Origin of the sequence: Yoonia rosea, from assembly GCF_900156505.1 — a bacterium.
GTDB classification, from domain to species: Bacteria; Pseudomonadota; Alphaproteobacteria; order Rhodobacterales; family Rhodobacteraceae; genus Yoonia; species Yoonia rosea.
The window spans coordinates 284,839-341,786 of the sequence record NZ_FTPR01000002.1 but is presented as its reverse complement, the minus strand read 5'-3'; the positions used below and the strand labels follow the sequence as shown (position 1 = coordinate 341,786).

The window sequence follows — 56,948 nt, the reverse complement described above, 5'->3', positions numbered from 1 at the left end:
CGCGGCAAGGCCAGTCTGTCGCGGATTGGACGGCGGAATTGCAGCGTGCGTTGGATTTGGCCGTCGACCATTTATCGCTTTATCAGCTCACAATTGAGGATGGCACCGCCTTTGGCGATCGCTATGCGGCCGGCAAACTGCGGGATTTGCCGGATGATGATGCAGCAGCTGATATGTACGCTGCGACGCAAGAGATATGCGAAATGGCCGGTTTTGCGGGCTATGAGGTGTCAAATCATGCGCGGGCGGGCTGTGAAAGTATCCATAACAAGATCTATTGGCGGTATGGCGATTATGCTGGGATCGGTCCGGGCGCGCATGGGCGTTTGACGCTGGGTGGCCAGCGTTTCGCAACCGAGGCACCACGCGCGCCCGCGGGCTGGTTGGCACAGGTCCGCAAAACAGGAAACGGGGACTTGTCGCGTGAGGCACTAACCCCAGACGAGCAGTTTGCCGAGTTCCTGTTAATGGGGATGCGCTTGCGCGAAGGTGTGGATATCACGCGGTTTCCACAGCTCACCAGTGAAAAATATGTAAATAAAATCAATGGTTTAGTTGAGATAGGAATGGTCACCTGTGAGTCGGAGAGACTGCAACTTACGCCACAAGGTGCCCCAGTGTTGAACGCTGTCCTGCGCACCTTATTGGACGACTAGCCACCGGAAAGTGCGCGCAGCAAATCATCCAGTTGATCAAGCGACTTATACGAAATTGTCATCTTTCCACCTTCGCTTCCGGCGGGGTGATCGATGGTGACTTTCATCCGCAGGGTGGCTGACAGCTCATCCTCGATCTGGATCGTATCGGCATCTTTGGGCACTGGTGCGCCAGGGACCGCACGTTTTTTAATCGCAGGGCCCTTCTTGGCAAGTTTCTCTGTCTCGCGGACCGAGAGTTTGCGTTGAATGATTTCGCGGGCCAAGGCGACAGCATGATCGTGCCCTACAAGGGCACGCGCGTGACCGGCAGACAGCTGGCCGCTGACAAGGTAGGTCTGCACTTCTTCCGGCAAGGTCAACAAACGGAGCAGGTTTGCGATGTGGCTGCGACTTTTGCCCAAGGCGGAGGCGAGTTTATCCTGCGTATGCCCGAAGCGATCCATCAACTGTTTATAGCCTGCGGCCTCATCCACGGGATTGAGGTCTGCGCGCTGGATGTTCTCGATAATCGCAATTTCAAGAACTTCAGTATCATCATAATCGCGCAAAAGAACCGGGATTTCGTGCAATTTGGCCCGTTGCGCAGCACGCCAGCGGCGTTCACCGGCGACGATTTCAAAAAGATCGGGGTCGGACGGGGACTGGCGAACGATCAGAGGCTGAATAATGCCTTTCTCGGCGATGGAATTTGCCAGTTCGTCAAGCGCATCCTCGGCGAATGTGCGGCGGGGCTGATCAGGGTTGGGCTGGACCCGCTCAATGGGAACGACCAGATCGGGCCGCTTCATGGGGGCTTCGGTTCCACCATCTGTTGCGACATCTGACATCAGGGCAGACAGGCCACGACCAAGTCCGCGCGATTTCTTTGGTGTGCGTGTCATTTATGCAGCCTTCTTTTTCTTTGTTCGTTCGATCAATTCGTCTGCAAGCGCCCGGTATGCAACGCTGCCCTTTGACGTGCTGTCGTAAGAGAGCACCGGCATCGCAAAGGATGGCGCCTCGCTGAGGCGGACGTTGCGGGGAATGACGGTTTTGAACACCATATCACCCATGTTCTGCCGTGCGTCATCCTCTACCTGGAGCGAGAGATTGTTTCGGCTGTCGTACATGGTGAGCGCAATACCTTCGATCCGGAGATCAGGGTTGGCGGTTTGCCGAACATCACGGACCGTGAGAATAAGCTGGGAAAGGCCTTCAAGCGCGAAAAACTCACTTTGTAACGGCACGATAATGGAATGCGCCGCAACCATCGCATTTACCGTCAATATGTTGAGAGACGGCGGACAATCTATCAAAATGTAGTCGAAAACGAAAAGCGCCGGATCGCTACCCCGCAACACATCGCGCAAAAGAAAGCTTCGCTTTGCATTATCGACAAGCTCAAGATCAGCAGAGCTCAGGTCTGTTGTGGCCGGAATGATGCAAAGCCGATTGACGGATGTTTTCTGAATGGCCTTGGTCAGGGTAACATCACCTGCCAAAAGATCGTAGGTTGTGGCCTCTCTCTTGTCATGATCAACGCCAAGACCGGTCGATGCATTCCCTTGCGGGTCCAGATCTATCAGCAAGACGTTTTTCTTTTTTTCTGCCAAGGCTGCACCCAAATTGATAGTGGTGGTCGTTTTCCCAACGCCCCCTTTTTGGTTCGCAACCGCGATGATTATTGGATCATGAGCCAAGCGTATCTATCCTTCGGATGGCGAGTATTCGTGCGTCAGGATCAGTGATACTGGCGTTTTCTTCAAGGTCAAACGACCAGCTCTTTTGCGCATCGGCAACTTCCTGTCCGGACTGGCGGCCTTTGTGAAATAGGGCCAGGCCGTCCTGATTGAGGTGGCGCTGGGTCAAGGAAAGCAACCCAGATAATGCGGTAAGTGCGCGGGCGGATACCACATCTGCGTTTTGGACTGGGGCAGTCTCAATTCGCTCGGCAATCACTTGGACAGGAAGGTTGAGTTCACGCGCCGCTGTGCGCAGAAATGTGGCTTTACGCTGATCACTTTCGATGAGAACGAATTGCGCCTGCGGGTGCTTCTCTTTGGCGACAATCGCCATGACGATACCGGGAAAGCCGCCTCCACTGCCGATATCGACCCATTTTTCAAAGGACTTTGGCGCAAACTTATAAAGTTGCACCGAATCAACAATATGACGATCCCAGATCGAATCGACTGTGCCGCGCGCAATCAGGTTAATCTTTGCGGTCCACTTCGCAGTCAGCGCGGCAAATGCCTCAAGGTCTAAGATTGTTTCACGTGAAACATCCACGCCAGCAATAACCTGTGACATTGGTCAGGTTCCGGTCGCTTGATATTGCTTCTTTATGGCGCCGATAATCAACATCAGCGCCGCAGGCGTCATGCCTTCGATCCGACCCGCATGCGCAATCGTCGACGGACGCGTTGCGGACAGCTTTGCAACGATCTCATTCGAAAGGCCTTTGATTTGCGTGTAGTCTGTATCATCGGGAATGATGTGGTTTTCATCCCGCTCCATCGCCGCAATATCGCGCTCTTGCCGGGCGATATAATGCGCGTAGAGTGCATCTTTCTTTACCTGGTCTTGTATCTGATCAGAAATATCATCTACATCTAGCTGCAATTGCGCCAGATGTTCGAAATTAAAATCTGCCAAGGCAAGCGCATCCAACGCAGATTTGCGTGGCCCATCCGCATTCAATTTCACTCCAAGACCTGCAATGTCACGCGACGAGATCATCATATTGGAAAGTGACGTCTTGGCCTTTTCGATCTGCTCCATCTTATCGCTAAAGTGCGACCACCGGTTCTCACCCACACAGCCAATCGCATGGCCCCGTTCCGTCAGCCGTTGATCTGCGTTATCTGCGCGAAGCGACAAACGAAACTCGGCGCGTGAGGTAAACATGCGGTAGGGCTCTGATACACCTCGTGTGATCAGATCATCAATCATCACGCCGATATAGGATTCGCGTCGGCTAAAGATGACAGAATCCTGCCCTTTTGCCCGCGCAGCCGCATTTAGGCCCGCAACCATGCCCTGCGCCGCGGCCTCTTCATAACCGGTTGTCCCGTTGATCTGACCCGCCAAAAACAGCCCTGGAACATCGCGGAGTTCCAGTGTCGCCCGTAAGGCCCGCGGATCGACATAGTCGTATTCAATTGCATAACCGGGCTGCAAAATCGTTGTATTTTCAAGACCATAGATTGAATTTACATAGGCCTTCTGCACATCCTCGGGCAGTGACGTGGAAATGCCATTTGGATAGACCGTATTGTCATTGACCCCTTCAGGCTCAAGAAAAATCTGGTGTGAGGTCTTATCGGCGAAGCGAACAATCTTATCTTCGATTGACGGGCAATACCGCGGGCCAACGCCGTCGATCTTTCCACCATACATCGCAGAACGACCAAGGTTCTCTCGGATAATATCGTGGGTCGCCTCGTTCGTATGCGTGATACCGCAATCAATCTGGGGTGCAGATGGCCCTTTTGACATAAAGGAAAAAAGCACAGGATCCGCATCGCTTGGCTGCGCTTCCAGTTTGTCCCAGGCAATCGTGCGGCCATCTAAACGTGGCGGTGTACCCGTTTTCAACCGGCCAAGTGGCAAGCCAAAATTATCCAGCCGCTCGGCCATCTTTACCGAGGGATCATCACCCATACGGCCGCCAGGCCGCGACACATCGCCGATATGGATGACACCGCGCAGGAAGGTACCCGTCGTAAGGATGACACTCGGCGCGGAAATCATCGCGCCGTCGCGCATCTGGATACCGGTGATGCGGCCGTTAGACATCGATAGATCAACAGCTTCACCTTCAAGGATCGTCAGGTTTTCCAGCAAATCCAGCTCTGCCTGCATTTCCTTGCGATAGATTTGCCGATCAGATTGGGCGCGCGGCCCCTGTACGGCAGGCCCTTTTTTCCGGTTCAGCAAGCGAAACTGGATACCTGCCTTATCGGCGACACGCCCCATAACGCCGTCCAGCGCATCAATCTCGCGCACGAGGTGGCCTTTTCCCAACCCACCAATCGCTGGATTGCAAGACATCACACCGATTGACGCTTTTGTCAGTGTGACTAAGGCTGTGCGCACACCCATACGGGCGGCGGCATGGGCCGCTTCTGCGCCTGCATGGCCACCACCAATCACGATTACGTCGTAGTCCTGATGTTTCACGTGAAACACTCCCTACTTCCCGATGCAAAAACTGCTAAAGATCTCATCAAGCACGTGCTCTACATCAACACGGCCAACAATGCTATCCACTGCACGAATGGCTGATCGCAAATCCTCTGCTATGAGATCAGTCATCGCATCAGGTGTTTCAAGTGCTAGCACTGCATCATCCAGATATCCGATTGCACGCACCATCGCGACCCGGTGTCGTTCGCGCATTGCAATTCCAACCTGCCCGACCTTTTCCTGCAGCCGCCTGCTCACATGATCGATCAGCTCGTCGATCCCTTCACCCGTCCTGCCTGAAACCCCCAGCCCATCGCCATGATGTAGGTCAGACTTTGCTTGGACAACAACATCATCAAGCCCAAGCTCATTATCCATTTCTGACGGATCTAAAACCAAATGAATGCGAAAATCGGCACGCTCGGCGCGTTCCTTGGCCCGCGCAACACCAAGCCCCTCGACGATATCATCCGTGTCTCTGACACCTGCCGTATCCAACAACGTAACAGGCAGGCCATCAAGGTCCATCTGTACCTCGATCACATCACGCGTTGTTCCGGCAACTTCGGAGGTAATTGCAACATCACGTCCCGCAAGCCGGTTCAATAGCGTTGACTTGCCGACATTCGGCGCACCAATAATCGCCACCTCGAACCCGTCGCGTACCCGCTCTGCCACGCGCACACCGGCGGCCTCTTTGCTCATCTCACTGCGGACCTGGTCCAAAAGGTCATTCACTTCGGGACTGACATCAACGGGCACCTCTTCATCAGCGAAATCAATTGTGGCCTCAAGCAGAGCAGCCGCCCGAATTAGCCGCGTCCGCCAGCTATCCGCCAATACCCCCAGCGCGCCGGAAAACACCCGCACAGCCTGCTTGCGCTGGCTCTCGGTCTCGGCGTCGATCAGGTCTGCAAGACCTTCCACTTCGGCCAGATTCAACCGTCCGTTTTCAAGTGCACGGCGCGTGAATTCTCCGGCTTCGGCTTGCCGCAGTTCGGGGATATCACCAAGGCGACGCAGCACCGCATGCACCACCGCCGGACTACCATGCAGCTGCAGCTCGACCACACTTTCACCGGTAAAGCTCTTGCCCTCAGGAAACTGCAGGATCAACGCCTCATCCAGCAGCTCACCATCCGCATCGCGTAGGGCACGGACACCACGGCTGGCAGGCACATCACCGCAAAGCCCGGCAACCGCAGGCACCGCCATGGGTCCGGAAATCCGCACCACAGCAACACCTGCCCGGCCCTGTGCCGTCGCTAAGGCAAAAATCGTATCCATAGGTTAACCAATTGTTTTATAACAATAAGTTACGTGTTCATTGAATCAAAGAAGTCTGAATTCGTCTTCGTCTGCTTGAGCTTCCCGATCAGGAACTCAATGGCGTCTGTGGTACCCATCGGGTTCAGAATACGGCGCAACACATAGGTTTTTGCCAGATCTGCCTTATCGACCAGCAGCTCTTCCTTCCTGGTCCCGGACTTGAGGATATCCATCGCCGGGAAGACACGCTTGTCAGCCACCTTCCGGTCCAGCACAATCTCGCTGTTGCCCGTCCCTTTGAATTCCTCAAAGATCACCTCGTCCATGCGCGAACCGGTATCAATCAGCGCTGTCGCAATAATCGTCAGCGACCCGCCTTCTTCGATGTTCCGTGCCGCACCAAAGAACCGCTTGGGCCTTTGCAGCGCGTTCGCATCCACACCACCGGTCAGAACCTTACCGGACGATGGCACAGTCGTGTTGAACGCACGCCCCAGACGCGTGATCGAATCCAGCAGGATCACAACATCACGCTTATGCTCGACCAGACGTTTCGCCTTTTCGATCACCATCTCGGACACAGCCACGTGACGCGTTGCAGGTTCATCAAAGGTCGACGACACTACCTCGCCCTTCACAGAGCGCTGCATGTCCGTCACCTCTTCGGGGCGTTCGTCAATCAACAGGACGATCAGATAACACTCCGGATGGTTCTTCTCGATCGAGTTCGCGATATTTTGCAGCAGTACCGTCTTACCGGTCCGCGGTGGCGCCACAATCAAAGACCGCTGGCCTTTCCCGATCGGGGCCACCAGATCAATGATCCGCGCCGACCTGTCTTTTACTGTTGGGTCTTCAATCTCCATCGTCAGCCGCTCATCAGGATAGAGCGGTGTCAGGTTATCAAAGGCCACCTTGTGCTTCGCTTTCTCGGGATCTTCAAAGTTGATCAGCTCAACCGAGGTCAGCGCAAAATAACGTTCATTGTCATTGGGCTCTTTCATGACCCCTTCGACCGTATCTCCGGTGCGCAAGGAATACTGCCGGATCATATCCGGTGAAACGTAGATATCATCTGGGCCCGGCAGATAGTTTGCTTCGGGTGACCGCAAGAAACCAAACCCGTCCTGCAGCACTTCCAAAACGCCATCACCACCGATGACCCATTCCTCGTCTGCCCGTTCTTTCAAGATGGCGAACATCATGTCGCCTTTACGCATCGTCGATGCGTTCTCGATCTCAAGCTCTTCGGCCAGAGACAGCAAATCCTTCGGGCTTTGCGCCTTCAGATCAGCAAGATTCAAACGGTGCTGTGACATGAGTAAATCCTGTTGCCAGCACGCATGCCAGCATTTCTACGGTTAGGAATGGAAAATCACTTTCCCGGACGGGAAGCGCTGCCACACATAGGCACGCAAAGCATCTGAGTCAATCGCGCTTAAAAGGGCCGCACAATTACTGCGACAACGATCAAGACCATCAAAACGGTGGGCACCTCGTTAAATAACCGGTACGTCCGCCCTGACCGTGTATTTGTGCCCGCTGCAAACTCTTTGCGTCGCGCACTCATCCAGCCATGCGCACCGGTCATCAAAATCACCGAGACAAGCTTGACCCACGACCAGGCCGCGCCCCAGTCAAACGCACCCAAACCGATCATGATCAGACCGGCAATCCATGCAACGATCATTGCTGGGTTCATAATCACCCGCAGAAGTTTCTCTTCCATGATCTGAAAAGTCTGATCAAGCTCTGATCCAACAGTCGCTTTCTCGGCATGATAAACAAACAGGCGCGGCAGATAGAACAAGCCAGCCATCCATGCGAGCACTGCCATGATATGGAGTGCCTTGATCCACGGATAGATACCACTCAAAAAATCCATCATGTGCTTATGCCTTCTTTGCCCTGCTCTTCCATAATAAATATAAAGAGAAAGAAAAGATGATGTTGTTGTTTGTCACCCGATTTTCTGTGGGTTGTTTTTTCATCCTCAGATTTATCCCAAGGTGGGATTTCTCTAAGGTAACAGCTGAAGAGAACAGATTGCAAAATAAACTATTTAAAAACAATGTCTTGTGGAGTATATTTTTCTACGTAATCCGGTCGGTTACAGCATTGACTCTCTCATCAACCCGATTCTTCCACAGGCCCGACTTATTCATACCCACCGTGGAAAAAACCCTGTGGTGCAATTTGGGACAGGTCTGTTCTACACAAAACGCTGCAGCCTGCTAGTTATGCCCGTATCAATCCGCGCGTCGACACAAGACTTGTCCAAAAGGTTATCCACATGAGCGACCAGATCATTCTTGCATCAGGCTCGGAAATCCGCGCGCAATTGCTGAAAAACGCAGGCCTCGATTTTGACGTTTCCGTTGCCCGCGTCGATGAGGACGCTGTGCGCGCGTCCCTTTTGGCTGAAACTGCCAGCCCCCGCGATATTGCCGATACGCTGGCAGAATTGAAAGCCCAGCGTGTTGCGGCGCGTCACCCAGATGCCCTGGTGATTGGCTGCGATCAAGTTCTTGCGCTAGGCCCGCAAATTTTCAACAAGCCCGAAACACCCGCCGAGGCCCTGTCGCAGCTTCAGTCCCTTCGCGGTCAAAAACACCAGCTTTTGTCAGCTGCTGTGATCTATGGTGAAGGAAAACCGCTTTGGCGTCATGTTGGCGTCGTCCGGCTGCATATGCGCGACGCGTCCGACACTTATCTTGCGGATTATGTCGACCGGAACTGGGACAGTATCCGCCATTCTGTTGGCGCCTATAAGCTTGAAGAAGAAGGAGTGCGACTTTTTACACGCATTGAAGGAGATTATTTCACCGTCCTCGGTTTGCCGCTCTTAGAACTCTTGTCATATCTGACACTTCGCGGAACATTACCGTCATGACCAGTATTCCCCGCGCCGGTGTTATCGGCAATCCAATCAGTCATTCGCTGTCACCAAAGCTGCATAGCTATTGGCTCAAACGTTACGGCATTGAAGGTGAATATACGGCACTTCAGGTCTCGGAAGATGCACTTGAAAGCACTTTGCGTGATCTTCCAAAGCAGGGATTTATCGGCGCGAATGTCACTTTGCCGCATAAAGTGAGTGTGATGCAGTTTGCCGATCAAATCACAGATCGCGCCACGCTGATTGGTGCTGCAAATACCCTGATTTTCAAAGAAGATGGGCGTATTTTCGCAGATAACACCGATGGCTATGGTTTCATGGCAAATGTCCGTCAGGGTGCACCGGACTGGGACCCTAAGGCAGGCCCGGCCGCCATTTTCGGGGCAGGTGGTGCTGCGCGTGCGATTATTGTGGCCCTTGCTGACGCCGGTGTTCCCGAAATCATCATTGCAAACCGGACCCGACCCAAGGCCGAGGCCTTGCGCGCTGATTTTGGCGCCCGTGTGAGAGTGGTAGACTGGGTACAGGCCGATCAGATGCTTGATGGTGCGAACACCGTGATCAATACCACATCGCTTGGTATGGTTGGCGCGCAGGAATTCAAAGTATCGCTTGATGCGCTCTCGAAAGACGCGGTCGTGACTGACATCGTGTATAATCCTTTGCGGACGCCGTTTCTGAAAGCGGCTGAAGCGAAAGGCGCCCGAACGGTCGATGGCCTCGGGATGTTGTTGCATCAGGGCGTGCCTGGCTTTGAACGATGGTTCGGGAAAAGGCCAGAGGTTGATGATGCGACCCGCGCGGCGGTGCTCGCATGACACATCTGTTGGGATTAACCGGTTCGATTGGAATGGGAAAATCTACAACAGCCCAGATGTTTCGTGACGAAGGGATCCCCGTGTGGGACGCGGACGAAGCAGTACATGCGCTTTACGCCAAAGGTGGCGCGGCAGTTGGCCCCATCAGCGCCGCATTACCCGAGGCGATTGAGGACGGTCATGTCAGCCGTGACCGGCTCAAGGAAATGATCGCGGATGATCTCAGTGTTATGGGAAAACTCGAAGAGATCGTGCATCCGCTGGTCGCAGAGCACCGCGCGGCGTTTCTTGCCTCACATAGTGACCCATTGGTCGTTCTCGATATCCCGTTGCTATTTGAAACCAGTGCACAGAACTGGTTGTCCTCTGTTCTTGTCGTCACAGCCCCTGCAAATGTGCAAAGAGAACGGGTCATGGCCCGCCCGGGTATGACCGAAAGCCAGTTTCAGCGGATTTTGGAACGCCAAATACCGGATGCTGAAAAACGGGCCTGTGCGGACCACATTATTGAAACCCTGACACTGGACGACACCCGACAGGCCGTGCGACACCTGATTGCGAAACTGACAGGGCAAACAGATGCGTGAAATCGTACTTGATACGGAAACCACCGGTTTTGAACCCCATGAGGGTGACCGCATTGTCGAAATCGGTGCAGTTGAACTGATGGGCCACGTCCCGACGGGCCGCACATATCATCAATATATCAACCCCCAGCGGTCGATGCCGGCAGAGGCGTTTGGCGTGCACGGGATCGGTCCCGATCTGCTGGAACCACCGCAAGAGCCCAAGCCGGGGCAAGAAACGCTGCGCGATAAGCCACTTTTCAAGGATATTGCACAGGATTTCGTGGATTTCATCGGTGATGCAAAACTGGTGATCCATAACGCGGCATTCGATATGAAATTTCTCAATGCCGAATTGGGCTGGCTCAATCGCCCGCTTTTGCCGATGGATCAGGCCATCGATACGCTTGCCATTGCACGCCGCAAATTTCCGGGCTCACCCGCGTCATTGGATGCGCTGTGCCGGCGCTTTGCCATCGACAACAGCTCGCGGACATTGCACGGCGCGCTGTTGGATAGTGAGATCTTGGCAGAGGTTTATCTGGAACTGATCGGTGGCCGACAGCCGGATTTTGCATTGGCAACAGATACCCGCAGCCGAAACGCAAGTGGCGGTGCCGATGATTGGCGCCCGATGCCGCGTCAGGAACCGCTTGCGCCGCGGATCACAAAAGAAGAAGCCGCCGCCCATGCTGCTTTCATCGAAAAGCTGGGCGACGGCGCAATTTGGAAAAACTAAGGCCTAGTTGGCTTTTGCTTTTTCGGCTTCTGTCCGGCGGGCCAGCTCGGAGCGGTAAAGCGCAAGGAAATCAATCGTATCAAGGTTCAGCGGCGGAAAGCCCCCGTCACGTGTGACGTCGCTGACGATCCGGCGCACGAACGGGAAGGTCATGCGCGGACATTCGATTAGCAGGAAGGGATGCATTTGCTCTTCCGGAACGCCCTGCACGAGGAAAACGCCAGCATATTCAAGTTCAAGCACAAAAAGCGGATCGCCTTTTTCCTTGGTCTTGCTGGTGATGTTCAGCTTTGTGATCACTTCGTACTGGTTTTCGGTGCCGCGCTTGCGTGCATCAAGGTTCACCTGCACCTGAATCTCTGGTTGTGCATCACCTGTGACGCCTTTTTGCGCCAGGATATTCTCGAAAGACATATCGCGGATGTATTGTGCAAGAACACGGTTCGTGACTTGGGCGGCGGCGGGTTGGGCGGCGGCACCGTTTTCAGGTGTATCGGACATTGGAAACTGCTCCAGTTGAATAAGGTTCGCGCGTTCCTATCAGCCTAAAAGAGCAGGCTCAATCCCGCGTCCAGTTTGAAGGGCCCTCCGGCCGGTTCTTCTGCGGTGTGACGTCTTCGAATTCACCGTCGATCACACGATCATTTGGTTGCTGAGGGCGTTGGTGCGGGGTCTCGCCCATTTCAAAGCGCTGCACATTCACGCGGGATTTGGCCCAGACGAAAGCGGCGCGCCTGAAGCTTGGGACTAGAAGCAAAAGACCGACCACATCGGTGAAAAATCCGGGTGTCAAAAGCAACGCACCGGCAAAAAGGATCATTGCCCCGTGGGCAAGCTGTTCTGTCGGGTCGTCGAGCTCTGTAAAAGACTTCTGCAGGTTGCCCAACTCACGCAGGCCCTGGTTACGGACCAGATAAGACCCGGTGATCGCCGTCAGAAGGACAATCAAGAGGGTCCACCAGACGCCGATCAGGCCGCCGACCTGTATAAACAGCGCAATTTCGATCATCGGGACTGCGATAAACGCAATTAACAGCCACATTATCCGAGCCTTTCATAACATGTGCGGGCCTAAGGTGGACTTGGGCCTGCCTGCGACCTACATAGGGAACGAAAGGGCGTGTTTCCATGCCTTCCCCTGAACGAGGTCCCGATGAACTCTCCAATTATTCAGCTCTTGGTGCTAGCTGGCATCGCTGTTTTCTTGATTTTGCGTCTGCGTGGTGTTCTTGGCACCCGCGAAGGTTTTGAAAAGCCACCCGTTGCGCGTCCTGAACCGTCAAGCCGTATCGGCAAGCCGGAATTTGATGTGATCGAAGGTGGCCCTGATCTCGACATCACCGATCACGTTGAAGAAGATTCTGTTTCGGCCAAGGCTTTGGCCAGCATGAAACGCGTTGATCCGTCGTTCAACGTAAGCGAATTCCTGGGCGGTGCCCGTGGCGCCTATGAGATGATCCTGATGGCCTTTGAAAAGGGTGATCTTGATGAAATCGTGCCGTTCATTTCTGAGGACGTTTACGAAGCATTCGCGTCGGTCGTTGATGAACGGCAACGTCAGGGCTTGACCATCGACGCCAAGTTTATCGGTATCAGTGATATGAAACTGGTTGCCGCCGAATTTGACGATACCACGAACGAGGCCGAGGTTTCCGTGCAATTCAAGAGCGAAATGACCTCTATCGTACGTGACAGCGCGGGCGACATTATCGAAGGCAGCGAAAAAGAGATCAAACGCCAGAAGGACACATGGACCTTTGCCCGCAAAATGGATTCTGGTGATCCGAACTGGCGGCTGGTTGCAACGGGTGAATAACCCTTGGCAGGGTTTGGTGGCTGCCTGACCCTGCAGGCAGATGGGCGGTGCGATGGCGGAACCAAGATATACCACGCTGGCGTTTGATCAGCTGAAAGGGTGGCGTGATGATAATCATCAGGCCGCCTTTGATGTTTTCAAGACCACCTGTGGCGATATGGATGGCCCCGCCTGGGCGACGCTACATGAGATTGCCCGCGCAGACCCCGCGCCGCGTGGGTTCTTTGAGGAATTCTTTCGACCGGTTTTGATCGAAGACGGAGATCCGACGTTGTTCACCGGATACTATGAGCCCGAACTGACCGGATCGCGCGAACGCGGTGAACCCTATCGCTATCCGATTTATACCAGACCGGACGACCTCAACCATGCGCGCCGCGAAATAGACCAGGACGGTATCCTTGCAAATCGCGGGCTTGAACTGGCTTGGCTGACAGACCCTGTTGATGTGTTCTTTCTTCAGGTGCAGGGGTCCGGTCGCATTCGTCTGCCTGATGGCAGCATGATGCGTGTGGGGTTTGGTGGAAAAAACGGGCGGCCCTATACCTCGATTGGTAAGCTGTTGGTGGCCCGTGGGGTGTTCGGGCCGGATCAGGTTTCTGCCGACGCGATCCGCGATTGGGTGCATGCGAACGGTGAAGCGGGCCGTGCGCTTTTGCTGGAAAACGAAAGCTATGTGTTTTTTCGCGAGGTCAGCGAAATTCCTGCCCATCAAGGACCTTTGGGAACGATGAACCGGTCCATTACCGCTGGCAGGTCTATCGCTATTGACCCCGCTTTTGTGCCGCTGGGTGCCCCTGTCTGGATTGAAAAGGACGGTGATCTGCCAATGCAACGCCTGATGATTGCGCAAGATACAGGTGGCGCGATCAAAGGGGCGCAACGGGCGGATATCTTTTTCGGAACCGGTCCAGAAGCAGGTTTGCGGGCCGGCCGGATCAAGGATGGCGGGCGGATGGTTGTGTTATTGCCCGCGCAACTGGTGGAAAGCTGATGCGCAAGCCACGGCACCTTTCATCCGAAGAACGCGCGCTTTGGGATCGCGTGGCAGAACGCGCTACACCGCTTGATCCCAAGCGCAAAACGCGTGCGCCAGAGTTGGCAGCAAAACCGAAACCAAAACCTGCTGATATCCGCGAACCTGTGCCGGATTTCCGCGTCGGGCAAAAAACAAACGCCGCGCGGCCCCATGACATCATGCGCCCCCTTGTTGAGCGCTTGGCCGCCTCGCCCGTCAATATGGACAACAAGTCTTTCGGGAAAATGAAGCGTGGCAAGCTGAAACCCGAGGGGCGGATTGATTTGCACGGCATGACGATGGCACAGGCACATCCGGCATTGGTATCTTTCATCCTTGGATCGCAATCGCAGGGCCGGCGGTTGGTTCTGGTGATTACTGGGAAAGGAAAAGACCGTGATGATGGCGGACCGATCCCGACACGGCATGGCGTCTTGCGGCATCAGGTGCCGCAGTGGCTTGCGCTGCCGCCATTGTCGCAGGCGATTTTGCAGGTGACGCCAGCGCATATCAGACATGGCGGCCATGGTGCATATTACGTGTATTTAAAGCGAAACCGCTAAAGCCTGTCGCGCCTTGCGTGTCGGAATGATCAGTATCAGGGCGGCGAAAGCAAAAGTAGCAGCATAGCCTAATTGTTGCTGTTCAAACCCGATACCTTTGTCAATCAACCAACCGCTCAGGCCCGGCCCAATGGCGGACCCGAGCACCATCAAAGCCGCCGCTGCCGCTTTGATCGCACCAATATGCCGTGTGCCATAAAACTCGGCCCAGCACGCGTTGAGTAATGTTGCCTGACCACCGCCCGCTATCCCCATCAGCATGACTGCGAGCGCGGTCCAACCCAGTGACGGCGCGTACCAATGCAGGATAAAGGCGATCACCAGTGGAATCAGGTAAATTGGCAAAAGCCGCGTTGCACCGAAACGGTCAACTGCCCAGCCGTAGCCGATGGTCGAGATGAGAAGTGCCGCGGTGCCCAAAGGGAACACCGAGACAAGTGCAAGGTGTGACCAGCCTTTGATTTCCGCAAAATGCACCTGATGGAACCAGAAAGCTGTCCCGAAACCCGAAAATGACATGACAGCCGGCACCATCGCCCAGAACAGAGGATGGCGCAGTGCATCGCTGCGTGTCCAATGGCGCCCCCCCATCCCTGTCGATTGCGCGGTTTCCGCCATGGATTGCGGTGTGCGCTCCAAACGGAGAAGACGGTAGAGGACAAAACAGGCCAACACACAGAAAACAGCGAAACAGACCCAGAGTGTCCGCCACTCAATCATGGATTTGAGCCAGACCATCGTCAGCGGGAGTGCAGCCTCGCCCAGCATAAAGCCAAAGGCGGCAACCGCCAGCGCGCGGCCGCGCGTGGCAATAAACCAGCGGGACATGGCGACGGTGGCGACATGGGTGGTCATGCCTTGGCCTGTGAAACGCAGCGCGAAAATCACGAAAGGCAGCAGCGCGACAATGCTATTGAAGGCCATGAACAGGCAGGCGGACGCAAGAAGCAGGACCACGACGATCCCCAATGTCCGCACCCGAAACCTGTCAGCCAGACCGCCCGCAAAGACCATCACCACCGCCGAGGCACCTGTGCCGATCATATAGGTCAGCCCCCATTCACCGTTGGTCAGCCCGTAGGCTTCACGGATTTCACCGCCAAAGATCGAGATAAAAAATGTCTGGCCAAAGCTGGACAGAAACGACAACAAAAATCCCGTTGCAAGGAACGGGAGATTGTCGCGTATGAAACGAAGGTAACTCGGCTGTCGGGTCATCTGCTCTAAATGATCCGACTATGCCAAAGTTAAAAGCGGAATTTTTTGGTCAAAGCACGTAGCGGCTGAGGTCGGTTGAGCGGGATAGTTCGCCCAAGTGTTCTTCGACAAAGGCCGCATCGACAGCGATATTATCACCGGCACGGTCGGGGGCATTAAATGACAGGTCCTCGAACACCCGCTCGATCACAGTGTAAAGGCGGCGCGCGCCGATGTTTTCAACCGCTTCGTTCACTTCTGCGGCGATTTTGGCCAGTGCTTTTATCCCGTCTTCAGTGAAGGTCACGGTGACCTCTTCGGTCTTCATCAGGGCTGTGTATTGCAGGGTCAGCGCGTTGTCGGTTTCAGTCAGGATACGCACGAAATCATCCTCCGTCAGGGCACGCAGTTCGACACGGATGGGCAGGCGACCTTGCAGTTCGGGCAGAAGGTCAGACGGTTTGGCTACGTGGAACGCGCCCGAGGCGATGAACAGGATATGGTCGGTTTTGATTGGCCCGTGTTTTGTGGACACGGTCGTGCCTTCGATCAAGGGAAGCAGATCACGCTGCACACCTTCGCGGGATACATCAGCACCGCGCGCATCAGCGCGGGCGCAAACCTTGTCGATCTCGTCCAGAAAGACGATGCCGTTCTGCTCAACCGCTTCAAGTGCGGCTTTGGTGACGGTTTCATCATCCAGTAACTTGTCGGCCTCATCGGCAATCAGCGCGTCATAGCTATCGGCGACGGTCATCTGCTTTTTGACCGTCCGGCCACCCATGGCTTTGCCGAACAGATCACCAAGGTTCATCATGCCGCCCATACCGCCGGGCTGGCCGGGGATTTCGAAACCGCCCATGGGGTTGGAATTGTCGGTTAACTCAAGCTCGATGATAGTGTCATCAAGCTCGCCTGATTTGAGTTTGCGGCGGAACATATCGCGTGTGCCTTCGCGCGCATCGGTGCCTGCAACTGCGGTGATCACCCGTTCTTCGGCGGCGGCACGCGCTTTGGCTTTGACGTCTTCGCGCATGTGTTCGCGGGTGTCGATGATTGCGGTATCGACCAGATCGCGGATGATCTGTTCGACATCGCGGCCGACATACCCGACTTCGGTGAATTTCGTCGCCTCGACTTTCAGGAATGGCGCGCGCGCCAGTTTTGCCAAACGGCGCGAGATTTCGGTTTTGCCCACACCGGTTGGTCCGATCATCAGGATATTTTTCGGGTAAACCTCATCGCGCAGGTCATCGCCCAATTGCTTGCGCCGCCAACGATTGCGCAGTGCGACAGCAACGGCGCGTTTGGCATCCTTCTGGCCGATGATGAACCGGTCAAGTTCAGAGACAATTTCGCGAGGCGTGAGGTCAGTCATGAATGAACCTTAAACTTGAGAAGGAGGAAGACGGTGCAGCGGGATAAATCCGGGCATCACGCGCAGGATGCGTGCGCGGATCCGTTCCCAGAATGCACCAAGAAGAAGCAGGACGACGCCAAGGATCAGGATGGTTGGGGCTGTTCCGGCACCGTCAAAAATAGCTGCCCCAAGCGCCACGATATATCCTATGGCGGCAATCAGGAACGACCTGCGGTCGATGACGATGGCGACGATGGCAAACATCGCAAGAACGATAAGAAGGATCAGGTTGGATTGCCCCATAAGCGAAAGCGCCATGGTGTTCACCAACGCGGGTGCCGCAACCATGTGCAGCCAAAATCCGTTGGCTGAACGGCGTGTCACACGATGTGGGTCGCTCATGTCGAAGGCCATGGCGACGGCGAAGACGAGGACACCCAGCACCAGCGTGATCCATGCAAAGGGCCCGCCTGCCGAGAGTAGGAAAAACTCGCTCAGGTCCGCGGTGCGTCCTTCGCGGCTGGCGGCAAAGACGATAGCGACTGCGAAAAGGCCCAAGGCAATCATCGCCATGGCAAAAGGAACACGGAAGCGCCACCAGTAAACTGCAAGTGCAAGCGTGGCGAGCAACAACGGGAAAGGCACGCTCGAATAATCGTTTTGCGCGATCATAAATGGTTCGGACAAGACAGCCACAAAACCGAAGGCGGCATTTCCGGCAAACAGTATCGACAGAAAAATCGCAGGCGCGATCATCCGTCTTTTCCGGATAAAATACTCCGACAACATCCACAAAACACCGCCGGTCGAAAGCGAGGACCACATAGCAAACTCTTGCAGATTGACGACACGGTCATTGAAAACAAGCATGGAAACACCCCACCAGCCAGATGAAAGGATCAAGAGGCCGACAACGATGAAAATCTCGTTGAATCCTTTGAACAGCTCGAAGGGTTCATCCCCCGGATTCAGGTTCTCACGCGCGCCACGGCGGCTGTCGGACAGGCTGATCAGGTCTGCGGCCTGCTTTTCCGACAGCAGACCACTGCCGACAGCGGCGCGGAGATCGTCACGTTCAATCATGCTTTGATTGTCTCAACCGTCAGGTTGCCGTTGGTGTAAACACAGATGTCAGCGGCAATCGCCATAGCTTCGCGGGCGATTGTTTCGGCATCCTTATCGGTGCCCATCAAGGCGCGGCCAGCAGCCAGCGCATAGTTTCCGCCCGATCCGATGGCGGCAATATCGTGTTCTGGCTCCAGCACATCACCGGCACCGGTGATCACGAATAGCTCTGATCCGTCACTGACAATCAGCATCGCTTCGAGCTTTTGCAGGTATTTGTCGGTGCGCCAATCCTTGGCCAGTTCAACACTGGCGCGGGCCAGTTGCCCGGGGGTGGCTTCGAGTTTCTTTTCCAGACGTTCAAGCAGGGTAAAGGCATCGGCCGTTGATCCGGCAAACCCGCAGATCACGTCCTGCCCGCCGGGTGACAGGCGCCGGACCTTGCGCGCCGTGCCTTTGATGACGGTCTGTCCAAGGCTGACTTGGCCATCACCGGCAATCACAACCTGTCCACCTTTGCGGACACCGATGATTGTCGTTCCGTGCCAGCCGGGAAATTCTTCACTTGCCATCATCTGCTCCTTGTCGCTTTTGCATATATGGCGGGCCAAATGCGGGCAAACAACCCCGCATGGCTTGTTCATGCCGACACGCGCGGCTAGCTTTCGCCGCATGAGCGCCCGTGACACCGTGACATTTTACCTACCATTGCAGCTGCGCAATCAGGCCGAGCGCGGCGATCACAATTTTATCAAGAAGGTGAGCGAGGTGCTGAGCGGCGCTGGGCTTTCGGTTGATTATGACGACGACGATGATTTCGCGCGTTTGCGTGCCCACGCGCGGCCGGGGCGCGGGCTTTATCTGATGGACCCGCCAGCGAACGGGCGCGGCCTGACGTTTCGCAAAACCTATATCTATCCGTTCTGGCATATCGAGAAAGAGGCCGAGCGTTGGGAATGGCCTGTTGCGAAAGAGCGGTTCGATCCGGCCGCGGTTGATCCGCGCAAGGCCGCAAATTTCTACCGGTTCTGGCGGCAACGTCTGTTCGATGAAGCGCCGCTCAACGCCCGGCAGGACGGCTTTGTCTATGTGCCCTTGCAAGGGCAGCTTTTGCGCCGGCGGTCTTTTCAATCCTGTAGCCCTTTGGAGATGGTCAAAACGGTCCTGGAGGAAGAGCCAAACAAACATATCGTTGTGACGCTTCACCCATCCGAGACATATTCTGCAGAAGAGCGCCATGCATTGGCGGCGCTGGTCGCGAGTGAAGACCGCCTCACGCTTGACGAACAAGGCACAAACCAGAATTTGAAGAACTGCGATTACATCGTGACGCAGAATTCGGCTGTTGGTTTTGAGGGGTATTTCTTCGGTAAGCCGCTCATTCTGTTCGGGAAATCGGACTTTCACCATATTGCGCTGAACGTGGCCGACATTGGTGCCGAAAGCGCGTTTGATCTGGTCCATGGCCACAGGCCGGATTTTGCGGCCTATCTTTTCTGGTTCCTCCAGCAGCGGGCCATTAACGCAGGTAGGCCAGAGGCAGCCAAGAAGATTCGCAATGTGTTGCGCGGCCACGGTTGGCCCGTTTGAACGAAGAAGGGCGCCCGCATGGGACGCCCTTTGATACCTGATGCGCGTAGCGCTTAGATCGACTCTTCGATCCAGCCTTGAATTGCTGCCTTGGGTGCTGCGCCTGCTTTGTTCGAGACAACTTCGCCATTCTTGAAGACGAAAAGCGCAGGAATGCCACGCACGCCCATTTGTGCGGGTGAATTGGGGTTTTCGTCCACGTTCACTTTGACGATCTTCACGCGGCCTTCCATTTCGGCTGACAGCTCTTCCAGAGCGGGGCCGATCTGTTTGCAAGGGCCACACCATTCTGCCCAGAAATCCACAACAACGGGGATATCGGACTGGCGGACTTCGGCGTCAAAGGTTGCGTCGGTTACTGCTACGGTTGCCATTGGGGTGCTCCTTGGCGAAATGCGTTGAAGTGGGAAACTAGGTACCCTGTCCGTGATGGTCAAGATGCCGCAAGCGTGTTCAGGGCTTCGTGAAGATGCTCTTGCGATAAAGTGGTCAAGGTTCCGGTGTGGGTCCAGAGAATAGCGGTCCTGATTGTATGATCGGGATAGATTTGCCGGAGCGCGCTGTCATAGGCGGCGAGTTGGCGCGCAAGACCGATGGGCGTATCCTCGGGCTTTGTCGGTACCAAACGGTTCGATTTATAGTCGATCGCGGTGATTGTATCGGGCCCGATCAGCAGGCGGTCAATTGTGCCATGGATGCGGCCAAGTCGGGGAATGTCGGCGGTGATGTCGACCTCGTTCAAGGCATCAGCGTCCCAGATCCAAGCCAGATCAGGGTTGTCGATCAGTGCCATCACCTCTGCAACCAAGGTCGTGTCATCATTTTGCAAAAGTTGCAGACCAAGGGCGTGCCGGTCTGCAGGGGCGGCCATCGGCAGATGCTCAAGGAGTTTATGGATCTGCGTGCCGCGCTCCATCGCGTCTTCTTCGTTGTCACCCGCGGGATCACCTTTGAGGATTTTGTCGCCTTTCAGTTCAGAAGGCGAGATGGTCTTGGTCTGTACCGGAACGGGGAGTTCACCGAATGCGGGCAGCGTGACCTGCGTTTTCTCGACGGGTGACTTTTCTTGCAGGGCGGGCGCATCCCATGCCAGTTCGGACACACGCCGCAGATCAAGATCACCCAATTTTGCATCATAGTCACCGCATGCGCGCATGCCGTCGGCGACGATATTGTACCAGCTTGCATCGCCCTCGCCCACATCACCTGCCGCCCCGACGATCAGCCATTTTTCGGCGCGGGTCATCGCGACGTAGAGCAGGCGCAGGCGTTCGCGGGTTTGTTTAGCAACGACATCATCGCGCAGGGCCATGACCGCAGGGGATGCAGATCTGGCAGGGGGCTTCCAGATGACATGGTCATCCGCTGGCAGGACTTCCTGTTTGACCTGCACATCGCGTTTCGCGGTATCGGGCAGGATCACAATGGGTGCCTCAAGCCCCTTTGCGCCATGCACCGTCATCACGCGGATCTGGTCGCCTTGGCCGTCCATCTGGCGCTTGACCTCGAGATCATCGGTGTCCATCCACGACAAAAATCCGGTGAGGTTCGGCACAGCTGTATTTTCATAGGCAAGTGCCTGCGACAGCAGCGCGTCGATCCCGTCCTCCGCCTCTGGCCCTAGTCGCGCCAGTAATTTGCGCCGCCCGTCATGGCGGGTGAGGATACGTTCGATCAGGTCGTAAGGGCGCAGGAAATCCGCCTTACTGCGCAGATCATTCAGGATCGCCAGCGTTTCGGGGTGGTCCGCGTTGCGCAGGGTTTCCCATAGATAGGCCTTGTCGGGGCGATGGTGCGCGAGGGTGAAAAGATCTTGCTCGCTCCAGCCGAACAGCGGTGATCGCAGAGCGGCGGCAAGTGACAGATCGTCTTCGGGCAGGGCCAGAAACCGCAGCACCGCGGCTAGGTCTTTGACCGCAAGTTCTGCCCCCACACGCAGCCTGTCGGCACCCGCAATTTGCAGGCCCGCCGATTTGCAGGCGCGGATGATTTCGGCGAAAAGCTCGGATCGGCGCTGCACGAGGATTAGGAAATCGCCTTCGGTGATCGGGCGACGGATAAAGTCGCCAGTGTTTTCTATCTCTTCGGGGATGGTTTCTTGGGCGATCATATATTTGATCTTTTCCGCCACGCGCTGGGCCATCAGAACGGTGTGGTCGGTGCTGCTGGGTTCGTCGACGGGCTTGAACCATTCGCGGTCGGGCGCGGCCTCGGATTTCTCGATCACGGGCCACAGATCAACACGACCGGGCATGTTTTCCTTAAACGCGCGGTGGTTCAGGTTGTCGTCCATGCCCGCCGCGCGGTCACCTGTGAATGTCTTGTCCACCACCGTCAGGATGGCCTGCGAAGAGCGGAATGAATAGTCGAGAGAGGTCTCGTTGAATGGTTTCGAAATCGCGGCATGGGTCGCCTCGAAATAGGCCTTCATCTTGTCAAAGGCTGCCGGATCCGCCCCCTGGAACGAATAGATCGACTGCTTTTTATCACCGACGATGAAAACCGTGCGCTCGCGGTCCATGCGCGCGCCCTCGCCTGTGGCGAATTCCTGGGTCAATTGTTCGATCACTGCCCATTGGGTCGGGCTGGTGTCCTGTGCTTCATCGACAAGAATGTGGTCGATGCCACCATCAAGCCGGAACAGCACCCACTGCGCCACATCGCGGTCGGTCAAAAGCGCCTTGGCTTTGCGGATCAGATCGTCGAAATCGAGCATCCCCATCGCCAGTTTGCGCGCGGCGTAGGCGGGCACAAAGACGCGGGCGAAATTGTAAAGTGCGATGGTGCGGTCAAACGCGATGAGGCCGAGGCGATAGGGGCGCATGTCCTCGACCTGCCCCATGATCGGCTCAATCTGTTCCATAAGTTCGGCGTTTGCTTCGCGGGTTTTCTTGGTGGGCAGTTTGCCAATCTTGGCGCCAAAAGGAGCGGCGGCGCCCTCTCCGAACAGAAAGACATTTTCAAGGATGGCAAGCGCGTCATGCGGTGAAAGGGACCCTGACAGCAGCGGGCGGAGGGCGTTTGCGGCTTTGACGTCGGTGACCGATCCGGCGGCACAAGCGTTGATGAACTGCGCAATCAGGTCCTTGTCAAAGATATTATTGTAGAGCGTTTCAACCGTCAGCCCTTGCGGTATTTCCAGGATATCGCAAAGCCGCGCAAGATCCGGCTCTTGTGTGAAATGGTCGCCCTTCCCTGCAATCTCGGCGGTGAACTTTGCCAGATCATCGCCTGTGAACAGCGCAAGCAGTTTGTGCACGACCTCTGCCCTTGGCCCCAAGACCATTTCATCCACCACCTCGGCGCGGAGGATTTCGGCAGCGCGGTCTTCCATCTCGCGGAACTGCGGGCTGACCTGTGCTTCAAGTGGAAACCGCCGTAGGACGCCCGCACAGAACGAGTGGATGGTCTGGATTTTCAGTCCACCGGGGGTTTCAATGGCGCGGGCGAAGAGGGTGCGTGCCTGTGCCAGTTGTGCGGCATCAATGGCGCGATCAATGCCAAGCGTTTGCAGGGCGCGGCGCAAGTCATCTTCGGGCATCATTGCCCATTCGCCAAGGCGCTGGAACAGCCGGTTCTGCATCTCGGCGGCAGCAGCTTTGGTATAGGTCAGGCACAGGATATTCTGGGGCGACACCTTATCCAGCAACAACCGTGCAACACGGTCAGTCAGCACGCGGGTTTTGCCCGATCCGGCATTGGCAGAGAGCCATGTCGAGGTGCCGGGATTGGCGGCATCGACCTGTCTTTGGGTGGCCTCGTCGCGGATCATGTCAGCACCTGCGGGGTCGGCGCATCATGCGTGTCCCATTCGCCAAAGCGGGAGAGGTGGTCATAGTCGCTGATGTCGGTTTTCGAAAACAGCGCGAGGCGGGCGGTGTAACCGCGGCTGATGTCTTGCCATGCCGCGAAAAGCGCTTCGAGTTCTTCCCAGACCTGTTCGGGCGGGTGTTTGTCCAGTGGCGCATCGCTGTTTTTCATCGTGGTGTTTACGCCGATAAACGTGGCCGCCAGAACTGGTTTGCTACCCACATCACGGAACGCGCCGCGTTCGACCATCGCGGCCTCGAGCAAGAGTTGTTTGTCGAATTTTTCCTGCTGCGGGCCGGTAGGCACGGCACCGGTCTTATAGTCATAGATCAACGCTTCGTCTGATGGTGTCAGATCAATCCGGTCGGCTTTGCAGGTCAGCGTTACGCCGGACGGGGCGACGATGATTTCACCGAATTTTTCAAGCAACCGGTCAGGGGCCAGCGCCTGACGCGCGCCTTCATCGGCGAGGAACTGATCGACAGATCGGGCCAGTCGGGCCATCCATTGCGCACGGATTGTCGGCCATGGGCAATCTTGTTCGAACACGTCTTCAGCGATTTTCAGGAGAGCTGCTCGGTCATCGGGGCCGTGGCCCGCAGCAATAAAGATTTCAAGGATTCGATGGATCAGCGTGCCGCGCAAAGGGGCATCGGCGGTGGGCACCAGCGGGTCAAGCGCCCTTAGCCGCAGGGTTTTGCGTGCATAGATCGCAAAGGGATCGCGGATCAGGGTTTTGATTTCCGTGACCGAAAACTTCTTGGGTCTTGCTTCAATTGGCGGACAGGGTGCAGGACGCGGTTCCAGTGCGGTGTTTCGATCAGGCGCAGAGAGGGTTTCTGCCATTGCGCACCAGCGATCACCCTCTTCGCGCATGGCTTTCAGCGCGTCCTCCCCACCCTGTTCGGGTAATCCTTTGAGCAGGTTTGTCAGCCGGTTTACCCAGCGGGACGGGACGGTTTCTGCGTCCGCCGAACGTTTCGCCCGTGTGATCCAGACCTCGCGCCCGGCAACCGCCTGCTGGTAATCATGCGCAGACAGACCGATCCGGCGTTCCGGCAGCAAGAGCCCCGCTTTGGCCCGCATCACGCGATTGAGCCACGGATCAGGTGGTGGTGCCTCGGGCCAGACGCCATCGTTCATGCCGCCAAGGATGGTCAGATCCGCGCCCTGCACCCGTGCCTCGAGCGTGCCCCAGATCAGAATACCGGGGTGGCCCGCGTCCCTGTCGCGCACGACGCCCTCGGCGATGACAGCACTGAAAAGAGCAGTGTAATCGCGCGCGGTCATGGTGCCGCCGGCGCTGGCGGCCTGTATCAGGTTGTCGCAAATCTTGCGGGCCTCGCGTCCTGCGGCCTCGTACCAAAGACCGCCTGTGCCATCGACCTCCGGCCCAGCGGCGAGTTGTTCTGCGCGTGCCAGATGATCGCTGAGATGATCAGCGAGCGGTTTTGCGCCAACCGTTTCCAGCCCTGTCACAAGACCGGCAAGCCATGCGCCCCATTCCGCGCGCCCAGATCCGTTTTTGGCCCAAGTCATAAGGTCATCAGCTGTCGGAAACGGTGGCCCAAAGCGGCGCAGGTGCAATTCCAGATCGCGGGTGTGGCGCAGATGATCGCCTCGGTCGGGGTGCTCGGAATGGCTTAGCGGATGTTTCAGCAGCGTCAGCAAGGCCTCGCCTGTTAAGGGCCTGCCGAAAAGGTCTGCGACATGGCGCAGAAACCGCCCCGGCGGGGAAAGCGCCAGAGGGATGCCTGCGCTGTCATCAGGTTTGATGTTCCAGCGATCCAGGGCCGCCGTGACCTGACGGGTCAGCATACGGTCGGGGGATATCAGCGCGGCTGTGATGCCCTCTTGCGCCGCTTGGCGCAGACGCAGCGCAATGGTTTCTGCCTCGGCGCGGGGGGATGCGGCCTCGACCAGCGTCAGGCCTTTGGTCGCTTTATGCAGATCGCCAAGGTCGGGCCCTTCGGCCAGCCATTGGTCGGTGACAGGCGCTGGGCGGAGTGAAAGGGACACCAGCGCATTGCGTTGGGGATGGACCGGTGCGTGGTCCGACCATGGTTTGACGTCATCCTGCGTGAAACCGATGAGATCCATCAAGCGGCGGAAGCGGTATTGCGGGTGGTCCTCGGCGGTCATGTCATCGTCCATCGCGTCCCAGACATGGGCGGGCAGATCAAAATCAAAACCGGGCAGGATGATCGCACCTTGTGGCAGTTTCGCTACTGCCTGCATGAACAGCGCCGTCGCGCCGCGTGAACCTGTGGAGCCCGCGATGATGACCGGATGATCCGGCGGCGTATCTTGCCAGCGGGCGGCCAGCGCTTCGATGACCATGCGTTGGCGGGCTTCTTTGTCGGGCGCTTGGTTCTGGTCGTCAAAATACCGTGTGATGATTTTAACGAATTGCAGCGCGCGTTCCCAATGGCCGGATTCGTCAGCGACCTCAAGATTGGCGATCGTGTCGGGGCTAACGCCCTCGCCCTGCATTTCGTCCATCAGTTTCGCAAGGCTGTCGGACAGATCGTAGAGTGCTGCGCGCGGTGCAAGATCGGGCTGTTGTTCCAATAGTTTGGCCACGAATTGGGACAATTCCAACCGCCTGTGCAGGGGTGAAACCGCTGGCGGCAAGGCAAGCGAAACCGGATCATTGGCGAGGTCTGTGATCAGCCTGATGCGCGGCAGCAACCTCGCGCGGCCTGCGTCAAAGACGGCCCTGATCCGGCGCTGCATCCGGGTTGTGTTGACGTAGATTTCGATCCTTGCCAGATCATTGGGCGCCATTCCAGCCGTGCGGTCCAAGAGCCCTGCAACCAACCCGTCAGCGAAATCCACGCCGGGGGGACTCGCAAAGATGCGAGGAGCTTTGCCAGGGTCAAACATGCAGCATATCCTCGGCCAAAGGGATGCTTTCAGGCTGGCCGACATCGCACCATTTGCCCACAAAACGTGTGCCAAAAAGCCCGCCGCGTGCGGCAATTCTATCCCATGCGGCATTCATGGAAAACGCAGTGTCCGTGATTTCGCCTAGCACATCGGTCCGGATAATCTGGAGGCCGGTGTAGATGTCCTCTGGCGCGCGTTTGAGCCGTCCGTTGCTGTCGATCTTAAAATCACCTTTGCCCAGATGGCCCACCACATCTTTCTTTTCGACAAGCAGCATCAGCGCCTCCATTTCAGGGCGCCAAGCGTTGAGGATTTGTGTGATCGAGTTTGGCCCCTGCCACACCGCATCTGTGTTCATTGTCAGGACGGGACTGGTTTCTAGTAGTGGTAAGGCCTTTTTGAGGCCGCCGCCTGTTTCGAGAAGCTGTGCACTCTCATCAGAAAAAGTGATGTCCTGACCTGCCAGATGCTGCCGGATCATCTCGCCGTGGTAATGTACGTTCACGACTTTCCGGCCAACCCCGGCCGCGTTTGCGATATCGAGTGCGTAGTCGATCAGCGCTTTGCCGGCCACGTTGATCAGGGGTTTTGGCCGGTCTTTGGTCAGCGGCCCCATACGGGTGCCCCGCCCAGCGGCGAAAAAGAGGATCGGCAGTGTCATGTGGTAAGCCCCGCAAGCCGTGTTGCGGTGGGTTCGGGGACCAGATCCATCACCGCCTGTCGCAGAGTTGCCAGTGCGGGATCTTGCAGGTCTTGCATGATGTGTGCCCAGACGCGGGGCATGAATGCGGTGTAGCGTGGTTTGTTGAGCGTGCTGACCAAGCGGGCGAAAACGCCCAGGATGCGCAGGTTCCGCTGCACCCCAAGGCAGGCAAGCGACGTGCGCAATGGTGTTGTTGCTTTGGTATGTGCGCCGAAATAGGTGATCATGTCCTCAACGATTGCAGGGCTGACATCGCGCCGCGCATCACGCAAAAGCGACACCAGATCATAGCCGGGCGGGGCGACGAAAGCGTCCTGAAAATCAAGCAAGCCGACCTGATCTATCCCTGTTCTATCTGCCCGCCAGATCAGGTTCTCGGCGTGATAGTCGCGCAGCGCCAGAACGGTTGGTTCGGGTGCGAATTCTTCGAGCGATTTTTGAACCTCGGCACAAAGATCCGAAACGGGTGCGTGGGCATAATGCGTGCCGACGATCTCGACCATCTCTGCGCCAACGGCGGGTGTCAGATGTTTGAGGTGTGGCGGCGGGGCGAGCTGCTCCAGCCTTAGAAGGACGGTGGTGGCGGAGTGATAGAGGGTGCTTTCGTCAGCCGGGGTTTGGCGCAACCGTTGGGCATAGTCGACCGTGCCAAGATCACTCAGCAAGAGCAGGCCAGTCCTTGCATCATGCCGCAGCACATCAGGGGCGGCAAAGCCCGCCTTCCGCAACAGCGTGGCGATTTGGACAAATGGCGCTGTATCTTCGCCGTTCTCGGGCGGTGCATCCATCAGGATTTTTGACTGGCTATTTGAGGTCAGCCGAATATAGCGTCGGGCTGACGCATCGCCGGCCAAAACTGTGCGCGTCCAGTTCTGCCATACGGTATCGGACAGAAATTCATCGATAAGAGCGGCACGGTCAGACATCGAGGCCCTCAAGACGTTCGGGCCAAGGGTCTGGGCCGCTGATCGTGACATGGTGTGCATGGGTGTTTGCGAGAAAAGAAAGGGAGAGCGCAGATGCAGGGGCGGCATCGCCCAATCTGTCCGGCCATTCGATCAGGCAGATGGCGGTCTCAAACGCCTCGTCCAGCCCCAACTCGAGCGCTTCGTCAGGGTGGGTTAACCGGTAAAGATCACAGTGCCAGATATCGCCGCGCGGGTCCTCATAGGTCTGAACCAGCGTAAAGGTGGGTGAGGGCACGTCCTCCATCCGGCCAAGTCGGGCGCGGATGACGCCGCGCGCAAAAGCGGATTTTCCGGCCCCGATCTCACCCTCCAGCAAAAGCGTATCGCCAGGCAAAAGCCGTGCTGCAATTTGCGAGGCCAATGCGCCGGTTGCGCCTTCATCGGCGAGGGAAAACTCAAACAGGGTGCGGGCCATGCACCGACATTATGGGGTTGCGCGGTGCCTGCAAGCAGAAATCAGCGCTTCATCAATTGTATCGCGGGATCAGCGGCCATCAGCTTTGTAAACTCGGGCCGTTTTGGCCGCGCGACAGAGAAGCGCAGCATCGTCATGCCGCCCGAAATCGGGTTGGCTTGGCAATGAAGTTGCCGCCCGTCATCCAGCAAAACATCATCGTCCCAAGGTTGCCGTGTACCAAGCTGCTGGATGAAATCGCACAGATTGTTCCAGATGGGCGATGGAATAGACTGGTTCTTCCAGATGCGCATTTCAGACTGTAGGACGCGATGTTCGAGGATGTGGTCCGTGTTGCTGGCCCAGAGATCGGCATAGGCCTGATTGGACATCACCAGAGTACCCGCAGAGGAAAACACCGCGATCGCGTCCGGAAGCGTGTCAAGGACGGCCTGCCCTGTTTCAATATCCAGCCGGAAACGCCGCGTGAGCGAGACCTCGGCGCTAATATCTTCGAACAGAAGTGCAAAAGCGCCGTCAGGATAGGGCCGTCCGGTCACACGGTATGTCTGCCCGTCGGGAAGAGACCAGTTTTTGCTGTAAGTACCTTCCTTGGCGGCCGTTTCGACGGCTGTGAATTGTTCGCGCCAGGTCACGTAGTTTTTGGGTTCTGGCATCATGCGCATTTCACGCAAGCGGTCGAGTACCGTGTCGATTGTTGGGCTGGCGCTTAGAAAATCGACCGGAAGGTTGGTCATATCGAGCAGTGCCGGATTGAACATGGTCAACTGCCTGTTGTTGTCAAAGATGGCGATGCCGATGGATAATTCGGCAAAGGTCTTGCCAAGGGTTTTGACGAATTCGGTGCGTGCTGTGTCTGCCCGCACCACATCGGTGGCGTCATTGGCAAAGTGCAGATAGCCGTCTGCGTGTTTGACGGTAGAAATGTCAAACCAGCGCTCTCTGCGGTCGCCAGCCAGTTTTACGGAAACTCTACGGTCAGGGGTGTCGCCAGCGTATTTCGACGGCTCGAAAAGCGACATCTGGCGATGGCGTTTCAGCAGGTTCGCATAGGTATCATTCGCCCAAAGCAAATGCCCTTTGCTGTCTTCCTGCCAGATCAATTGCGGGGAATTGGCGGCGATGCTTTGCATCAATGCGGCCTGTTTGTCGCGTGCTGCATCGCTTAACCGGTTGGTTGCTGCTTGATACGCAGGGGTTTCGTCGCCCATGAGTGAAACGCGCAACTGTTGGTTGACGCGCTGGATCGCCACAAAAACAGACCGATCACTTTCACTGCGGATTTGGCAATGCGCGGCACTCACATCCGAGAGCCGCTCTCTGAGCGTGGGAAACTCAACCTCCAGCGCCAAGAGCATCGCATCCTTATCGGTAAGGTTACGGGGGCTATTGTTGATCAAAGCCCAAGCCTGTGTTGTCGCATCAACCAGATCGTTGTCATGAAAAAGAAAAACAGCACCCTCATCTGGATGGGATTGGGTATTCAGTTGCATCGTGGTGCCGAATGCCCCATTGGCCCGCAAAACAGACATGATCACCATGGCACCAGTGACAGCTGCAACCAAGATGGCGCCAAACTCGACCAGGTTGATTACCATTTTCCATCCGATCCTGTCACTGCTCAGGGAAAGCATCGGTCAGGAAAGTTAATGTGGTGTTAATTATGGAAACAATGTCAGGGCCAACTCGGGATTGGTTGGTTCTTGCCCAGAGGGGTATCATTGGCCTGTCCACGCAAAAGCAGCGCATCGCTTGGCCAGCTGACCTCGACCACAGCACCGCCTGTGGGGTGGCCCGTCCAACTGGCGTGACCGGGGCGGCGGCTATTGGAAAACGAAAGCGTGGCACCCGACCGTTCCAGCAACGTCTTGGCGATAAACAGTCCCAGGCCCATTCCCTCATAGCCGGGCCTGCGCGCACCATCTTCTGAAAAACGCCGTCGGCGCACGTAGGGGTCGCCGATGCGCCCGATGACGGACTGCGGAAAACCACGGCCATCGTCCGAGATCTTGATGTTGATCTGAGTATCAGACCATGTCGCGTCGATGGTGACCTGCGATTCCGAAAAATCGACAGCGTTCTGGATCAGGTTGCGCAAACCGTGGATGATTTCGGGGCGCCTTTGGATATTGGGTTGTGTCAGGTTCGCGCCATCAAGCGGGAAGATATTGAACTCAACGTCTTTGCCGCGGTTGCGGTGTGGCTCGGCGGCTTCTCTGACAACAATTTCGATGGGTGCGTTGCGCAGATGAAGATCATCCTTTCCGACCCGCCCCATCGAGCGCAGGATATCGCGGCACCGGTCCGCCTGAGAGCTGATCAGCTCGGCATCATCCAGCAGATCGGGGCGGTCGGCCAGTTCTTCCTTCAACTCGCTACTGACAAGTTTGATTGTCGCGAGAGGTGTGCCCAATTCATGCGCGGTTGCGGCGACAACACCACCAAGGTCTGTAAGCTTTTGTTCGCGTGACAAGGCCAGCTGGGTTGCCAGCAAGGCCTCGTTCATTGCGTTCATTTCGGACGTCACCTGCCGTGCATAGAAGGCCAAGAAGACAAGGCTGATCAGAAGCGCGACCCAAAAACCGAACTGGAACAGGACAGGAAGCACCAAAACAACGCCGTCTGATGTGATCAGCGGCAGGCTATAGCGGCTGATGACCGTGATAATTGTGATTGCGGCCAGCCCGAGAAATATCGTGCTGCGCAGGTGCAGAACCGTGGCTGAAATTGTCACTGGCGCCAGCACGAGCATGGCGAAAGGGTTGTTCAAGCCACCTGTCAGAAAGAGCAAAAGGCTTAATTGGATCAGGTCGAAGACAAGCCAAAGCGTGGCTTCAAAATCTGAAAGGCGTTTGTTCGAGGGGTAGGCGAAGAACGACACGAGGTTCGCAACGACTGCGGCTGTCACAACAAGAACTGCCAGACCGACGGCGATTTCAACTTCGTAAATGCGCACGGCCACAAGAATTGCGATAGCTTGTCCCACGATGGCAAACCAGCGCAGGGTGACGAGCGTCCGAAGGCGCACCCAATCAGTGCGCTCTTGTCCTCTGATCAGCAAATTTCCTGTGGCCGACATAACCTGAGATCCAGTTCCATGATGCGATAGTGAGGATAAGCCGATCGCACACAGGTTCAATGTGCTCTGCGTTGTTGTCTGTGATTTGTCTTTGCAGCCGCTTGCGCAATTCACCCACAGGATAATCGCCAGCAATTTGACGACGGCCTGATCTAGCCTATTTCAATTTCAGAAGTATGCATAGGGAAGCGCATGAATACCGTGGCCTTGGATTTGGGTGAAGACAAAAGCCTACTGCTGGTAGATGACGACGAAGCATTTCTGCGGCGTCTTGCCAAAGCAATGGAAAAACGTGGCTTTGATGTCGAGATGGCAGGCTCTGTCGCGGCAGGAAAGGCGATATCGACAGCGCGGCCTCCGGCCTATGCTGTTGTCGATTTGCGACTGGAAGACGGCAACGGCCTTGATGTGGTAGAGACATTGCGCGCCCGCCGTCCCGATGCACGCATTGTTGTGCTGACGGGGTACGGCGCGATCGCGACCGCGGTCGCCGCGGTCAAGATTGGCGCGACGGACTATCTGTCAAAGCCGGCAGATGCGACTGACGTGACCAATGCCTTACTTGCCTTGCAGGATGAGTTGCCGCCACCACCGGAAAACCCGATGAGCGCCGACCGTGTGCGTTGGGAGCATATCCAGCGGGTCTACGAGCTTTGTGATCGCAACGTGTCTGAAACCGCACGTCGTTTGTCGATGCACAGGCGGACGCTGCAACGCATTCTGGCCAAGCGCAGCCCGCGCTAGTCTTCGGATTCACCGTCGCGGCTCAGAAGGCCGAATTTACGTAGTTTCACGTAAAGTGACTGGCGTGAAAGCCCTAGCATCTCGGCTGCCGCGACGCGGTTGTTCATCGTCAACTCAACCGCGGTTTCGATGCACATTTTCTCAACGACATTCGTTGTTTCCGACACAATGTCTTTCAGGGTCGCACTGCCAACCAGTTCGGCAACGGAGCGCATGCTTTCATCACTGCCAGGGTGCGGGCGCGATTGCGCAGTATCACTGCGGCTCGCGTCGCGCAGAACAAATGCAAAGACCGTCTGCTGACCGGCCAGCAAGCGTGTTACAGAGATATCCATCGCGCGCGGGCTGCCATATTCGCCGGCAAGCTTTGTCGCATAGTTCCGCATCCGCCCGGCGCGCTGTGCGTTTTCAGCCATCACTTTGAAATCAACGCTGCCGCGTTGCAAATAATCGGAAAAACTCCGGCCGCGGACGTTGATATCGTGGGCCACATCAATGAGATCGAGGAATGCGTCATTGGCAGACAGCACGTCACCGTTTTCGGCAGTAAAGACGATCGCCTCGGGCCCGTCAGCGTAGAGCGCGTGGAGATTGTGGTTCAGATCATCGGCGAGCGCGCTGCCTTCACCTTCGGGGACAAGGCGGCAGAGCAGAATGCGTTCACCTGCGGCACGGAAAAGCGTTGGGAAAATCTGTACTGACGATCCGTTGCCGCGCACGTCGGCAAGAATAGTCTTTTTCACGCCCGAGATCGCCTGTGATGCCAGTGAGTCGACCATATCCCCGCGTTTGCGCCCCTCAAAACAACCCGAAAGCTGGTTGCCGATGAGATTTTCAAGCGGGCGGTCAAGCAGTGCAACCGCCGCCGAGTTTGCTTCGGTGATTTCGCCGGTGGAAACCGATACAAAAACAATCGCTTCTGAAGTGCTTTCCATCAAAACGCGGAAGCGGGTGTCGTATTCGCGCTGGGTCTCATAATCGCGCTCAAGCGAAAGCTGTGCTTCGACCAATTGCTGCTGCATCTCAGCGATGGGGCGTAAATCGCGACCCAAAAGCAGGATCGCGCCATCGGGCCCGATGCGGTGGAAACTGTATTTAACGGGTGATTCCCACCGGTCGTCACCATCTGTGTGGTTCAACTCAACAGGCCGGACCCGTGGCTTGCCATCAAGGAACTCGGCCAAGCGGCTTTCGAATTTCGACACGCTTTCGATTGTCAAAGTCGTGCGAAGATCCTTGTTTTCCCAATTTTCCAACGGACGGAACGCATCATTGGAGGGGTTCACAAGAACGGACAAGATCATTCCCGTCTCCGAGATGACCACACCAACATCAGCAACTTCGGCAATGATATCGCCAAGGATGTCAGGGGCAATCAATGGGATTGCGCCGCTGTTCCAGTATTTGGTTCCGCGGGACGTCATGGATGACGCCTGTGACTGGGGGCCGTCATCATGGTTCAGGTCCCGTCTCTGGCGTGCACTTTGGTGTGCCTGGTTTGTTGTAGGCCGCAAAGTCTTAGAGCCTCATCTGGTCTTTTTGTGGCATAGTCTGCCCCTGTCAGTGCCGTTACGTCATCAGTCTTCTCAACGTCGAGAATGGAGCCGCCGACCACAATAGGACAAGGTTCCTTGTATGAAGCTCTAATAACATCAATGATATGGCGCAACGTTTCAAGCGTTTCACCGGCGGAAGAAGAAATAAATACGGCTTCAAATTTAGTATGTGTTAGCCGATTGGCAATATCTTCCGGCTTGCCGCCCAAGATTAGCTTCACGGAAAAGCCCTTGCGCCGCAGTTGGCTGCTGAGAACAATCGCGCCAAGCGTGTGATAGACTTCCTGCGGTACAACCAACAGAATTGAGGCATTCTCATTTTCCGTCGCGCCATCGCTGGCCCAATTGGGGCCCAATGCACGCATCATGGCCTGCAAGCGTGAAACGCCAATCGTCACCCCCGCAAAGCTCAGTTGATCCACACACCACAGGTCACCCATGTCACGCGCCAAAGCGGGGATATAAAAATCCGCAAGGTCTTCTGGACGTACCCCGTCAGCGAGAGCCGCCTTGATTGTCCGTCTGCTGGCTTCGGGGTTCTGGCTGAGTGCGGCATCCTTCAGGTCCTCAAAGAGGGTAGCATCAAGGTGTCGCGTAATATCCTCGGTCACAGCTTCAGCAACGCGACGCGCGATAGAGCCCCGTGGCACCACCGGCTCTTTCTTGACGCCAAACTTATGAGGATCGGCCATTCGCTTGTCCTTTAGCTGAAGTACTGCGCGGAGGCGTTCTATACAGCAATGGCTATATTGTCAGGTGTGACATCCGGAATGTCAAAGCAAATTGACATATATGGCAGTCTTGTCAGTGAAATATTTGAAAAGTCTCATGTAAAATTGGTACTTACACGCAAATTCGATACAAAGAAGGCTGTCAGCTACATTCGGTCACAGTGTGTAACTTAAAGTTGACACATGAGGCGAATGACACCTATTCTTGACACAAGAGACTGTCAGGGAAAGTTAACATGGCCATTGCCGACACGAATACAGCAGGTGTGCAAACACTCGGCAGGCGGTTGTATTCTGATGCAGAGCGGGCCCGCCGTGATGCCACAAAATGGACGCTTGTTCAGGGCATTTTGGCCCCACTTCAGTTCCTTGTATTTCTTGCCTCGCTCGTACTGGTGCTGCGCTACCTGATCACCGGGGCCGGTTATGACGTTGCGACGGTGTCGATCGTCATCAAAACGGGCGTTTTGCTGTTGATCATGGTGACCGGTGCGATCTGGGAAAAAGTGGTCTTCGGGCAGTACTTGTTTGCCCCCGCGTTCTTTTGGGAAGATGTGTTCAGCTTTGCGGTTATCGCATTGCATTTGCTCTATATTTTCGCGCTCTATTCGGGCGCATTGTCGGCCGATGGACTCATGTATCTCGCGCTTGCGGCATATGCGGCCTACGTCATCAACGCCGCCCAATTTGTATGGAAACTGCGCCTCGCGCGGTTGGATGCGGAGGCACGGACATGAACGTCCCTCTCCCTCCGACAAACGGCGGTTGCCGCACTGCGCCCATCCTCAAGGAACGGGGCCAGCGCGAGGTTTTTTGCGGCCTGACCGGCATTATCTGGCTGCACCGCAAAATGCAGGACGCATTCTTTTTGGTGGTGGGGTCACGGACCTGCGCGCACTTGCTCCAATCAGCGGCCGGCGTGATGATTTTTGCCGAACCACGATTCGGTACAGCGATTCTCGAAGAACAGGATTTGGCCGGTATGGCCGATGCACATGTCGAGCTGGACCGAGAAGTCGAAAAGCTTTTGGCACGTCGCCCCGACATCCGACAGCTGTTTCTGGTGGGGTCTTGCCCGTCCGAAGTGATCAAAATCGATCTGGCCCGTGCGGCAGAACGTCTCAGCCAGGTGCATGCGCCGCATGTGCGGGTGCTGAACTACTCCGGTTCCGGCATCGAGACGACTTTCACCGAAGGTGAAGACGCCTGCCTTGCTTCAATGGTGCCGGTTCTGAAGGACACCACCGCGCGCGAACTGCTTGTTGTTGGTGCGCTGCCTGATGTTGTCGAAGATCAGATGGTCTCACTTCTTACAGATATGGGTATCGGCCCGATCCGCCTGCTCCCAGCGCGGCGGATTGATGACACGACTGCGGTCGGCGAAAACACAGTGTTTGCGCTGACCCAGCCGTTCCTTGGTGAGACGCATGCCGCACTGGAACGTCGCGGCGCGCGTCATCTGGCGGCCCCCTTCCCATTTGGTGATGAGGGCACGACCGCGTGGTTGCGCACGATTGCGACAGAGTTTGGCGTCAGTGAAGAGACGTTCGAAGCTGTCACCGCCGCGCCCCGCGCCCGTGCGCGCAAAGCGATTGCACAAGCGGCCGAGGCATTACGCGGCAAGTCCGTGTTCTTCTTTCCTGACAGCCAGCTTGAAATTCCGCTCGCGCGGTTCCTGACCCGCGAATGCGGCATGACAGCGATCGAAGTGGGTAGCCCCTATATTCACGACGCGCTGCATGGTCCCGATCTTGATCTGCTGCCTGCCGGTCCGCAGATTTCCGAAGGGCAGGATGTGGACAAACAACTGGCCCGCGCCCGTGCCGCGCGCCCTGACCTGACTGTCTGTGGTCTTGGTCTCGCTAACCCGCTTGAGGCGGAGGGGCTGTCGACAAAATGGGCGATCGAACTGGTCTTTACGCCGGTCCATTTCTACGAACAGGCGGGTGATTTGGCCGGTCTCTTTTCGCGTCCGCTGCGTCGCAAGGCCGTTCTCCAGATGGAGGCTGCCGAATGAAGTTGACCGTCTGGACATACGAAGGCCCGCCCCATGTCGGCGCAATGCGCGTCGCGACGGCGATGAAAGGTCTGCACTATGTGCTGCACGCCCCGCAGGGCGACACATATGCCGATCTGCTTTTCACGATGATCGAGCGGCGCAATCATCGTCCGCCTGTCAGCTATACCACCTTTCAGGCGCGTGATCTGGGTGCCGATACAGCGACGCTATTCAAGGCGTCTTGTCAGGATGCCGTTGATCGCTTCCAGCCAGAGGCGATTATCGTGGGCGCGTCCTGTACTGCCGAACTGATTCAGGATGATCCCGCAGGTCTGGCCGAAACGATGGGGTTGTCGATCCCTGTTATTCCGCTGGAATTGCCAAGCTATAGCCGCAAGGAAAACTTTGGCGCGGATGAGACGTTTTACCAGATCGTCAAAACGCTGGCGCAACCACAAGAGCGCACGGCGCGTGTGACGTGCAACATCTTGGGACCAACCGCGCTGGGCTTTCGTGCCCGCGATGATGTCGAAGAACTGACCGGCCTTTTGTCCGAAATGGGCATCAACGTGAATGTCGTTGCCCCTTTGAATGCAACACCCTCTGATATTGCACGCCTTCCGGCGGCGCATTTCAATGTCTTGTTGTCGCCTGAAACCGGCGAGGCGGCGGCGCGGTTCCTTGAAAAAAACCACAACCAACCGTTCACCAAAGTTGTGCCGATTGGTGTTGGCGCGACGCGTGATTTTATTAAGGAAGTGGTGGCAATCACTGGCAAATCCGTTGCAGTCGATGAAAGCCGCCTGCGGATGCCGTGGTGGTCACGATCTGTGGACAGTACCTATCTGACCGGCAAGCGCGTCTTTATCTTTGGCGACGGCACCCATGTTGCCGCCCATGCGCGGATCGCCCGTGACGAGATGGGTTTCGAGGTTGTCGGCATCGGCTGTTACAACCGCGAAATGGCGCGGCCTATTCGGGCGCTGGCCAAGGAATACGGTGTCGAGGCCCTGATCACCGATGACTATCTGGAGGTTGAGGCCGCGATTGAGGCGCTTAGCCCTGAAATGATCCTTGGCACCCAGATGGAGCGCCATATCGGCAAGCGTCTGGGCATTCCATGTGCTGTGATTTCCGCGCCCGTCCACGTGCAGGATTTCCCCGCCCGTTATTCCCCGCAGGTGGGTTTCGAGGGCGCGAATGTCATCTTCGATACGCTGATCCACCCGCTTGTGATGGGTCTGGAAGAGCATCTATTGACGATGTTCCGCGATGATTTCGAATTCCACGATGACGCAGGAGCAAGCCACCACGGCGGCAAAGCCAAAGCCAAGGTCGAAGAGACCGTGGACGCGCCAGCCCAGCCGCAAGGCGATAACGTCATCTGGTTGTCTGATGCGGAACGCGAGCTAAAGAAGATCCCGTTCTTTGTGCGCGGCAAGGCCCGCCGGAACACCGAAACCTTCGCTTTGGAAAAGGGCCTTCACGAAATCAGCCTTGATACGCTTTACGAGGCAAAGGCACATTATGCGCGATGAAGTGATGCATAAGCCGTACCGCGTGGTGATTGTCACGCTGGATGCCCACGCAGCGGGACCTGCCTTGCGTGTGTCCGCGCGCTTGGCGCCGGATTTCCCGGGGCTGGATGTGCAGGTGTTCTCAGCCGCCGAATGGTCTGAATCCTCAGATGCACTGACCCGCGCCCGCGATGCTGTCGCGCAGGGCGATATCATCATCGCAAACCTTCTCTTCCTCGAAGAACATGTGAAGGCCATTCTGCCCGCGATGCAGGCCCGTCGGGCGCATTGCGATGCGATGCTGGGCGTCATTGCCGATAGTGAGATCGTCAAACTGACCCGTATGGGTGACTTGGACATGTCCAAGCCTGCCAGCGGTGCCATGGCGCTCTTGAAGAAGTTACGCGGCTCGTCCAAGCCGACCGCTGATAGCGGTGCCAAGCAGATGAAGACGCTGCGCCGCTTGCCCAAGATCCTGAAACTCATCCCCGGCAAGGCGCAGGATCTGCGTGCTTGGTTTCTGGCGATGCAATACTGGCTTGGTGGCTCTGACGACAATGTCGAGCAGATGATCCGTTTCCTGATTGGCCGGTATGCGAACCGTGCCGACTGGCGTGGCGCGCGGGCGGCTCTGCCGATCGAGTACCCTGATGTCGGCCTCTACCACCCTGATCTGCCGGATCATAAGATTGTCACTGACCTTGCGGACCTGCCGCGGCCTGCAACACCAGTTGCAACGGTCGGTTTGCTGATGCTGCGGTCCTATATCCTTGCCTCTGACTGCGCCCACTATGATGCGGTTATTCGTGCGTTCGAGGCCAAGGGTGTCCGTGTCATCCCTGCTTTTGCTGGGGGCCTCGACGGGCGTCCGGCGATTGAAGACTATTTTCAGGGCAACATTGATGCGCTGGTGTCACTCACCGGTTTCTCGCTGATTGGTGGGCCTGCCTATAACGACAGTGACACAGCCGTTGCTGTACTGGGTGCCTTGAACGTGCCCTATATTGCGGCCCAACCGCTGGAATTCCAGACCCTTGGGCAGTGGGCGCAAAGCGGTCAGGGTCTTGGCCCGATTGAAACGACAATGCTGGTCGCCCTGCCCGAGATTGACGGCGCGACAAATCCGACTGTCTTTGCCGGCCGTCATGGTGTTGGCGGCTGTAATGGATGTTCGGTCAATTGTGCTGTGCAATCAGACTGCAAGGCGATGGCCCCCTGCCACGAGCGGATTGCAAGCCTCGTTGAAAAGACGCGGCGCCTGGCGGTGCTGCGGCGTAGGGAAAATGCCGACAAGAAAGTTGGCGTCGTGCTGTTCGGTTTCCCGCCAAATGCCGGTGCCGTTGGCACAGCGGCCTACCTGGGCGTGTTTGAAAGCCTGTTCAATACGCTGAACAAGATGAAAACTGACGGCTATCGCGTCGATGTGCCCGACACGGTTGATGATCTGCGCGCCATGATTTTGCAGGGCAACAGCGCCCAATATGGCCAGCAAGCCAATGTTGCCGCCCATATTGATGCCGACACCATTGTGCGCACCAGCCCGCATTTGGCTGAGGTTGAAACGGTCTGGGGTCCTGCGCCGGGGAAAATCCAGTCCGACGGACGCGGCGTCTATGTGCTGGGGCATCATTTCGGGAATGTTTTTGTCGGCGTGCAGCCTGCCTTCGGGTATGAGGGCGACCCTATGCGCCTTTTGTTCGAGAAAGGCTTTGCCCCGACGCACGCGTTTGTCACTTTCTATCTGTGGCTGCGCAATACGTTCAAAGCCGATGCCCTGCTGCATTTCGGGATGCATGGCGCGCTTGAATTCATGCCGGGCAAGCAGGCGGGTCTGGGAGCTGATGACTGGCCGGACCGTTTGATCGGCGAGATGCCGAATATCTACCTTTATGCTGCGAATAACCCGTCCGAGGCGACACTGGCCAAGCGCCGGTCCAATGCGATTATTGTGACGCATTTGACGCCACCTTTGACCACGGCCGGTTTGTATAAAGGCCTGGCTGATCTCAAGGACAGCCTGACCCGCTGGCGTGAAATGCCCGCCGAGGACAACCAGCGCGCCGATCTGGAACAACTGATCCGTGATCAGGCCTATGCCGTTGATATGAACGCAGCTGACATTGATGGTCTGTGGCTCAAGCTCTTGGAAACCGAAGGGTCGCTGATCACCGAAGGCCTGCATGTTGTGGGCAAGCCATTGTCTGATGCCGCACGCGCCGAGATGGTTGCGATGATGCCCGAAGGTGAGGCAGCGGATCGTGCAGCGGAACTGCTGAAAGAAGATCACGAACTGCCCGCGCTGATGCGCGCGTTGTCAGGTCATTTCATTGCGCCCGTCCCGGGTGGTGATCTGATCCGCTCACCCCAGATTGTGCCCACCGGCCGGAATATCCATGCATTCGATCCGTTCCGCATGCCTACCGCATTTGCAATGGCCGAAGGCGCCAAGCAGGCTGATCTTTTGCTGGCAACCCATGCCAGCGTGCCCGGAACCGTTGCTTTGGTGCTTTGGGGGTCCGACAACATCAAATCGGATGGCGGACCGATCGCGCAGGCACTGTCTTTGATGGGTGCCGTGCCACGGTTTGACAATTTTGGCCGGCTTGCCGGTGCCGATCTGATCCCACTGTCCACCTTGGGGCGCCCGCGGATTGACGTAGTGATGACATTGTCGGGCATCTTCCGCGATCTGCTGCCTTTGCAGACCAAAATGCTGGCTGAAGCGGCGCTGAAATGCGCCCAAGCTGATGAACCGCTGGCACAGAATTTCATCCGCGCACACGCCCTTGCTTATGCCGAAGAGATGGGGTCCGATCTGGAAACCGCGGCTTTGCGTGTCTTCAGCAATGCCGAGGGTGCCTATGGGTCGAACGTCAACCAGTTGGTAGATAGCTCTGCCTTTGGGGACGAGGACGAATTGGCCGATGCCTATGAGGCGCGCAAATCCTTTGCCTATGGCGTAAATGGCAAGGCCGCACAGAACCCTGCCTTGCTGCAAAAAGCGCTGAAAGACGTGGATCTGGCCTATCAGAACCTTGAATCGGTCGAACTGGGCGTCACCACCGTTGACCATTATTTCGATACGCTGGGTGGCATTTCCCGTGCTGTGAAACGTGCCAAAGGTGGCCAAAGCGCCCCTGTCTATATCGGCGATCAGACCAAAGGGGCCGCCAAAGTGCGGACCCTTCAGGATCAGGTCGCCCTTGAAACACGTAGCCGCAGTCTGAACCCCAAATTCTATGAGGCCCTGCTGAACCACGGCCATGAAGGCGTGCGCCAGATTGAGGCCCATGTGACCAATACGATGGGCTGGTCCGCAACCACCGGTGAAGTTGAGCCTTGGGTTTATCAGCGCCTGTCCGAGACATTCGTTTTGGATGAAGCCATGCGCAACCGTTTGGCGGCACTGAACCCGCAAGCCTCGATGCGGATGGCGAACCGCCTGCTAGAGGCATCTGACCGCGCCTATTGGTCGCCTGACGAAGACACATTGGCCGCCCTGCAAGACGCAGCGGATGCCCTTGAAGATCGCATGGAAGGGGTCGCAGCTGAATGACTGCTTTCACAATGAATAAAATGGAAAGGACTCACCCATGAGCCCGAGAGACGAAGTACCAAACCTACGCGGCCAGGATGGCGAAGGGTCCGTGCAGGTCCATCAGCCCGAAGATGCCAAGATCGAAGGCGCAAAGGTATTTGCAGTCTACGGCAAGGGCGGGATCGGGAAATCGACCACATCATCCAACCTGTCGGCGGCGTTTTCAATGCATGGCAAGCGCGTGCTGCAGATTGGCTGTGATCCCAAACATGACAGCACATTCACCCTGACAGGGAGCCTTGTCCCGACAGTGATTGATATTCTCAAGGATGTTGATTTCCATGCCGAGGAACTGCGCCCCGAGGATTTCATCTTTGAGGGTTTCAACGGCGTGAAATGCGTCGAGGCCGGCGGCCCCCCTGCCGGGACCGGCTGTGGTGGGTATGTTGTCGGCCAGACGGTGAAACTGCTCAAGCAGCACCATCTGCTGGAAGACACGGATGTCGTAATCTTTGATGTGCTGGGCGACGTGGTCTGTGGTGGCTTTGCCGCCCCGCTGCAACATGCCGATCGTGCCTTGATCGTGACCGCGAATGACTTTGACAGCATCTATGCGATGAACCGGATCATCGCAGCGGTGCAGGCGAAATCATCCAACTACAAGGTGCGTCTGGCGGGTTGCGTGGCCAACCGCAGCAAGGACACCGATGAGGTGGACCGCTATTGCAAGACCGTTGGTTTCAACCGCCTCGCGCATATGCCCGATCTTGATGCGATCCGTCGCAGCCGTTTGAAGAAGAAGACCCTCTTTGAAATGCCTGACGACGAAGACGTCGTGCAGGTGCGCAAGGAATACATGCGTCTTGCCGAAACGCTCTGGAACGGGACGTTGCCGATGGCACCTGAATGTCTGCCGGATCGTGAAATCTTTGAATTGTTGGGTTTTGATTAATGGCCAATTACGCCACCACACGTGACAGGGTCGAAAACTATTTCGACCGTACGGCCACCAAGGTCTGGGAGCAGCTGACATCAGATGCGCCCGTTTCTGGTGTGCGTGCAACCGTGCGTGCGGGGCGTGACCAGATGCGTGCCCTGATGCTGGCACAACTGCCCAACGACCTGCGCGGTGCACGGGTACTGGATGCAGGGTGTGGCACAGGCACGATGGCGGTCGAGCTGGCCGAGCGCGGTGCCGACGTGGTTGCCGTCGATATCTCGCCTGCTTTGGTGGGGATCGCGGAACAGCGGATGCCGGCAAATCTGGCGGGCAATATCACATGGGTTGCGGGCGATATGCTCGACAGTACGACAGGTGTGTTTGACTACATCCTCGCGATGGATTCGATGATCTACTACAGCGCCTCGGACATCGCCGGACTGCTTGCCAAAGCCAGCCCGCGTCTGGAGGGCAAGTTTGTCTTTACCATCGCCCCGCGCACACCGGCCCTGATGGCCATGTGGCGTGTCGGCAAAATGTTCCCGCGCGCAGACCGCAGCCCTGTGATGGTGCCGCAAACCGTCGTTGGCGTTGCAGATGCCTTGCGCACATCAGGCGTAAAGGGGCGCCTGAAGGAGATCGAACGGGTCAAATCAGGCTTTTATATTTCCACAGCATTGTCATTCGAGGGTCCAAAAGCATGATCTTCAAGGCATCATCCCTCAAGAAGATCTCGGTTGATCTTTTGCCGTTCAGCGACGCGGTGAGTGATGATCTGCCGCTAAGCCAGTTGCTGCGCCTGTCGCTGTTTCAGGTGTCAGTCGGCATGGCGGCGGTGATGCTGTTGGGCACGTTGAACCGTGTGATGATTGTTGAATTGGGGATCGGTGCAACGCTGGTGGCCGCGATGATCGCGATCCCTGTGCTGGTGGCACCGTTCCGTGCCCTCGTGGGGCACAAATCGGATAACTATAAATCCGCCATCGGGTGGAAGCGTATTCCCTATCTGTGGTTCGGCACCATGTGGCAGTTCGGCGGTCTTGCAATCATGCCGATGGCTTTGCTTGTGCTGTCGGGCGACCGGACGCTCGATTTCCCGATTGCGGGCTATGTGGGTGCGGGCCTTGCGTTTTTGCTGACCGGGATCGGCATGCATATGACCCAGACCGCTGGTCTGGCGTTGGCCGCTGACCGCGCGACGGAAGAAACGCGGCCCAAGGTGGTTGCGCTGCTCTATGTGATGAACCTGCTAGGCATGGCCTTTTCGGCTATCCTGATCGGTGCTCTCTTGCGCGATTATTCCGCCCTGCGTTTGGTACAGGTGGTCCAGGGCACAGCGGTTCTGACCCTGCTCTTGAACCTGATCGCCTTGTGGAAACAGGAACGCGTGAGCCCCATGACCAAGGCACAGCGTGAAGAGGCGGCACCGACGTTCCGTGATGCGTGGAATGATTTGGCCGCCGGTGGTGATGCGGGCCGTCTGCTTGCCGTTGTGTTTATTGGCACGATGGCCTTCAACATGCAGGACGTCCTGCTTGAGCCTTACGGTGGTGAGATCCTCGGGTTGTCCGTATCCGCAACCACGCTGCTGACAGCAATGTGGGCGCTGGGCGCGCTGGTCGGTTTCGGCTTTGCGGCGCGCTGGCTGGCAAAGGGCGTTGACCCTTACCGGATGTGCGCACGCGGCATTCTTGCCGGCATTCTGGCGTTTTGCGCTGTCATCTTTTCGGCGCCCATCGGGTCGCCAGTTTTGTTTTATTTCGGTGCGGCCCTGATTGGGTTTGGAGGCGGCCTTTTCGGCGTCTCTACCCTGACTGCTGCAATGACAATGCCCACAATCGGCAAAGCCGGTCGTGGTTTGGCTCTTGGCGCATGGGGGGCTGCACAAGCCACCGGCGCGGGGCTGTCCATCTTTATCGGGGGCACTGTGCGTGACCTCGTGAACCATGCCGCTGGGAACGGCACCTTGGGAGAGGCGCTCGCCACGCCTGCCACCGGCTATTCGGTCGTTTATCACACCGAAATTGGCCTCTTATTCCTAACCCTGATTGTGCTGGGGCCGCTTGTGCGGTTGCGGCCCATAACCACCGGGGGGTCTGCCAAGCTGGGATTGGCAGATTTCCCGACCTAACCACCGAAAGGAAAAACCAATGGTTGGTGTAGAATTTTTTGGAGACTTCGATCTGGCGAGCGCAGCGATATGGCTCTTCTGGATCTTCTTTGCGGGGCTTGTCTATTACCTGCAAACCGAAAACATGCGTGAAGGTTATCCTTTGCGGGACGACGCCGATGGTGTGCCTGCGAACGAAAGCCTGTTTCCTTTGCCGAAGGAAAAGACCTTCAAACTGCGCGATGGCCGCGGTGAATTGACAGTGCCTTCACGCGCATTCGAAGACAGCAAAATGCGGACTGATCTTGCCTTGGCGCAGTCCTCTGCCTCGACCGGTTCGCCGTGGATTCCAACTGGTGATCCGATGATTGATGGTGTCGGTCCTGCTGCCTGGGCACCACGCCGCGATGCGCCGGAACTGGACGCGCATGGCCATGTCAAGATCAAGCCGATGTCGATGCTGCCTGACTTCAAGGTGTCTGCCGGTCGTGATCCGCGCGGCAAGGCCGTTGTCGGTGGTGATGGTGAAGTCGTCGGACGTGTCACCGATATGTGGGTCGACGTGCCCGAGCAGATGGTCCGCTTTCTGACGGTTGATCTGAACCCAGAAGGCACAGGCAAAACACGTCTGATCCCGATGAACCTTGCCAAGATCGGAACTGACCGCGTGACGGTCAAATCGCTCTACGCAAGCAACTGGGACAACGTGCCAACGACCAAAAGCATGGAGCAGGTCACCCTGCTCGAGGAAGACAAGATCATGGCGTACTACGCCGGTGGCACGATGTACGCCTCCTGATCCGGTCCGATGAAAACACGCTGCGTTCCCGGTTCGCCACCGGGGCCGCCCTGGCTACGAAAGGGAACCTACCATGAGCCACGACGACTTTAATTTTGAACCCATCAAGGGCCTGCCAGAGCAGCTGCCCGAAGGGGAACATATCTTGTGGCAGGGTGCCCCTGATCCGCGGCTTTTGGCGCGCGAAGCGCTGGGGGTCCGCTGGGTTGCGGCCTATTTCGCATTGCTGGCTTTCTGGCGCGTCGGCGTATCGGCTGCGGATGCACCTTTCGGCATCGCGTTAATGCATGGTGTTCCGTTCATCATTTCCGGCCTGATCGCCTGTGGTATCCTTTATGGGATTGCCTATGTGCAGGCCCGTTCCACCGTTTACACGCTGACAAACAAGCGCGTGGCCATGCGGATCGGGGCGGCGCTGACCATGACACTGAACCTGCCCTACACATGGATCGGGACCGCCAAGCTGGACCTGAAACCATCGGGCCACGGTACATTGGCGTTCGAGTTGATTGGCGAAACCCGCATTTCTTATCTGATGTCATGGCCGCACGTCCGCCCGTGGCGGATAGCACGCACGCAACCTGCGCTGCGCTGTATCCCTGATGCCCAGAATGTCGCCCAGATCTTTGCTGAAGCGGCAGAGACCCGGATTTCCGAGCCACGCATCGCGCGTGTGTCGCAACAAGACGGCAGCAACGCCGTTGCAGCGGAGTAAGTCATATGTCGCAACTTGAACAACAAATGCGCCACCGCGACCGCGATATGGTCCCGCGTTTTCTGGTGCAGGCCATGTTTGGTCTGATGGCAGCGGCCCTTGCCTTAGTGGCCTATGCGCAATGGTTTGACGTACCGAACCGCGGTGTGCTGGTCGAAGCGCCAATCGTCCAATCACTTGAGATTGTGATGGAGGGCAACCGGAGCGGCATTTACGAGGTCAGAACGCCTGAGGGTGAATTGCTGGCTTCTTCTGCTGATTACAAAGGCGGTTTTCTGGGTGTGATTGGCCGCGTCGTGGAACGGTCGCGCTATGTGAATAACGCCCCGCAAACCGCGCCCATCACCGTCGTGCGGCGCGAGAACGGCAATATCGCCATCATTGACGAGACCACCGACCTGCGGGTCGAATTGATTGGCTACGGCAAAGATAACGTAGCAGCCTTCGCAAGACTGCTGGACTGAAACCAAACGCAGGTTAGCCCCCCGCGTTTAATGTGAAAGGGAACTCACATGGGACTATTTACAAGAGAGAAAGAGACCGCGCCATGCACGGTCACGATCTCGCACCGGTTTGAAGAACTGTCGGCGCACGTGCGTCTGGATAATGGCGCTGTCATCTATCCGGGTGACACGGTGCAGGTGCAGGGCCCCGAAATCATGGCTGCCTTTGGCGAGCTGATCGAAGAAAAGCGCACCGCCGTCATTACCCGCGCCAGCAAGCTGGAACAGCTTTGGACCCGCGCTACCGGGGATTTTGAGTTCATGGAACTCTGCGAATTTTCCTTTAGCGAAGAGGTGATGTCATGAACATGCACTCATCCACAGCCGCCACCGCCGAAGAGGCGATTGCCGCCCAAGAAGCGCTGCCGCCGCTGACCAATGAAGAAGCGACAAAAGTGGCAATGTCCAACACGCTGCTGACACCGCGTTTCTACACCACCGATTTTGAAGAGATGGACGCAATTGATGTCTCCTCGGTCCGCAAAGATTGGGACGTTTTGATCGGCCAGATGAAGGCTGATCCCAACAAGGGCCACTTCAAGAAGAATGAAGATTGGGATGATGTTGATTGGGACGGCATGGAGCCGAAACTGAAGGCGGAATTCATCGATTTTCTGATCTCATCCTGCACGGCCGAATTTTCAGGCTGTGTGCTTTATAAGGAAATGAAGCGGCGCGGCTCCAACAAGGACATCACCGAGCTGTTTCAGCTGATGGCCCGGGATGAGGCCCGCCATGCCGGTTTCATTAACGATGCGCTGCGCGAAGCGGGCATTGCAGTGAACCTTGGCTTCCTGACCCAAGCCAAGAAGTACACGTACTTCCGCCCCAAGTTCATCTACTACGCCACATATCTTTCCGAAAAGATCGGCTATGCGCGCTACATCACGATCTATCGTCATCTGGAAGAAAACCCTGAAATGCGGTTTCACCCGATTTTCAAATGGTTCCGCGAATGGTGTAATGACGAGTTTTCCCATGGTGAGGCCTTTGCCCTGCTGCTGAAAACCGACCCCAAGCTGACGCAAAGCTGGGCGAACCGCATGTGGATCAAATTCTTCCTGACGGCTGTCTTCTCGACCATGTGGGTGCGCGACCACCAACGGCCGGAATTCCACAAGGCGCTGGGCGTTGACCCCAAATGGTACGGCCAGGAGGTGTTCCGCAAGACCTCGGAAATCTCGACACAGGTGTTCCCGATGACATTGGACATCGACCACCCCCGTTGGGAACCGACCCTGAACCGGATGCAGGATGCGAACGTGCAGATTGCTGCAGGCCGCAAGCAAGGCGGGATCGGCGGCTGGGCCAAGCGGATGGCAGGATCGGCCAAGGCCGGCTACGCATTTGTCAGCCTGCTGACAATTCCGGTGCATAAGAATGCTGTTCCTGACAGCCCACGACTGGAGCCTGCATACTGATGACATCGCCCTGGATCGCATCGCTGATCGCTATTTTCGCCTGGTGGTTTGCTACCGGTGCGATTCTAGTGGCGGTGCGGCGGGCGGACCGTTTGGATCGCCATGGCATGACCACTTTTATGGGATTGCCGTTGCTGGCGGTCGGTATCTGGGCCGTCGCGGTGTCCTTGCATGATGCCAGCGTTGCTGGCATCTACATCGGCTTTGCGGGGGCCTTGGCGATCTGGGGCTGGATCGAACTTGCGTTTCTTGCGGGTGTCATCACGGGTCCCATGCGTGATGATTGCCCCCCCGGTCTTGCCGGACGGGACCGGTTCTTTCGTGCATTCTCGACGGTGGCCTACCACGAACTGGCGCTGACACTTGGCCTTTGGGGTCTGGTGATCGCATCAGAAGGTGCCCCGAACCGGATCGCGCTTGCGGTCTATCTGGTGTTGTTCATTGCGCGTATTCTGGCAAAGCTGAACCTTTATTTTGGCGTGCCGCGGATCAATACGGAGTTCGTGCCGCTCAAGCTGAACCACTTGAAAACCTATTTCCGGCGCGGACCGGTGACACTCGCGTTCCCAGCCGCGATTACCATTCTGACCGCCTTGTTGGCCATCTGCGCCGAGCGGCTCTGGTCCGCCGGATCAGAGGTGACTGTCGCAGGTTATGCCCTGCTTACTGCAATGGCGGGGCTTGCCCTGCTTGAACACTGGCTGATGGTGGTTCCGCTGCCTGATGCAAAACTCTGGCGCTGGATGCTTCCGGCGCAAAAAACGATGTCCAAAGAAGAAAGATAAGACCGATGGATTTTGACGCACTTTTCAATGCACAGCTGTCCCAACTCAAGCAGGACGGCAACTATCGGTACTTTGCCGAACTTGAACGCAAATGCGGAAAATTCCCGCGCGCGGCCAACCACGCCGAAGACGGCGTGCGTGATGTGACAGTCTGGTGTTCGAACGACTATCTGGGCATGGGGCAACACCCCAAGGTGATTGGTGCGATGTGTGAAGCCGTTGAGCGCACCGGCACCGGCGCAGGCGGGACGCGCAATATATCGGGCACGAACCACGACCACCTTTTGCTAGAGCGTGAGCTTGCCGATCTGCATGGCAAAGAGTCGGCTTTGCTCTTTACGTCGGGGTATGTGTCCAACTGGGCCGCGCTCAGCACCTTGGGCAGCCGTTTGAAGGACTGCGTGATCCTGTCGGATGCAGGCAACCATGCGTCGATGATCGAAGGCATCCGCCATTCCCGCGCCAACAAGGTGATCTGGAAACACAACGACGTGCATGATCTGGAAATGAAGCTGCGTTGTCTGCCCGCTGATGTGCCCAAGATCGTTGCCTTTGAAAGCGTCTATTCCATGGACGGTGATATTGCCCCGATCAAAGAGATCGTCGAAGTGGCCGAAAAATACGGTGCGATGACCTATCTGGATGAGGTCCATGCCGTGGGCATGTACGGCCCGCGCGGTGGCGGTGTCAGCGAACGTGAGGGGCTTGCCGATAGGATTACCCTGATCGAAGGGACATTGGGCAAGGCATACGGTGTTGTCGGTGGATATATCACCGGATCGGCGGCGTTGTGTGACTTTATTCGTAGCTTCGCCTCGGGCTTCATCTTTACGACAGCACTGCCGCCAGCGGTCGCTGCGGCTGCGCGCACGTCGATCGCGTATCTCAAGGAGTCAGAGATTGAACGCGCCCAACAACGCCGCCAGGTGGAGCGCCTGCGTGCGGCGCTTGATCGTGAGGGGATTCCGCATATGGAGAACGACAGCCATATTGTGCCGGTGATGATCGGTGATCCTGTCAAGACGCGCATGTTGGCCGATTATCTGATGCGCGAATGGGATATTTATGTGCAGCCGATCAACTATCCGACCGTTCCTAAGGGGACCGAGCGGCTTCGGTTTACACCATCACCGCTACATACAGATGCAGATATCGATCATCTTATCAATGCGTTAAAGGTTTTGTGGCGCCAATGTGCGCTCGCGCATGCGGTGGCATAACGCGTATCACGGATTCTTTTGCATGCGGGGGTGGACCCTTTGGTTTCCCGCGTTACATTAAGCGCCGACTGGGGCGAACGGTCACAGAACTAGATCGAAGAGGAATACGATCATGAAACGTTTTACTATCGCAGCAGCATTTGCTGTTCTTTCCGCACCCGCCTTTGCTGACGGCCACGCCGCAACTGTCGGTGACGCCGCAGCTGGCGAAGAGCAATTCAACCGCCAGTGCGTTGCATGCCACGTTGTTGCAGACGCATCTGGCGAGGTTCTTGCAGGTCGCAATGCACGTACCGGTCCAAACCTTTACGGACTTGCAGGTCGCACAATGGGATCGGTTGAAGATTTCCGTTACAGCGATGCGCTGATCGAATTGGGCGAAGCTGGCACACCTTGGACTGAAGAAGCCTTTGTCGGCTACGTTCAGGACCCGACAGGCTGGCTCCGCGAAACGCTCGACAACCGTCGTGCACGTGGCAAGATGGCCTATCAGGTGCGCGAAGAAGCTCAGGCATATGACCTTTATGCATACCTGGCGACATTTGCCGCTGAGTAAGAGCCATCGCAGCGAGCAACTGTTGTTTTGAATGAAAAAAGGCCGTCGGGGAAACCCGGCGGCCTTTTACATGTCGGTGATCAAATTCGCGATCGTTTCGGGGTCTTCCTCATGCGCGAGGTGCCCAAGTCCGGCAACCTCGGTTAACCTGCCTTGTGGAAGCTGTTGGACAGCTCTGCGGCTGACCTCGGGTGGAACAGCCTTGTCGCCAAGTGCCGCGATCAGATGGACCGGCACGTCGATCTTACCTAACCGCGCCAGTAGCCCATCGAGCGACCACTGCGCCATCATCGAAAGCGTCGCATCCACGTGGCCCTTGTCGGTTGCCAGCCGGTAATAGAGATCAATGCCCCGCGCATCCAAATTTGATCCGGTGCCTTCGATCAGTTGGCTGATGCTATTGCGCGTTGTCGTCTTGCTAAACAGGCGTGCCGCAAAAGGTGAAACGGCCAAGGCTTTGGCCATCATCGGAAAAAGCCAGCCAGCAACCCCTTTGAAATTTCCAAGAGCGGCGTTAATTCCCACAATCCCCTTAGCGGGCTGCAGTCCCAGCTCCCACATGCGCAGCGCAATAGCCGCACCTGCGGAGTGACCCACAACGATATCAGGCGTCCAGCCTTGATTGCGGACCAGTGCAAGCAGATCTGTGGCCATCTGATCCAGCCCGCAGCGTTGTTGTGCGCCCATCTGCGTGAACCCCTGACCGGGCAAATCAACCGCCACAACATGGTGGGTGCGCGCAAGGATAGGAAAAAGGCCCCGGAAACTTTGCGTAGCCCCCCCTGCACCATGGATCAGCAGGATTGTGGGTCCGATCCCGTGTTCCTGAATATGCCAACGGTGCGGACGGTGGAGAACCTGCCGCGAATATATCGTCAGAGGCCAGCCTTCGGCATCCTCGGGCCACCGCATCAATCGCCCAACGCGGTGGCGACGGATTTCGATAGGCGCTGGGCATCGGCGCGCGGCAAGGGCAGATAGGCCGCATCCAAGGTTTGGGCAAGGTTGCGCAACGCAGGTTCCGGCCGGTTGCCGGTGTCGATCACAATCGCATCAACGCCATTTGCGCGTAGAACGCGGGCGATTTGCTGGGCATCGGTTGCCGCTTGTTTCCGATCAGCGCGTCCGTCCAGCGCGATATTCGCCCGCCCGTCGGTCAGGATCGCAATGGTGGGTGTCATGCCGCGGCGGGTGGCCTGGACGGCTTGTTCAAACGCGGTGACCATACCTGCGGCCAGCGGCGTGCCACCGCCGCCGGGCAAGGCAGCCAAGCGTCGTTTGGTTTGCACCAGTGAGCGGGTGGGCGGCAGCAACAGCTCGGCTTCGGTGCCGCGAAAGGCGACAAGTGCCACGTGATCGCGCCGCGCATAGGCTTGGGCCAGCAGCAGCTCGACCGCGCCTTTGGCCTCGGCCAGACGCGTGAGGGCGGAAGACCCAGAGGCATCAACCGTAAAGATCAACAGGCGGTCTGATTTTTCCTCGAACCGTTTGATCCGGATATCGGCAGGGCGGATGTGCAGGCCGTCGCGGCCTGTCGCGTTGCGCCGGATCGTTTGCCAAGGGGCGGCAGCGCGCAACGTGCCGATGATATCAATCCGTGCGCCATCACTGATATGTCCTGCCCGTGATGGCAAAGGCCGCCCGCGCCGGTTGCCCTTGCGTGCAGCCCCGGTGCCATTGCCCCGCCCCGCCCGCGCCTTTTGCGCGGCCAATTGTTCGAGCAGGTTGTCGGGCAGCATCGCGCGGACGGCCTCAAGCAACAGTTCATCAGGCAGATCGAGGCTATCTTCGGGGCCCTTGCTTTCGTTGTTCTGATCGGGGGGCGGTGCCGGTGGGTCGTCTTCCTGCGTTTCAGGTTCCGGCACGCGCGTCGCACGGTGTGCCAGGGTTAACGCGCAAGCGATTTCAACATCCTCGGACGTGATCTGTGTGCGGCCCATCACGGCTGCATTGGCACGGATGGCGCGCAGGGCGAATAGTGGCGCACGCATGCTATCAATCCCAAGGTCGCAAGCGATGCGGGTGACTTGCTCGAGCAAGTCGGTGGGCATGTTGACGTCACCCAACGCGATCGGCGTCGCGGGCGATGCGTCGGTGATATCTTGCAGGGCGCAATCGGACAGATCGACGTTGAATGCCAGCCGCTCGGCCAGTTTGTGGTTCAGGCATTCGTCGGGCTCTGCGCCTTCGTCTAGGGCGATCAGGGTGTGATCGGTGTTGCGATCCAGCGCCACAGCAAGCCGCGCCGCCAGCTCTGTTGTGGCGCGTTCGGCCATTGCAAGCACCAAGGTGCCGGGGGTTTCCAGCAACCCTTTTTCGCGGATCATTTGCCCGCTGGCCAAAGTCGCTGACAGGTCGAGCCCACCAAAAAGGGCCTCGTCCGAGATTGCGGGATGCAGGCGGCGGGCGTCAGGGGAAATCATTTCCATCAGGCGGGCACGGACGGGACCAGAGCGCGCACGAATGCAGATCCCGCCAAGACCCGGATCAAGCGCGAGCAATTGCAACGCGCGCGTTGCGTGATGCCAGCTTTCCTTAGCCAAGGACTTCTTCCACGGTGCGGGCGACGCGCGTGCCACTGCCTGCTTCGTCCAATGGATCGCGGCGTAGGCGGTGGCGTAACGCCATGGGGGCAACGGCCTTTACATGGGCGCGGGTCAGCGCCGTGTCATCACGCCACGCGGCATAGGCGCGGGCGGCTTTGAGCAAGGTCAGTTCACCGCGCAAACCGTCCGAGCCCAGCGCGAGGCAAAGTTCGGCCACGTCGACCAGCGTTTTCTCGGGCGTTTTGAGCTTTGCCAGCGCTTTGCGCGCGGTCAGGATACGTTCGCGGATCGCCGCATCTTCGGCCTGCCAGCGCAGCATAAAGGCGGCATTGTCGTTCTCGAATGCATCGCGTCGCTTGATGACATCGACACGGGTGGCAACATCTTTGGGTGATGCGACCTCAACCGACAGACCGAAACGGTCCAGGAGTTGCGGGCGTAATTCGCCTTCTTCGGGGTTGCCGGACCCGACCAGCACAAAACGGGCGGGGTGGCGGATGGACAAACCCTCGCGTTCGACCACGTTTTCACCAGATTGGGCGACGTCGAGCAGAAGATCCACAATGTGATCCTCAAGCAGGTTCACTTCGTCGATATAAAGATACCCGCGGTTGGCGCGCGCCAGCAGGCCGGGTTGAAACGCTTTCTCGCCTTTGGTCAGGGCCTTTTCGATATCAAGCGCACCGGTCACGCGGTCTTCGGTCGCGCCAAGCGGCAGGTCTACCACCGGCGTTGGCATCTCATGGGCGCGTTTTGTTTTCAGGCCTGCCCAGTCGGGCACGTCCTTGGCGGTGGCTGCATTGATCGGGCAGCCTTTGATCGCCTTGATCGGGGGCAGCAGGGCGGCGAGCGCACGCACGGCGGTCGATTTGCCTGTGCCGCGATCACCAAAGACCAGAACCCCGCCGATGCTGGCATCAATCGCAGTGAGGATCATCGCCTGTTTCATCTCGTCTTGGCCGACAATGGCGGAAAAGGGGAATGGTTGCATTATGCGGCCTCAAGTTTGGCTAAAGGGGAGATGCCGTTCCATGTGCCGCGGTCGGAATGGACGGCAAAACGGGCATAGAGTTCTTCGCGAAACCAGCCTTCGTCACGGACGGCGCGGATCGCATCGGCGTGTGGGCCGGTACGGGCGAAACCGGCCATCGCTTTTTCCGAAGGCCAGATTGAAAAGGTCACCTGATGCAGCATGGGCACTTCTCCGATGCCGATCTTGAAGGCAACGTTGGGATCTTTGCCGATCATTTCAGAGATATTTGGCACACGGCCCCAAAACCGGGTCAGGATGCTGGGTTTGATCGTGGCGCGTGTAAGTGCAGCAAGCGGGCCATTGGTTTGCGCGGCTGTTGGCTCGAAAGGCGATTGGCCAGACCATGCGCCGCGCGATGTTTGCGTTTGCAGGAATACGGTCCAATCCTCGGCGGCGCGCCTTTGATAGGTGGCAAAGATGCCGGATTGGGTGCGCGCGTACGCGGTTTCCGCATCAGGCCAAGTGGCAAGGATCGCGTAAACGGCGGTATTGGGGATGGGGGTAAACCCCTCGCCGGTGCCTGATCCGCAAAGCTTCCAGAAACCGATGTCAGGCGTGCGTGCCAATGGCAGCCGCGCACCGCCCATCATGGTCAACGCCCAAGCACGGGCAACAGGCCCGGCAAAGCGGAAGAAAGACAGGCTGACGGTTTGCGTCACGGTGAAGACCTCTGATCGTGTCAACTAATCCTGACATATGTGGTCCGTTTTGGGAAGATGTTGACATAATAATTGTCAACTTGTGTTTACACTACTAGAGTTGAGCCATGATGATAGACGAACAGAGCGATTCAAACGCAGCAATTGTGATCGGTGCGGGGCTTGGCGGCCTCGCTGCGGCCATGCGCCTCGGGGCCAAAGGCTATGCCGTTACCGTGCTGGACCGGCTGGATAAGCCCGGTGGGCGGGGGTCCTCTGTCACGCAAGATGGACACCGATTCGACCTGGGCCCGACGATTATTACGGTGCCGCAAGTCTACGAGGCGCTCTGGGCCGCCTGTGGACGCGATTTTCACAAAGATATCGACCTGCGCCCGATGGACCCGTTTTACGAGGTGCGATGGCAGGATGGTTCTACCTTTACCGCGCGGCAGGACACCGACGCGATGCTGGCCGAGGTCGCGCGCCTAAGCCCGCGTGACGTGAAGGGCTACAAGCGGTTTCTGAAGGATAGCGAGGCCTGCTATAAAGTGGGTTTCGAAGGGATGGTCGCCAAGCCGATGCACAGGCTTTGGGAAACCATCAAGGTGCTGCCGCTCTTTGCGCTGTTGCGCGCGGACCGGTCGATCCTTGGCTTGGCCAAGGCGCGTGTGAAAGACCCGCGTTTACGCATGGCATTGTCGTTTCATCCGCTCTTTATCGGGGGTGATCCGCGCCATGTGACGTCGATGTATGCGCTGGTGGCCTATCTGGAAAAGGAATTCGGCGTGCACTACGCCATGGGCGGCGTGCAGGCGATTGCGCAGGCCATGGTCGGCGTGATCCGGTCGCAAGGCGGGCAAGTCCGCCAAGGGGCTGAAGTGGATGAAATCCTGATCAAAGACGGTGTCGCCAGAGGTGTGCGCCTGACCGATGGTCAGGAAATCGCAGCTGATCTGGTGGTCAGCAACGCCGATGCAGGTCACACCTATCAACGTCTGATGCGCAACGCGCCGCGCAAACGCTGGACCAATCAGAAACTGAAATCGCGGCGCTGGTCCATGGGCCTGTTCGTTTGGTATTTCGGCACCAAAGGCACCGCCAAGATGTGGCCTGACGTGGGCCATCACACAATCACCAACGCCCCGCGCTACGAGGGGCTGCTGAAGGATATCTTTATCAAGGGCAAACTTGCCGATGATATGAGCTTGTATATCCACCGCCCCTCCAAGACAGATCCCAGCGTTGCTCCTGTGGGGGATGACACGTTTTATGTGCTGTCGCCTGTGCCACATCTGGGTTTTGATGACCCTGTAGATTGGGCCAAAGAGGCCGAGATTTACAAAGCCAAGGTCATGGCTGAAGTTGAAAAGACGATCCCCGGCTTTGCGGAACATATCAGCACCGAGATGGTTCTCACGCCCGAGGATTTCCGCGACCGCTATCTGTCGCCCAACGGGTCCGGCTTTTCCATTGAACCGCGCATTCTGCAATCTGCGTGGTTCCGTCCCCACAACATCAGCGAAGAGGCCAAGGGCCTGTTCCTTGTCGGTGCAGGCACCCATCCGGGTGCCGGTGTGCCGGGCGTGATTTCCAGTGCCGAAGTGCTGGCGAAACTGGTGCCTGATGCGCCGGTTGTGCCTGAACTCAAGGTTGCTGCGGAATGATCCGCCCCGATGATCTTGAACATTGCCGCGAGGCGATCCGCCATGGATCACTGTCGTTTCATGCCGCGAGCAAGCTTTTACCCGCCAAGGTGCGTGACCCTGCGCTGGCACTTTATGCCTTTTGCCGTCTCGCCGATGATGAGGTTGACGAGGGTGAGTATCAGGCCGGTGCCGTCTTTCGCCTGCAAGACCGTCTGGACGCGGCCTATGCCGGCAAACCCCACAATGCGCCCGAAGACCGGGCCTTTGCCGCGATCATCGAGGACTTCGAGATGCCGCGTGCTCTGCCCGAGGCTTTGCTGGAAGGGCTTGCATGGGATGCCGCCGAGCGGCGCTATGA

General features: G+C 57.1%; 54 protein-coding genes (2 of these 54 only partly in view). 27 read left to right on the top strand and 27 right to left on the bottom strand.

The window, feature by feature from the left end; genetic code table 11:
- A protein-coding gene (hemW, locus tag B0B09_RS12895; protein ID WP_076660351.1) for a radical SAM family heme chaperone HemW crosses the window boundary here: on the top strand, positions 1-656 show its 3' portion. It extends 499 nt beyond the left edge of the window; only the last 656 of its 1,155 coding nucleotides appear in the window; the start codon falls outside the window, past its left edge; it ends in the stop codon at positions 654-656.
- On the opposite strand, the gene B0B09_RS12890 is transcribed toward hemW, so the two are convergent.
- From B0B09_RS12890 to hemJ, 7 genes are all read right to left on the bottom strand, one after another.
- A complete protein-coding gene (locus B0B09_RS12890; protein ID WP_076660349.1) occupies positions 653-1,540 on the bottom strand; it encodes a ParB/RepB/Spo0J family partition protein in 888 nt (295 codons plus the stop codon). The two genes, hemW and B0B09_RS12890, sit on opposite strands and share 4 nt — an antisense overlap.
- The gene (locus B0B09_RS12885; protein WP_082436323.1) at positions 1,541-2,338 is read right to left on the bottom strand and encodes a ParA family protein; all 798 of its coding nucleotides are present in this window, start codon (positions 2,336-2,338) and stop codon (positions 1,541-1,543) included.
- Positions 2,328-2,948, bottom strand: a complete 621-nt coding sequence (gene rsmG / locus B0B09_RS12880; protein ID WP_076660346.1) for a 16S rRNA (guanine(527)-N(7))-methyltransferase RsmG — start codon at positions 2,946-2,948, stop codon at positions 2,328-2,330. The genes B0B09_RS12885 and rsmG overlap by 11 nt, the downstream gene beginning before the upstream one ends.
- 3 nt (positions 2,949-2,951) lie before the next feature.
- On the bottom strand, positions 2,952-4,820 hold the full coding sequence (gene mnmG / locus B0B09_RS12875) for a tRNA uridine-5-carboxymethylaminomethyl(34) synthesis enzyme MnmG (protein WP_076660666.1): 1,869 nt from the start codon (positions 4,818-4,820) through the stop codon (positions 2,952-2,954).
- 12 nt (positions 4,821-4,832) lie between these two features.
- Entirely contained in the window at positions 4,833-6,113 is a 1,281-nt protein-coding gene (gene mnmE / locus B0B09_RS12870) for a tRNA uridine-5-carboxymethylaminomethyl(34) synthesis GTPase MnmE (protein WP_076660345.1), read from the bottom strand.
- 29 nt (positions 6,114-6,142) lie between these two features.
- Positions 6,143-7,414, bottom strand: a complete 1,272-nt coding sequence (rho, locus tag B0B09_RS12865; protein ID WP_055295258.1) for a transcription termination factor Rho — start codon at positions 7,412-7,414, stop codon at positions 6,143-6,145.
- A gap of 119 nt (positions 7,415-7,533) precedes the next feature.
- Positions 7,534-7,983, bottom strand: a complete 450-nt coding sequence (gene hemJ, locus B0B09_RS12860; protein WP_055295256.1) for a protoporphyrinogen oxidase HemJ — start codon at positions 7,981-7,983, stop codon at positions 7,534-7,536.
- A 405-nt stretch (positions 7,984-8,388) separates the two neighbouring features.
- Here hemJ and B0B09_RS12855 point away from each other — a divergent pair, with 405 nt between their 5' ends.
- The 4 genes from B0B09_RS12855 to dnaQ are packed head-to-tail and all read left to right on the top strand — an operon-like array spanning position 8,389 to position 11,117.
- Complete coding sequence (locus tag B0B09_RS12855; RefSeq protein WP_076660343.1) at positions 8,389-8,988, top strand: Maf family protein; 600 nt, start codon at positions 8,389-8,391, stop codon at positions 8,986-8,988.
- Entirely contained in the window at positions 8,985-9,812 is an 828-nt protein-coding gene (locus B0B09_RS12850) for a shikimate dehydrogenase (protein WP_207552158.1), read from the top strand. Before B0B09_RS12855 ends, B0B09_RS12850 begins: the two co-directional genes overlap by 4 nt.
- On the top strand, positions 9,809-10,399 hold the full coding sequence (coaE, locus tag B0B09_RS12845) for a dephospho-CoA kinase (protein WP_076660339.1): 591 nt from the start codon (positions 9,809-9,811) through the stop codon (positions 10,397-10,399). Before B0B09_RS12850 ends, coaE begins: the two co-directional genes overlap by 4 nt.
- Positions 10,392-11,117, top strand: coding sequence for a DNA polymerase III subunit epsilon (dnaQ, locus tag B0B09_RS12840; protein WP_076660337.1), 726 nt, complete (start codon positions 10,392-10,394; stop codon positions 11,115-11,117). Before coaE ends, dnaQ begins: the two co-directional genes overlap by 8 nt.
- 3 nt (positions 11,118-11,120) lie before the next feature.
- Here dnaQ and secB read toward each other — a convergent pair whose 3' ends face one another.
- A complete protein-coding gene (secB, locus tag B0B09_RS12835; RefSeq protein WP_055295246.1) occupies positions 11,121-11,618 on the bottom strand; it encodes a protein-export chaperone SecB in 498 nt (165 codons plus the stop codon).
- Positions 11,619-11,676: 58 nt separating this feature from the next.
- Entirely contained in the window at positions 11,677-12,159 is a 483-nt protein-coding gene (locus B0B09_RS12830; protein WP_076660335.1) for an FxsA family protein, read from the bottom strand.
- A 111-nt stretch (positions 12,160-12,270) separates the two neighbouring features.
- Between B0B09_RS12830 and B0B09_RS12825 the strand changes: the two genes are divergently transcribed.
- From B0B09_RS12825 to B0B09_RS12815, 3 genes are read left to right on the top strand one after another with little or no spacing between them, the layout of a single operon-like run.
- Complete coding sequence (locus B0B09_RS12825) at positions 12,271-12,933, top strand: Tim44/TimA family putative adaptor protein (RefSeq protein ID WP_055295242.1); 663 nt, start codon at positions 12,271-12,273, stop codon at positions 12,931-12,933.
- Between the two features lie 40 nt (positions 12,934-12,973).
- Positions 12,974-13,927 (top strand): murein transglycosylase A, encoded by a 954-nt coding sequence (gene mltA, locus B0B09_RS12820; RefSeq protein WP_511261342.1) that lies wholly within the window; start codon positions 12,974-12,976, stop codon positions 13,925-13,927.
- Complete coding sequence (locus tag B0B09_RS12815; RefSeq protein ID WP_076660333.1) at positions 13,927-14,514, top strand: Smr/MutS family protein; 588 nt, start codon at positions 13,927-13,929, stop codon at positions 14,512-14,514. Before mltA ends, B0B09_RS12815 begins: the two co-directional genes overlap by 1 nt.
- On the opposite strand, the gene B0B09_RS12810 is transcribed toward B0B09_RS12815, so the two are convergent.
- Genes B0B09_RS12810 through hslV form a run of 4 tightly spaced genes read right to left on the bottom strand, consistent with a single transcriptional unit; the run spans position 14,497 to position 18,708 of the window.
- Positions 14,497-15,732, bottom strand: a complete 1,236-nt coding sequence (locus B0B09_RS12810) for an MFS transporter (protein ID WP_076660331.1) — start codon at positions 15,730-15,732, stop codon at positions 14,497-14,499. The two genes, B0B09_RS12815 and B0B09_RS12810, sit on opposite strands and share 18 nt — an antisense overlap.
- Positions 15,733-15,781: 49 nt before the next feature.
- Complete coding sequence (gene hslU, locus B0B09_RS12805; protein ID WP_076660329.1) at positions 15,782-17,089, bottom strand: ATP-dependent protease ATPase subunit HslU; 1,308 nt, start codon at positions 17,087-17,089, stop codon at positions 15,782-15,784.
- Between the two features lie 9 nt (positions 17,090-17,098).
- Entirely contained in the window at positions 17,099-18,154 is a 1,056-nt protein-coding gene (locus B0B09_RS12800) for a hypothetical protein (protein ID WP_076660328.1), read from the bottom strand.
- Positions 18,151-18,708: an ATP-dependent protease subunit HslV gene (hslV, locus tag B0B09_RS12795; protein ID WP_055295528.1), complete on the bottom strand. Its 558-nt coding sequence runs from the start codon at positions 18,706-18,708 to the stop codon at positions 18,151-18,153. Before hslV ends, B0B09_RS12800 begins: the two co-directional genes overlap by 4 nt.
- A gap of 100 nt (positions 18,709-18,808) precedes the next feature.
- Here hslV and B0B09_RS12790 point away from each other — a divergent pair, with 100 nt between their 5' ends.
- The gene (locus B0B09_RS12790) at positions 18,809-19,726 is read left to right on the top strand and encodes a capsular polysaccharide export protein, LipB/KpsS family (protein ID WP_076660664.1); all 918 of its coding nucleotides are present in this window, start codon (positions 18,809-18,811) and stop codon (positions 19,724-19,726) included.
- A gap of 53 nt (positions 19,727-19,779) precedes the next feature.
- Here B0B09_RS12790 and trxA read toward each other — a convergent pair whose 3' ends face one another.
- The 8 genes from trxA to regB all read right to left on the bottom strand — a co-directional run bounded on the left by trxA (position 19,780) and on the right by regB (position 31,590).
- Positions 19,780-20,100 (bottom strand): thioredoxin, encoded by a 321-nt coding sequence (gene trxA / locus B0B09_RS12785; RefSeq protein WP_055295234.1) that lies wholly within the window; start codon positions 20,098-20,100, stop codon positions 19,780-19,782.
- A gap of 59 nt (positions 20,101-20,159) precedes the next feature.
- The gene (addA, locus tag B0B09_RS12780) at positions 20,160-23,498 is read right to left on the bottom strand and encodes a double-strand break repair helicase AddA (protein WP_076660327.1); all 3,339 of its coding nucleotides are present in this window, start codon (positions 23,496-23,498) and stop codon (positions 20,160-20,162) included.
- Positions 23,495-26,422, bottom strand: a complete 2,928-nt coding sequence (gene addB, locus B0B09_RS12775) for a double-strand break repair protein AddB (RefSeq protein WP_076660326.1) — start codon at positions 26,420-26,422, stop codon at positions 23,495-23,497. The genes addA and addB overlap by 4 nt, the downstream gene beginning before the upstream one ends.
- On the bottom strand, positions 26,415-27,086 hold the full coding sequence (locus tag B0B09_RS12770; RefSeq protein ID WP_076660324.1) for a nucleotidyltransferase family protein: 672 nt from the start codon (positions 27,084-27,086) through the stop codon (positions 26,415-26,417). Before B0B09_RS12770 ends, addB begins: the two co-directional genes overlap by 8 nt.
- Positions 27,083-28,054: an aminoglycoside phosphotransferase family protein gene (locus B0B09_RS12765; RefSeq protein ID WP_076660321.1), complete on the bottom strand. Its 972-nt coding sequence runs from the start codon at positions 28,052-28,054 to the stop codon at positions 27,083-27,085. The genes B0B09_RS12770 and B0B09_RS12765 overlap by 4 nt, the downstream gene beginning before the upstream one ends.
- A complete protein-coding gene (gene tsaE, locus B0B09_RS12760) occupies positions 28,047-28,511 on the bottom strand; it encodes a tRNA (adenosine(37)-N6)-threonylcarbamoyltransferase complex ATPase subunit type 1 TsaE (RefSeq protein ID WP_076660319.1) in 465 nt (154 codons plus the stop codon). Before tsaE ends, B0B09_RS12765 begins: the two co-directional genes overlap by 8 nt.
- Before the next feature lie 41 nt (positions 28,512-28,552).
- Positions 28,553-30,109, bottom strand: coding sequence for a PAS-domain containing protein (locus B0B09_RS12755; protein WP_076660317.1), 1,557 nt, complete (start codon positions 30,107-30,109; stop codon positions 28,553-28,555).
- Between the two features lie 77 nt (positions 30,110-30,186).
- Entirely contained in the window at positions 30,187-31,590 is a 1,404-nt protein-coding gene (gene regB, locus B0B09_RS12750) for a sensor histidine kinase RegB (protein ID WP_084190840.1), read from the bottom strand.
- A 192-nt stretch (positions 31,591-31,782) separates the two neighbouring features.
- Here regB and B0B09_RS12745 point away from each other — a divergent pair, with 192 nt between their 5' ends.
- On the top strand, positions 31,783-32,334 hold the full coding sequence (locus B0B09_RS12745) for an ActR/PrrA/RegA family redox response regulator transcription factor (protein ID WP_055295221.1): 552 nt from the start codon (positions 31,783-31,785) through the stop codon (positions 32,332-32,334).
- On the opposite strand, the gene ppsR is transcribed toward B0B09_RS12745, so the two are convergent.
- Entirely contained in the window at positions 32,331-33,758 is a 1,428-nt protein-coding gene (gene ppsR, locus B0B09_RS12740) for a transcriptional regulator PpsR (protein WP_076660315.1), read from the bottom strand. The genes B0B09_RS12745 and ppsR overlap by 4 nt on opposite strands.
- A gap of 35 nt (positions 33,759-33,793) precedes the next feature.
- The gene (locus B0B09_RS12735; protein ID WP_076660313.1) at positions 33,794-34,582 is read right to left on the bottom strand and encodes a cobalamin B12-binding domain-containing protein; all 789 of its coding nucleotides are present in this window, start codon (positions 34,580-34,582) and stop codon (positions 33,794-33,796) included.
- Between the two features lie 275 nt (positions 34,583-34,857).
- Between B0B09_RS12735 and bchF the strand changes: the two genes are divergently transcribed.
- From bchF to B0B09_RS12660, 15 genes are all read left to right on the top strand, one after another.
- Complete coding sequence (gene bchF / locus B0B09_RS12730) at positions 34,858-35,358, top strand: 2-vinyl bacteriochlorophyllide hydratase (RefSeq protein WP_076660312.1); 501 nt, start codon at positions 34,858-34,860, stop codon at positions 35,356-35,358.
- Positions 35,355-36,638 (top strand): ferredoxin:protochlorophyllide reductase (ATP-dependent) subunit N, encoded by a 1,284-nt coding sequence (locus B0B09_RS12725; protein WP_076660311.1) that lies wholly within the window; start codon positions 35,355-35,357, stop codon positions 36,636-36,638. The genes bchF and B0B09_RS12725 overlap by 4 nt, the downstream gene beginning before the upstream one ends.
- Positions 36,635-38,158, top strand: coding sequence for a ferredoxin:protochlorophyllide reductase (ATP-dependent) subunit B (gene bchB, locus B0B09_RS12720; RefSeq protein WP_076660310.1), 1,524 nt, complete (start codon positions 36,635-36,637; stop codon positions 38,156-38,158). Before B0B09_RS12725 ends, bchB begins: the two co-directional genes overlap by 4 nt.
- Positions 38,148-41,693, top strand: coding sequence for a magnesium chelatase subunit H (locus B0B09_RS12715; protein WP_076660309.1), 3,546 nt, complete (start codon positions 38,148-38,150; stop codon positions 41,691-41,693). The genes bchB and B0B09_RS12715 overlap by 11 nt, the downstream gene beginning before the upstream one ends.
- A 37-nt stretch (positions 41,694-41,730) precedes the next feature.
- On the top strand, positions 41,731-42,627 hold the full coding sequence (bchL, locus tag B0B09_RS12710; RefSeq protein ID WP_076660308.1) for a ferredoxin:protochlorophyllide reductase (ATP-dependent) iron-sulfur ATP-binding protein: 897 nt from the start codon (positions 41,731-41,733) through the stop codon (positions 42,625-42,627).
- Positions 42,627-43,319 carry a magnesium protoporphyrin IX methyltransferase gene (bchM, locus tag B0B09_RS12705; protein WP_076660307.1) on the top strand — a complete coding sequence of 231 codons (693 nt, stop codon included), beginning with the start codon at positions 42,627-42,629 and terminating at the stop codon, positions 43,317-43,319. Before bchL ends, bchM begins: the two co-directional genes overlap by 1 nt.
- Complete coding sequence (locus B0B09_RS12700) at positions 43,316-44,746, top strand: PucC family protein (RefSeq protein ID WP_076660306.1); 1,431 nt, start codon at positions 43,316-43,318, stop codon at positions 44,744-44,746. Before bchM ends, B0B09_RS12700 begins: the two co-directional genes overlap by 4 nt.
- A 19-nt stretch (positions 44,747-44,765) precedes the next feature.
- Positions 44,766-45,524 (top strand): photosynthetic reaction center subunit H, encoded by a 759-nt coding sequence (puhA, locus tag B0B09_RS12695; RefSeq protein WP_076660305.1) that lies wholly within the window; start codon positions 44,766-44,768, stop codon positions 45,522-45,524.
- Positions 45,525-45,597: 73 nt separating this feature from the next.
- Positions 45,598-46,239 (top strand): photosynthetic complex putative assembly protein PuhB, encoded by a 642-nt coding sequence (gene puhB / locus B0B09_RS12690; protein WP_076660304.1) that lies wholly within the window; start codon positions 45,598-45,600, stop codon positions 46,237-46,239.
- A 5-nt stretch (positions 46,240-46,244) separates the two neighbouring features.
- A complete protein-coding gene (gene puhC / locus B0B09_RS12685) occupies positions 46,245-46,703 on the top strand; it encodes a photosynthetic complex assembly protein PuhC (RefSeq protein ID WP_076660303.1) in 459 nt (152 codons plus the stop codon).
- A 48-nt stretch (positions 46,704-46,751) separates the two neighbouring features.
- Entirely contained in the window at positions 46,752-47,048 is a 297-nt protein-coding gene (locus B0B09_RS12680; protein ID WP_055295196.1) for an O2-dependent cyclase accessory protein, read from the top strand.
- On the top strand, positions 47,045-48,163 hold the full coding sequence (gene acsF / locus B0B09_RS12675) for a magnesium-protoporphyrin IX monomethyl ester (oxidative) cyclase (RefSeq protein WP_076660302.1): 1,119 nt from the start codon (positions 47,045-47,047) through the stop codon (positions 48,161-48,163). The genes B0B09_RS12680 and acsF overlap by 4 nt, the downstream gene beginning before the upstream one ends.
- Positions 48,163-48,948, top strand: coding sequence for a putative photosynthetic complex assembly protein PuhE (gene puhE, locus B0B09_RS12670; protein WP_055295192.1), 786 nt, complete (start codon positions 48,163-48,165; stop codon positions 48,946-48,948). The genes acsF and puhE overlap by 1 nt, the downstream gene beginning before the upstream one ends.
- Positions 48,949-48,953: 5 nt before the next feature.
- On the top strand, positions 48,954-50,168 hold the full coding sequence (hemA, locus tag B0B09_RS12665) for a 5-aminolevulinate synthase (protein ID WP_055295190.1): 1,215 nt from the start codon (positions 48,954-48,956) through the stop codon (positions 50,166-50,168).
- A 112-nt stretch (positions 50,169-50,280) separates the two neighbouring features.
- On the top strand, positions 50,281-50,724 hold the full coding sequence (locus B0B09_RS12660; protein ID WP_076660301.1) for a c-type cytochrome: 444 nt from the start codon (positions 50,281-50,283) through the stop codon (positions 50,722-50,724).
- A 66-nt stretch (positions 50,725-50,790) separates the two neighbouring features.
- Here the strand turns inward: B0B09_RS12660 and bchO are convergent, their stop codons facing one another.
- The 4 genes from bchO to crtA are packed head-to-tail and all read right to left on the bottom strand — an operon-like array spanning position 50,791 to position 54,962.
- Positions 50,791-51,636: an alpha/beta fold hydrolase BchO gene (gene bchO / locus B0B09_RS12655; RefSeq protein WP_076660300.1), complete on the bottom strand. Its 846-nt coding sequence runs from the start codon at positions 51,634-51,636 to the stop codon at positions 50,791-50,793.
- Entirely contained in the window at positions 51,636-53,267 is a 1,632-nt protein-coding gene (locus B0B09_RS12650; RefSeq protein ID WP_076660299.1) for a magnesium chelatase subunit D, read from the bottom strand. The genes bchO and B0B09_RS12650 overlap by 1 nt, the downstream gene beginning before the upstream one ends.
- Positions 53,260-54,264, bottom strand: coding sequence for a magnesium chelatase ATPase subunit I (gene bchI, locus B0B09_RS12645; protein ID WP_110549960.1), 1,005 nt, complete (start codon positions 54,262-54,264; stop codon positions 53,260-53,262). Before bchI ends, B0B09_RS12650 begins: the two co-directional genes overlap by 8 nt.
- Positions 54,261-54,962: a spheroidene monooxygenase gene (gene crtA, locus B0B09_RS12640; protein ID WP_076660662.1), complete on the bottom strand. Its 702-nt coding sequence runs from the start codon at positions 54,960-54,962 to the stop codon at positions 54,261-54,263. Before crtA ends, bchI begins: the two co-directional genes overlap by 4 nt.
- Positions 54,963-55,069: 107 nt before the next feature.
- Between crtA and B0B09_RS12635 the strand changes: the two genes are divergently transcribed.
- Positions 55,070-56,608: a phytoene desaturase gene (locus B0B09_RS12635; RefSeq protein ID WP_076660297.1), complete on the top strand. Its 1,539-nt coding sequence runs from the start codon at positions 55,070-55,072 to the stop codon at positions 56,606-56,608.
- A protein-coding gene (gene crtB / locus B0B09_RS12630; protein WP_076660296.1) for a 15-cis-phytoene synthase crosses the window boundary here: on the top strand, positions 56,605-56,948 show its beginning. It continues 679 nt past the right edge of the window; the window shows 344 of its 1,023 coding nt (coding positions 1-344); it begins with the start codon at positions 56,605-56,607; its stop codon lies off the right edge, out of view. Before B0B09_RS12635 ends, crtB begins: the two co-directional genes overlap by 4 nt.

What these genes read in the sequence shown, in the direction of transcription:
- B0B09_RS12890 (WP_076660349.1), bottom strand. Translation starts at nt 1,540, where the DNA reads ATGACACGCACACCAAAGAAATCGCGCGGACTTGGTCGTGGCCTGTCT.
- rsmG (WP_076660346.1), bottom strand. Translation starts at nt 2,948, where the DNA reads ATGTCACAGGTTATTGCTGGCGTGGATGTTTCACGTGAAACAATCTTA.
- mnmE (WP_076660345.1), bottom strand. Translation starts at nt 6,113, where the DNA reads ATGGATACGATTTTTGCCTTAGCGACGGCACAGGGCCGGGCAGGTGTT.
- rho (WP_055295258.1), bottom strand. Translation starts at nt 7,414, where the DNA reads ATGTCACAGCACCGTTTGAATCTTGCTGATCTGAAGGCGCAAAGCCCG.
- hemJ (WP_055295256.1), bottom strand. Translation starts at nt 7,983, where the DNA reads ATGATGGATTTTTTGAGTGGTATCTATCCGTGGATCAAGGCACTCCAT.
- B0B09_RS12855 (WP_076660343.1), top strand. Translation starts at nt 8,389, where the DNA reads ATGAGCGACCAGATCATTCTTGCATCAGGCTCGGAAATCCGCGCGCAA.
- B0B09_RS12850 (WP_207552158.1), top strand. Translation starts at nt 8,985, where the DNA reads ATGACCAGTATTCCCCGCGCCGGTGTTATCGGCAATCCAATCAGTCAT.
- coaE (WP_076660339.1), top strand. Translation starts at nt 9,809, where the DNA reads ATGACACATCTGTTGGGATTAACCGGTTCGATTGGAATGGGAAAATCT.
- dnaQ (WP_076660337.1), top strand. Translation starts at nt 10,392, where the DNA reads ATGCGTGAAATCGTACTTGATACGGAAACCACCGGTTTTGAACCCCAT.
- secB (WP_055295246.1), bottom strand. Translation starts at nt 11,618, where the DNA reads ATGTCCGATACACCTGAAAACGGTGCCGCCGCCCAACCCGCCGCCGCC.
- B0B09_RS12830 (WP_076660335.1), bottom strand. Translation starts at nt 12,159, where the DNA reads ATGTGGCTGTTAATTGCGTTTATCGCAGTCCCGATGATCGAAATTGCG.
- B0B09_RS12825 (WP_055295242.1), top strand. Translation starts at nt 12,271, where the DNA reads ATGAACTCTCCAATTATTCAGCTCTTGGTGCTAGCTGGCATCGCTGTT.
- mltA (WP_511261342.1), top strand. Translation starts at nt 12,974, where the DNA reads ATGGGCGGTGCGATGGCGGAACCAAGATATACCACGCTGGCGTTTGAT.
- B0B09_RS12815 (WP_076660333.1), top strand. Translation starts at nt 13,927, where the DNA reads ATGCGCAAGCCACGGCACCTTTCATCCGAAGAACGCGCGCTTTGGGAT.
- B0B09_RS12810 (WP_076660331.1), bottom strand. Translation starts at nt 15,732, where the DNA reads ATGACCCGACAGCCGAGTTACCTTCGTTTCATACGCGACAATCTCCCG.
- hslU (WP_076660329.1), bottom strand. Translation starts at nt 17,089, where the DNA reads ATGACTGACCTCACGCCTCGCGAAATTGTCTCTGAACTTGACCGGTTC.
- B0B09_RS12800 (WP_076660328.1), bottom strand. Translation starts at nt 18,154, where the DNA reads ATGATTGAACGTGACGATCTCCGCGCCGCTGTCGGCAGTGGTCTGCTG.
- hslV (WP_055295528.1), bottom strand. Translation starts at nt 18,708, where the DNA reads ATGGCAAGTGAAGAATTTCCCGGCTGGCACGGAACGACAATCATCGGT.
- B0B09_RS12790 (WP_076660664.1), top strand. Translation starts at nt 18,809, where the DNA reads ATGAGCGCCCGTGACACCGTGACATTTTACCTACCATTGCAGCTGCGC.
- trxA (WP_055295234.1), bottom strand. Translation starts at nt 20,100, where the DNA reads ATGGCAACCGTAGCAGTAACCGACGCAACCTTTGACGCCGAAGTCCGC.
- addA (WP_076660327.1), bottom strand. Translation starts at nt 23,498, where the DNA reads ATGATCCGCGACGAGGCCACCCAAAGACAGGTCGATGCCGCCAATCCC.
- addB (WP_076660326.1), bottom strand. Translation starts at nt 26,422, where the DNA reads ATGTTTGACCCTGGCAAAGCTCCTCGCATCTTTGCGAGTCCCCCCGGC.
- B0B09_RS12770 (WP_076660324.1), bottom strand. Translation starts at nt 27,086, where the DNA reads ATGACACTGCCGATCCTCTTTTTCGCCGCTGGGCGGGGCACCCGTATG.
- B0B09_RS12765 (WP_076660321.1), bottom strand. Translation starts at nt 28,054, where the DNA reads ATGTCTGACCGTGCCGCTCTTATCGATGAATTTCTGTCCGATACCGTA.
- tsaE (WP_076660319.1), bottom strand. Translation starts at nt 28,511, where the DNA reads ATGGCCCGCACCCTGTTTGAGTTTTCCCTCGCCGATGAAGGCGCAACC.
- B0B09_RS12755 (WP_076660317.1), bottom strand. Translation starts at nt 30,109, where the DNA reads ATGGTAATCAACCTGGTCGAGTTTGGCGCCATCTTGGTTGCAGCTGTC.
- regB (WP_084190840.1), bottom strand. Translation starts at nt 31,590, where the DNA reads ATGTCGGCCACAGGAAATTTGCTGATCAGAGGACAAGAGCGCACTGAT.
- B0B09_RS12745 (WP_055295221.1), top strand. Translation starts at nt 31,783, where the DNA reads ATGAATACCGTGGCCTTGGATTTGGGTGAAGACAAAAGCCTACTGCTG.
- ppsR (WP_076660315.1), bottom strand. Translation starts at nt 33,758, where the DNA reads ATGACGTCCCGCGGAACCAAATACTGGAACAGCGGCGCAATCCCATTG.
- B0B09_RS12735 (WP_076660313.1), bottom strand. Translation starts at nt 34,582, where the DNA reads ATGGCCGATCCTCATAAGTTTGGCGTCAAGAAAGAGCCGGTGGTGCCA.
- bchF (WP_076660312.1), top strand. Translation starts at nt 34,858, where the DNA reads ATGGCCATTGCCGACACGAATACAGCAGGTGTGCAAACACTCGGCAGG.
- B0B09_RS12725 (WP_076660311.1), top strand. Translation starts at nt 35,355, where the DNA reads ATGAACGTCCCTCTCCCTCCGACAAACGGCGGTTGCCGCACTGCGCCC.
- bchB (WP_076660310.1), top strand. Translation starts at nt 36,635, where the DNA reads ATGAAGTTGACCGTCTGGACATACGAAGGCCCGCCCCATGTCGGCGCA.
- B0B09_RS12715 (WP_076660309.1), top strand. Translation starts at nt 38,148, where the DNA reads ATGCGCGATGAAGTGATGCATAAGCCGTACCGCGTGGTGATTGTCACG.
- bchL (WP_076660308.1), top strand. Translation starts at nt 41,731, where the DNA reads ATGAGCCCGAGAGACGAAGTACCAAACCTACGCGGCCAGGATGGCGAA.
- bchM (WP_076660307.1), top strand. Translation starts at nt 42,627, where the DNA reads ATGGCCAATTACGCCACCACACGTGACAGGGTCGAAAACTATTTCGAC.
- B0B09_RS12700 (WP_076660306.1), top strand. Translation starts at nt 43,316, where the DNA reads ATGATCTTCAAGGCATCATCCCTCAAGAAGATCTCGGTTGATCTTTTG.
- puhA (WP_076660305.1), top strand. Translation starts at nt 44,766, where the DNA reads ATGGTTGGTGTAGAATTTTTTGGAGACTTCGATCTGGCGAGCGCAGCG.
- puhB (WP_076660304.1), top strand. Translation starts at nt 45,598, where the DNA reads ATGAGCCACGACGACTTTAATTTTGAACCCATCAAGGGCCTGCCAGAG.
- puhC (WP_076660303.1), top strand. Translation starts at nt 46,245, where the DNA reads ATGTCGCAACTTGAACAACAAATGCGCCACCGCGACCGCGATATGGTC.
- B0B09_RS12680 (WP_055295196.1), top strand. Translation starts at nt 46,752, where the DNA reads ATGGGACTATTTACAAGAGAGAAAGAGACCGCGCCATGCACGGTCACG.
- acsF (WP_076660302.1), top strand. Translation starts at nt 47,045, where the DNA reads ATGAACATGCACTCATCCACAGCCGCCACCGCCGAAGAGGCGATTGCC.
- puhE (WP_055295192.1), top strand. Translation starts at nt 48,163, where the DNA reads ATGACATCGCCCTGGATCGCATCGCTGATCGCTATTTTCGCCTGGTGG.
- hemA (WP_055295190.1), top strand. Translation starts at nt 48,954, where the DNA reads ATGGATTTTGACGCACTTTTCAATGCACAGCTGTCCCAACTCAAGCAG.
- B0B09_RS12660 (WP_076660301.1), top strand. Translation starts at nt 50,281, where the DNA reads ATGAAACGTTTTACTATCGCAGCAGCATTTGCTGTTCTTTCCGCACCC.
- bchO (WP_076660300.1), bottom strand. Translation starts at nt 51,636, where the DNA reads ATGCGGTGGCCCGAGGATGCCGAAGGCTGGCCTCTGACGATATATTCG.
- B0B09_RS12635 (WP_076660297.1), top strand. Translation starts at nt 55,070, where the DNA reads ATGATGATAGACGAACAGAGCGATTCAAACGCAGCAATTGTGATCGGT.